Origin of the sequence: Streptomyces sp. NPDC051243 (assembly GCF_044455405.1) — a bacterium.
Classification (GTDB): Bacteria; Actinomycetota; Actinomycetes; order Streptomycetales; family Streptomycetaceae; genus Streptomyces.
The window spans coordinates 115,343-171,493 of record NZ_JBITES010000019.1; the positions used below are offsets into that span (position 1 = coordinate 115,343).

The 56,151-nt window shown below is 70.0% G+C and carries 51 protein-coding genes and 4 pseudogenes (1 of these 55 running past the window's edge); 31 read left to right on the forward strand and 24 right to left on the reverse strand.

Annotated elements, in window-relative coordinates; all coding sequences use genetic code 11:
• From ACIBAG_RS38125 to ACIBAG_RS38140, 4 genes are all read left to right on the forward strand, one after another.
• Positions 1–654, forward strand: partial view of a TetR/AcrR family transcriptional regulator gene (locus ACIBAG_RS38125; RefSeq protein ID WP_399111785.1) — the 3' portion only. Its footprint begins 45 nt before the window's first position; the window shows 654 of its 699 coding nt (coding positions 46–699); its start codon lies beyond the left edge, outside the window; the stop codon is at positions 652–654.
• Between the two features lie 141 nt (positions 655–795).
• A complete protein-coding gene (locus ACIBAG_RS38130) occupies positions 796–1,614 on the forward strand; it encodes an SDR family oxidoreductase (RefSeq protein WP_399111787.1) in 819 nt (272 codons plus the stop codon).
• A gap of 68 nt (positions 1,615–1,682) precedes the next feature.
• Positions 1,683–2,912 (forward strand): acyl-CoA dehydrogenase family protein, encoded by a 1,230-nt coding sequence (locus tag ACIBAG_RS38135; protein WP_399111789.1) that lies wholly within the window; start codon positions 1,683–1,685, stop codon positions 2,910–2,912.
• Between the two features lies 1 nt (position 2,913).
• Positions 2,914–3,696 (forward strand): SDR family oxidoreductase, encoded by a 783-nt coding sequence (locus ACIBAG_RS38140; RefSeq protein WP_399111790.1) that lies wholly within the window; start codon positions 2,914–2,916, stop codon positions 3,694–3,696.
• 90 nt (positions 3,697–3,786) lie between these two features.
• Here the strand turns inward: ACIBAG_RS38140 and ACIBAG_RS38145 are convergent, their stop codons facing one another.
• The 3 genes from ACIBAG_RS38145 to ACIBAG_RS38155 all read right to left on the reverse strand — a co-directional run bounded on the left by ACIBAG_RS38145 (position 3,787) and on the right by ACIBAG_RS38155 (position 6,835).
• Entirely contained in the window at positions 3,787–4,743 is a 957-nt protein-coding gene (locus tag ACIBAG_RS38145) for an IS481 family transposase (RefSeq protein ID WP_399111792.1), read from the reverse strand.
• A 134-nt stretch (positions 4,744–4,877) separates the two neighbouring features.
• Positions 4,878–5,543, reverse strand: coding sequence for a TetR/AcrR family transcriptional regulator (locus ACIBAG_RS38150; RefSeq protein ID WP_399111794.1), 666 nt, complete (start codon positions 5,541–5,543; stop codon positions 4,878–4,880).
• Positions 5,540–6,835: a PucR family transcriptional regulator gene (locus ACIBAG_RS38155; protein WP_399111795.1), complete on the reverse strand. Its 1,296-nt coding sequence runs from the start codon at positions 6,833–6,835 to the stop codon at positions 5,540–5,542. The genes ACIBAG_RS38150 and ACIBAG_RS38155 overlap by 4 nt, the downstream gene beginning before the upstream one ends.
• Positions 6,836–7,023: 188 nt before the next feature.
• Here ACIBAG_RS38155 and ACIBAG_RS38160 point away from each other — a divergent pair, with 188 nt between their 5' ends.
• From ACIBAG_RS38160 to ACIBAG_RS38180, 5 genes are read left to right on the forward strand one after another with little or no spacing between them, the layout of a single operon-like run.
• Positions 7,024–7,782 (forward strand): ABC transporter ATP-binding protein, encoded by a 759-nt coding sequence (locus tag ACIBAG_RS38160; protein WP_399111797.1) that lies wholly within the window; start codon positions 7,024–7,026, stop codon positions 7,780–7,782.
• Positions 7,779–8,564 (forward strand): ABC transporter ATP-binding protein, encoded by a 786-nt coding sequence (locus ACIBAG_RS38165; RefSeq protein ID WP_399111798.1) that lies wholly within the window; start codon positions 7,779–7,781, stop codon positions 8,562–8,564. Before ACIBAG_RS38160 ends, ACIBAG_RS38165 begins: the two co-directional genes overlap by 4 nt.
• A 5-nt stretch (positions 8,565–8,569) precedes the next feature.
• On the forward strand, positions 8,570–9,451 hold the full coding sequence (locus tag ACIBAG_RS38170) for a branched-chain amino acid ABC transporter permease (RefSeq protein WP_399111800.1): 882 nt from the start codon (positions 8,570–8,572) through the stop codon (positions 9,449–9,451).
• Entirely contained in the window at positions 9,448–10,632 is a 1,185-nt protein-coding gene (locus tag ACIBAG_RS38175; RefSeq protein WP_399111802.1) for a branched-chain amino acid ABC transporter permease, read from the forward strand. The genes ACIBAG_RS38170 and ACIBAG_RS38175 overlap by 4 nt, the downstream gene beginning before the upstream one ends.
• Positions 10,633–10,637: 5 nt before the next feature.
• Positions 10,638–11,915: an ABC transporter substrate-binding protein gene (locus tag ACIBAG_RS38180; RefSeq protein WP_399111803.1), complete on the forward strand. Its 1,278-nt coding sequence runs from the start codon at positions 10,638–10,640 to the stop codon at positions 11,913–11,915.
• Between the two features lie 133 nt (positions 11,916–12,048).
• Here ACIBAG_RS38180 and ACIBAG_RS38185 read toward each other — a convergent pair whose 3' ends face one another.
• Positions 12,049–13,695: a serine hydrolase gene (locus tag ACIBAG_RS38185; RefSeq protein WP_399111804.1), complete on the reverse strand. Its 1,647-nt coding sequence runs from the start codon at positions 13,693–13,695 to the stop codon at positions 12,049–12,051.
• 118 nt (positions 13,696–13,813) lie between these two features.
• Between ACIBAG_RS38185 and ACIBAG_RS38190 the strand changes: the two are divergent.
• Positions 13,814–14,296 (forward strand): annotated as a pseudogene (locus ACIBAG_RS38190) (ATP-binding protein); the annotation flags it as partial.
• Between the two features lie 16 nt (positions 14,297–14,312).
• On the opposite strand, the gene ACIBAG_RS38195 reads toward ACIBAG_RS38190, so the two are convergent.
• Entirely contained in the window at positions 14,313–14,645 is a 333-nt protein-coding gene (locus tag ACIBAG_RS38195) for a putative quinol monooxygenase (RefSeq protein ID WP_399111806.1), read from the reverse strand.
• Between the two features lie 369 nt (positions 14,646–15,014).
• Here ACIBAG_RS38195 and ACIBAG_RS38200 point away from each other — a divergent pair, with 369 nt between their 5' ends.
• Positions 15,015–15,452, forward strand: coding sequence for a helix-turn-helix domain-containing protein (locus tag ACIBAG_RS38200; protein ID WP_399111808.1), 438 nt, complete (start codon positions 15,015–15,017; stop codon positions 15,450–15,452).
• Positions 15,453–15,965: 513 nt separating this feature from the next.
• Here ACIBAG_RS38200 and ACIBAG_RS38205 read toward each other — a convergent pair.
• Positions 15,966–16,238 (reverse strand): hypothetical protein, encoded by a 273-nt coding sequence (locus ACIBAG_RS38205; RefSeq protein ID WP_399111810.1) that lies wholly within the window; start codon positions 16,236–16,238, stop codon positions 15,966–15,968.
• Positions 16,232–16,471, reverse strand: a complete 240-nt coding sequence (locus ACIBAG_RS38210) for a hypothetical protein (RefSeq protein ID WP_399111811.1) — start codon at positions 16,469–16,471, stop codon at positions 16,232–16,234. Before ACIBAG_RS38210 ends, ACIBAG_RS38205 begins: the two co-directional genes overlap by 7 nt.
• A gap of 135 nt (positions 16,472–16,606) precedes the next feature.
• Here ACIBAG_RS38210 and ACIBAG_RS38215 point away from each other — a divergent pair, with 135 nt between their 5' ends.
• The 4 genes from ACIBAG_RS38215 to dapE all read left to right on the forward strand — a co-directional run bounded on the left by ACIBAG_RS38215 (position 16,607) and on the right by dapE (position 22,777).
• On the forward strand, positions 16,607–18,589 hold the full coding sequence (locus ACIBAG_RS38215) for a potassium transporter TrkA (protein ID WP_399111813.1): 1,983 nt from the start codon (positions 16,607–16,609) through the stop codon (positions 18,587–18,589).
• Between the two features lie 409 nt (positions 18,590–18,998).
• Positions 18,999–19,295, forward strand: coding sequence for a hypothetical protein (locus ACIBAG_RS38220; protein ID WP_399111814.1), 297 nt, complete (start codon positions 18,999–19,001; stop codon positions 19,293–19,295).
• Positions 19,296–20,249: 954 nt separating this feature from the next.
• Positions 20,250–21,728, forward strand: a complete 1,479-nt coding sequence (locus ACIBAG_RS38225; RefSeq protein WP_399111815.1) for an amino acid permease — start codon at positions 20,250–20,252, stop codon at positions 21,726–21,728.
• The gene (gene dapE, locus ACIBAG_RS38230) at positions 21,716–22,777 is read left to right on the forward strand and encodes a succinyl-diaminopimelate desuccinylase (protein ID WP_399111817.1); all 1,062 of its coding nucleotides are present in this window, start codon (positions 21,716–21,718) and stop codon (positions 22,775–22,777) included. Before ACIBAG_RS38225 ends, dapE begins: the two co-directional genes overlap by 13 nt.
• 45 nt (positions 22,778–22,822) lie before the next feature.
• Here dapE and ACIBAG_RS38235 read toward each other — a convergent pair whose 3' ends face one another.
• The gene (locus ACIBAG_RS38235) at positions 22,823–24,442 is read right to left on the reverse strand and encodes a PucR family transcriptional regulator (RefSeq protein ID WP_399111818.1); all 1,620 of its coding nucleotides are present in this window, start codon (positions 24,440–24,442) and stop codon (positions 22,823–22,825) included.
• A 159-nt stretch (positions 24,443–24,601) separates the two neighbouring features.
• Here ACIBAG_RS38235 and ACIBAG_RS38240 point away from each other — a divergent pair, with 159 nt between their 5' ends.
• Positions 24,602–25,552, forward strand: coding sequence for a chorismate synthase (locus ACIBAG_RS38240; protein WP_399111819.1), 951 nt, complete (start codon positions 24,602–24,604; stop codon positions 25,550–25,552).
• Positions 25,549–26,664, forward strand: a complete 1,116-nt coding sequence (menC, locus tag ACIBAG_RS38245; protein WP_399111821.1) for an o-succinylbenzoate synthase — start codon at positions 25,549–25,551, stop codon at positions 26,662–26,664. Before ACIBAG_RS38240 ends, menC begins: the two co-directional genes overlap by 4 nt.
• Positions 26,665–26,980: 316 nt before the next feature.
• Here the strand turns inward: menC and katG are convergent, their stop codons facing one another.
• On the reverse strand, positions 26,981–29,170 hold the full coding sequence (gene katG / locus ACIBAG_RS38250) for a catalase/peroxidase HPI (RefSeq protein WP_399111823.1): 2,190 nt from the start codon (positions 29,168–29,170) through the stop codon (positions 26,981–26,983).
• A 371-nt stretch (positions 29,171–29,541) separates the two neighbouring features.
• Here katG and ACIBAG_RS38255 point away from each other — a divergent pair.
• Positions 29,542–29,771: pseudogene (locus ACIBAG_RS38255) on the forward strand (transposase); the annotation flags it as partial.
• Between the two features lie 93 nt (positions 29,772–29,864).
• On the opposite strand, the gene ACIBAG_RS38260 reads toward ACIBAG_RS38255, so the two are convergent.
• Both ACIBAG_RS38260 and ACIBAG_RS38265 read right to left on the reverse strand, forming a co-directional pair.
• Entirely contained in the window at positions 29,865–30,404 is a 540-nt protein-coding gene (locus ACIBAG_RS38260) for an endonuclease domain-containing protein (protein ID WP_399111824.1), read from the reverse strand.
• Between the two features lie 378 nt (positions 30,405–30,782).
• A complete protein-coding gene (locus ACIBAG_RS38265) occupies positions 30,783–31,187 on the reverse strand; it encodes a type II toxin-antitoxin system PemK/MazF family toxin (RefSeq protein ID WP_399111826.1) in 405 nt (134 codons plus the stop codon).
• A gap of 262 nt (positions 31,188–31,449) precedes the next feature.
• Here ACIBAG_RS38265 and ACIBAG_RS38270 point away from each other — a divergent pair.
• Positions 31,450–31,745 (forward strand): annotated as a pseudogene (locus tag ACIBAG_RS38270) (transposase); the annotation flags it as partial.
• A gap of 573 nt (positions 31,746–32,318) precedes the next feature.
• Positions 32,319–32,818, forward strand: a pseudogene (locus ACIBAG_RS38275) (IS5 family transposase); the annotation flags it as partial.
• Here ACIBAG_RS38275 and ACIBAG_RS38280 read toward each other — a convergent pair.
• From ACIBAG_RS38280 to ACIBAG_RS38340, 13 genes are all read right to left on the reverse strand, one after another.
• Positions 32,800–33,267 (reverse strand): DUF5959 family protein, encoded by a 468-nt coding sequence (locus ACIBAG_RS38280; RefSeq protein WP_399111827.1) that lies wholly within the window; start codon positions 33,265–33,267, stop codon positions 32,800–32,802. The pseudogene ACIBAG_RS38275 and the gene ACIBAG_RS38280 overlap by 19 nt on opposite strands.
• Before the next feature lie 583 nt (positions 33,268–33,850).
• On the reverse strand, positions 33,851–34,750 hold the full coding sequence (locus ACIBAG_RS38285) for a TauD/TfdA dioxygenase family protein (protein WP_399111829.1): 900 nt from the start codon (positions 34,748–34,750) through the stop codon (positions 33,851–33,853).
• 67 nt (positions 34,751–34,817) lie between these two features.
• The gene (locus ACIBAG_RS38290; protein ID WP_399111831.1) at positions 34,818–35,186 is read right to left on the reverse strand and encodes a 4Fe-4S dicluster domain-containing protein; all 369 of its coding nucleotides are present in this window, start codon (positions 35,184–35,186) and stop codon (positions 34,818–34,820) included.
• Positions 35,183–36,796, reverse strand: a complete 1,614-nt coding sequence (locus ACIBAG_RS38295) for an FAD-binding protein (RefSeq protein ID WP_399111833.1) — start codon at positions 36,794–36,796, stop codon at positions 35,183–35,185. The genes ACIBAG_RS38290 and ACIBAG_RS38295 overlap by 4 nt, the downstream gene beginning before the upstream one ends.
• The gene (locus ACIBAG_RS38300; RefSeq protein WP_399111834.1) at positions 36,793–38,148 is read right to left on the reverse strand and encodes an LLM class flavin-dependent oxidoreductase; all 1,356 of its coding nucleotides are present in this window, start codon (positions 38,146–38,148) and stop codon (positions 36,793–36,795) included. The genes ACIBAG_RS38295 and ACIBAG_RS38300 overlap by 4 nt, the downstream gene beginning before the upstream one ends.
• An 88-nt stretch (positions 38,149–38,236) precedes the next feature.
• On the reverse strand, positions 38,237–39,253 hold the full coding sequence (locus ACIBAG_RS38305) for an ABC transporter permease (protein WP_399111836.1): 1,017 nt from the start codon (positions 39,251–39,253) through the stop codon (positions 38,237–38,239).
• Positions 39,250–40,098, reverse strand: a complete 849-nt coding sequence (locus ACIBAG_RS38310) for an ABC transporter ATP-binding protein (RefSeq protein ID WP_399111837.1) — start codon at positions 40,096–40,098, stop codon at positions 39,250–39,252. The genes ACIBAG_RS38305 and ACIBAG_RS38310 overlap by 4 nt, the downstream gene beginning before the upstream one ends.
• A 4-nt stretch (positions 40,099–40,102) precedes the next feature.
• Complete coding sequence (locus ACIBAG_RS38315; RefSeq protein ID WP_399111838.1) at positions 40,103–41,146, reverse strand: ABC transporter substrate-binding protein; 1,044 nt, start codon at positions 41,144–41,146, stop codon at positions 40,103–40,105.
• Positions 41,147–41,308: 162 nt separating this feature from the next.
• A complete protein-coding gene (locus tag ACIBAG_RS38320) occupies positions 41,309–41,458 on the reverse strand; it encodes a putative leader peptide (RefSeq protein WP_399111839.1) in 150 nt (49 codons plus the stop codon).
• Positions 41,459–41,649: 191 nt separating this feature from the next.
• Complete coding sequence (locus ACIBAG_RS38325; protein ID WP_399111840.1) at positions 41,650–41,793, reverse strand: hypothetical protein; 144 nt, start codon at positions 41,791–41,793, stop codon at positions 41,650–41,652.
• Positions 41,794–41,834: 41 nt separating this feature from the next.
• On the reverse strand, positions 41,835–42,407 hold the full coding sequence (locus ACIBAG_RS38330; RefSeq protein ID WP_399111842.1) for a winged helix-turn-helix domain-containing protein: 573 nt from the start codon (positions 42,405–42,407) through the stop codon (positions 41,835–41,837).
• Positions 42,408–42,679: 272 nt separating this feature from the next.
• A complete protein-coding gene (locus ACIBAG_RS38335; RefSeq protein ID WP_399111844.1) occupies positions 42,680–44,656 on the reverse strand; it encodes an FAD/NAD(P)-binding protein in 1,977 nt (658 codons plus the stop codon).
• The gene (locus tag ACIBAG_RS38340) at positions 44,653–45,660 is read right to left on the reverse strand and encodes an ABC transporter permease subunit (protein ID WP_399111846.1); all 1,008 of its coding nucleotides are present in this window, start codon (positions 45,658–45,660) and stop codon (positions 44,653–44,655) included. Before ACIBAG_RS38340 ends, ACIBAG_RS38335 begins: the two co-directional genes overlap by 4 nt.
• A 596-nt stretch (positions 45,661–46,256) precedes the next feature.
• Here ACIBAG_RS38340 and ACIBAG_RS38345 point away from each other — a divergent pair.
• The 11 genes from ACIBAG_RS38345 to ACIBAG_RS38395 all read left to right on the forward strand — a co-directional run bounded on the left by ACIBAG_RS38345 (position 46,257) and on the right by ACIBAG_RS38395 (position 56,146).
• Complete coding sequence (locus tag ACIBAG_RS38345) at positions 46,257–47,408, forward strand: LLM class flavin-dependent oxidoreductase (protein ID WP_399111847.1); 1,152 nt, start codon at positions 46,257–46,259, stop codon at positions 47,406–47,408.
• Complete coding sequence (locus ACIBAG_RS38350; RefSeq protein WP_399111849.1) at positions 47,405–47,950, forward strand: GNAT family N-acetyltransferase; 546 nt, start codon at positions 47,405–47,407, stop codon at positions 47,948–47,950. The genes ACIBAG_RS38345 and ACIBAG_RS38350 overlap by 4 nt, the downstream gene beginning before the upstream one ends.
• Positions 47,947–48,903, forward strand: coding sequence for an ABC transporter substrate-binding protein (locus ACIBAG_RS38355; RefSeq protein WP_399111851.1), 957 nt, complete (start codon positions 47,947–47,949; stop codon positions 48,901–48,903). Before ACIBAG_RS38350 ends, ACIBAG_RS38355 begins: the two co-directional genes overlap by 4 nt.
• Positions 48,904–48,934: 31 nt before the next feature.
• The gene (locus tag ACIBAG_RS38360) at positions 48,935–49,957 is read left to right on the forward strand and encodes an amino acid ABC transporter permease (protein ID WP_399111926.1); all 1,023 of its coding nucleotides are present in this window, start codon (positions 48,935–48,937) and stop codon (positions 49,955–49,957) included.
• Entirely contained in the window at positions 49,954–50,760 is an 807-nt protein-coding gene (locus tag ACIBAG_RS38365) for an amino acid ABC transporter ATP-binding protein (RefSeq protein WP_399111853.1), read from the forward strand. The genes ACIBAG_RS38360 and ACIBAG_RS38365 overlap by 4 nt, the downstream gene beginning before the upstream one ends.
• Positions 50,761–50,798: 38 nt before the next feature.
• Positions 50,799–51,785 (forward strand): ABC transporter substrate-binding protein, encoded by a 987-nt coding sequence (locus ACIBAG_RS38370; RefSeq protein ID WP_399111855.1) that lies wholly within the window; start codon positions 50,799–50,801, stop codon positions 51,783–51,785.
• Between the two features lie 73 nt (positions 51,786–51,858).
• Positions 51,859–52,887: an LLM class flavin-dependent oxidoreductase gene (locus ACIBAG_RS38375; protein ID WP_399111857.1), complete on the forward strand. Its 1,029-nt coding sequence runs from the start codon at positions 51,859–51,861 to the stop codon at positions 52,885–52,887.
• On the forward strand, positions 52,884–54,152 hold the full coding sequence (locus tag ACIBAG_RS38380) for a vanadium-dependent haloperoxidase (protein WP_399111859.1): 1,269 nt from the start codon (positions 52,884–52,886) through the stop codon (positions 54,150–54,152). Before ACIBAG_RS38375 ends, ACIBAG_RS38380 begins: the two co-directional genes overlap by 4 nt.
• 193 nt (positions 54,153–54,345) lie before the next feature.
• The gene (locus ACIBAG_RS38385) at positions 54,346–55,077 is read left to right on the forward strand and encodes an MFS transporter (RefSeq protein ID WP_399111861.1); all 732 of its coding nucleotides are present in this window, start codon (positions 54,346–54,348) and stop codon (positions 55,075–55,077) included.
• A 68-nt stretch (positions 55,078–55,145) separates the two neighbouring features.
• On the forward strand, positions 55,146–55,601 hold the full coding sequence (locus ACIBAG_RS38390; RefSeq protein ID WP_399111927.1) for an MFS transporter: 456 nt from the start codon (positions 55,146–55,148) through the stop codon (positions 55,599–55,601).
• A 113-nt stretch (positions 55,602–55,714) separates the two neighbouring features.
• Complete coding sequence (locus ACIBAG_RS38395; RefSeq protein WP_399111862.1) at positions 55,715–56,146, forward strand: low molecular weight phosphatase family protein; 432 nt, start codon at positions 55,715–55,717, stop codon at positions 56,144–56,146.
• Positions 56,147–56,151 lie beyond the last annotated feature (5 nt).

Genomic DNA, 56,151 nt, shown 5'->3' on the forward strand with positions numbered 1-56,151 from the left:
CCTGTGGCGCCCTTCTCGCAGCTTCGCGAGCCGCCTACGACGCAGCGCGGGGCGCGGACACGGGCCGCGTTGGTGAAGGCCGCGCGGAAGGTGTTCGAACGGGACGGCTACCTCGACACCCGCCTCACCGACATCACCAAAGAGGCCCGATGCGCGGCGGGGTCCTTCTACACCTACTTCGCCAACAAGGAAGAGGTGCTTGCCGCCGTCCTCCTGGAGGCACAGGAGGACATGATGCACCCCGGCATGGGCCGGGTGCAGGGGACCGACGATCCCTATGCGGTGCTCGAGGCGAGCAACCGCGCCTATCTCGCGGCATACAGGCGGAACGCGAAGCTGATGGCATTGCTCGAGCAGGTCGCACAAGTGGAGCCGGAGTTCCGTGAGTTCCGAAGGCGGCGCGGGGACGCGTTCATCCGCCGCAATGCCCGCGGGATCGCCGATCTGCAGGCGCGGGGCGTCGCAGACCGTGAGGTCGATCCGATGATGGCGTCCCGTGCACTGTCCGGCATGGTCAGCGTCATGGCTTACAACGCCTTCGTACTCAGTGAAGAGCAAGAGCAAGAGGGAGATGCACCGGTGGACTTCGAGGAACTCGTGTCCACGGTCACCCGGCTCTGGGCGAACGCCCTGCGGTTCCCCGGCCACCGCTGATCCGCCTGCCTCGTAGCCGCTCAACCCCTGGGGTTGGGCGGCTTTCTCGCGTGCTTCCGCGCCAGCAGCTATTGAACTTGACGTCGGATTCAATTATACAGGTCGGACGCACACCACGCCCCGTCGTCGGAGAGGGTTGCCGTGAACGTCGCACAAAGAGTCGCCGTCGTCACCGGTGGAGGTGGCGGCATCGGCAGCGCGCTGGTCGCACGGCTGGCCCGCGAGGGTGCCAAGGTCGTCGTCGCAGACCTCGACGAGGAGGCCGCGCGGGCGGTGTCGGAGACGGTCAACGCCGATCATCCGGACAGCACCGTCAGCGCCGGCGCCGACGTGTCGGACACCGACCGGATCCAGGAACTGATCGACCTGGCGGACAGCACGTTCGGCCCGGTCGACCTCTACTTTGCGAACGCGGGCATCGCCGGGGCACCCGGCCTCGACGTGAGCGAACCGGACTGGGACCTCTCGATCGACGTGAACCTGCGGGCCCACATCCGTGCGGCAAAGCTGCTCGTGCCGGGGTGGCTCGAACGCGGCGAGGGCTGCTTCGTCAGCACCGCCTCGGCGGCCGGGCTGCTCACCCAGATCGGCTCCGCCACGTACGCCGTCACCAAGCACGCGGCCGTCGCCTTCGCCGAATGGCTGAGCGTCACCTACGGCGACCGCGGGGTCCGGGTCGGCTGTCTGTGCCCGATGGGCGTGAACACCAGGATGCTGACCTCCGGGGAGGACTCCGGGGACGCCCTGGGAAGAGCAGCGACGCGAGCCGTCACGTCCGCCGGTGACGTCCTGGAGCCGACCGAAGTCGCCGACGCCGTCCTGGCCGCGATCGAGGACGAGCGCTTCCTGATCCTGCCGCACGAAGACGTTCTCGAGATGTACCGGCAGAAGAGCTCGGACTGCGACCGGTGGCTGCGCGGGATGCGCCGCTATCAGAGGACCCTGCTGGCTCAGCCGTGACCGGTACGCCGGGCGAGTCTTCCTCTCCGCCCGCCCCGAATTTCCGTCTCTCCCCGTAAGGAGTTCGTATGTCCCTGTTCGAGACCTCGGACCGCGCCAAGAAGTACCGGGCGGATCTGCTCGAGTTCATGGACGAGCACATCTACCCCGCCGAGGCGGTGTACCACGAGCAGATGCGTGCGTCGGGTGACCCGCACTTCCACCCGCCGATCATCGAGGAGCTCAAGGCTCAGGCGCGCCGCCGCGGACTGTGGAACCTCTTCCACCCACACCCGGAGTGGGGCCCGGGGCTGACGAACCTCGAGTACGCGCCGCTGGCGGAGATCATGGGGCGCAGCCACATCGCCTCCGAGGCGTGCAACTGCAACGCTCCCGACACCGGCAACATGGAGGTGCTCACGCTGTTCGGCAGCGACGAGCACAAGGAGAAATACCTCAAGCCCCTCCTCGACGGAACGATGGCCTCGGCCTTCGCGATGACCGAGCCGCGTGTCGCCAGCTCCGACGCCACCAACATCGAGCTGCGGATGGAGCGCGACGGCGACGAGTACGTGCTCAACGGCCGCAAGTGGTTCGCGTCCAACGCCCTGCACCGCAACTGCAAGGTGCTCATCGTCATGGGGAAGACGGACCCCACCGCCGCCCCGCACCGGCAGCAGTCGATGATGGTCGTCCCGATCGACGCCCCAGGGATCACGGTGATGCGCGGTCTGCCGGTGTTCGGCTACCAGGACCGTGAGGGGCACGCCGAAATCGACTTCGCCGACGTCCGGGTGCCGGCCAAGGACGTGCTCAAGGGCGAGGGCGAGGGTTTCGCGATCAGCCAGGCCCGGCTCGGGCCCGGCCGTATCCACCACTGCATGCGGGCCATCGGCGCGGCCGAGCGGGCGCTGGAGCTGATGTGCCGGCGCGCGCAGTCACGGGTGACCTTCGGCAGTCCGGTCGCCGAACGGTCCAACATCCAGGACTGGATCGCGGAAGCGCGCATCGACATCGAGATGATCCGCCTGCTCACGCTCAAGGCCGCGTACCTGATGGACACGGTCGGGAACAAGGAAGCGCGTACCGAGATCGCGGCCATCAAGGTGGCCGCCCCGAACATCGCGCTGAAGGTCGTCGACCGCGCGATCCAGGTGCACGGGGGAGCGGGAGTGACCGACGACTTCCCGTTGGCGTTCATGTACGCGCAACTGCGGACGCTGCGGCTGGCGGACGGTCCCGACGAGGTCCACAAGCGGGCCATCGCCAAGCAGGAACTGCGGCAGTACCGCGACGTGGCCGCGGCGGCGGTGAACTGACATGGCAGGACTCGCTCTCACCGGTCGCACCGCTGTCGTCACCGGCGCCTCCCGCGGTATCGGGCTGGCGATCGCCCAGGCCCTCGCCGCCGCCGGGGCGAACGTCGTCCTCACCTCCCGCTCCCAGGAGGCGGCGGAGGCCGCCGCGGCCCAGGTCGGGGGCACAGCGGTCGGTGTCGGTGCGCACGCGGTCGACGAAGAGGCGGCCCGGCGCTGTGTGGACCTGACGCTCGAGCGTTTCGGAAGCCTGGACATCCTCGTCAACAACGCGGGGACCAACCCGGCCTTCGGACCGGTCATCGACCAGGACCACGGCCGGTTCGCCAAGACCTTCGACGTGAACCTGTGGGCTCCCGTCCTGTGGACGGGGCTGGCCACCCGGGCCTGGATGGGTGAGCACGGCGGCGCGGTCGTCAACACCGCGTCGGTCGGCGGCATGGCCTTCGAGGCGAACATCGGCCTGTACAACGCGTCGAAGGCCGCACTGATCCATCTCACGAAGCAGCTGGCCCTGGAACTCTCGCCGAAGGTGCGCGTCAACGCGGTGGCACCGGGAGTGGTGCGCACCAAGCTGGCCGAGGCTCTGTGGCAGGAGCACGAGCAGGCCGTGTCCGCCTCGACGGCACTCGGGCGCATCGGGGAGCCCGCCGACATCGCCTCGGCGGTCGCCTTCCTCGTCTCCGACGCCGCGAGTTGGATCACCGGCGAGACGATGGTGATCGACGGTGGGCAACTGCTCGGTGACGCGCTTGCGTTCAGGCAGGGAGCCGCCATCGGTGCGTAGGCCCTGTCGTTTGGATCAGGCCGGCTATGAGGTACGGCACCCTTGAGCCGACCAGACCCCGCGACGCCGGGATGATCCAGACGACAGGGCCTAGGTGTATTGACCCGCAGGGTTGTTCACGCGGGTGATGGGTGGGTGGCCGCCGAGTGCGGTGTGGCAGCGGTGGTGGTTGTAGGTGTGGAGGAAGTCTGTCAGGGCGTCGGTGCGTTCGGTGTTGCTGGTGTAAGGCCGTAGGTAGGCCCATTCGTCGAGCAGGGTGCGGTTGAAGCGTTCGACCTTGCCGTTGGTCTGCGGCCGGTAGGCGCGGGTGAGTTTGCCGGTGGCGCCGAGGTCGGCCAGAGCCTGTCGCCAGGCGAAGCTTTTGCGGTAGGGCCAGGCGTTGTCGGTCAGCACCCGCTCGATGCGGTCGAGGCCGTGCGTGGTGAAGAAGGCTGCGGCCCGGCGCAGGAAGGCTGCGCAGGTGGCGGCCTTCTCGTCGGCGTGGATCTCGCTGTAGGCGAGGCGGCTGTGGTCGTCGACGGCGGAGTGGATGTAGTCGAAGCCCATGCCGCCGCGGGTGGCCCGGCCGGCCTGGCGGCCCAGCATCTTGTGGCCGCCGCCGTCGGGGATCCGGCCGAGTTTCTTGACGTCGACGTGGATGAGTTCGCCGGGCCGGTCGCGTTCGTAGCGGCGGATGACCTGGCCGGTGGGCCGGTCCAGGTGGGCCAGGCGGTTCAGGCCGTGGCGGGACAGGATCCGGTGGGTCGTCGAGGCGGGCAGGCCCAGGATCGGGCCAATGCGGGCTGGGCCGAGTTTGCGGTCCTGCCGCAGGCGGCAGACGCGGGCCTCCACAGTTGCCGGGGTGCGATGGGGTGTGGTCCGGGGCCGGCTGGAGCGGTCGGCGAGACCCGGTTCGCCCTCGGATCGCCAGCGTCGGATCCACTTGTGGGCCGTGGGACGGGAGATGCCCATCTCCGCAGCGACATGAGCGACGGGGCGACCTGCGCGGACCCGTTCGACGAGCAGCCGCCTGCCGTGAACGGTCAGCCGGGCATTACGGTGGGACATGAAGGCCTCCGTGCGGTGAAGATTCGACACCTCCACCACACACGGGGGCCTTCGCCATGATCAAGCCCGCCCAGCGTTAACAACGCTCGTGATCAATACACCTAGGCCGCACACCATGAGCCCCGCCCGGTGATTCAGCCGGGCGGTGCCGACAGATGGATCAGGATGCCGCACACCTCGTCCACGATCTCCCGGGCCTCCGTCTCGTCCCCGCAGTCGCCCAGCTCACGCGCCGCCCCTCCGATGACGGTGGTCAGTACGCTCACCCGCACCCGGCCGGCGCGTCGCCGCTCGTCCACCTCCAGGAGCCGGGCGTTGCGCCGTACCCACGCGCGGTCCCACTGGCGGCGCAGGGCGTCGAAGCCTGCGGGGCCGTCGTCCTCCACGAGGAGCCTGCCGAGCCGCCGGTTGTCCCAGGCACCCTCCAGGTACGCCCTGGCTCCGGCCACGAAGAGGGCGATGGGGTCGTCCACGCCACGGCTGCGCTCGGCGGTCAGCGTGGCCGCGGTCCGGCGCTCCTGCTCCTCGCGGAACTCCTCCCAGAGGGCGAGATAGAGCCCCCGCTTTCCGCCGTAGTGCTGGAAGAGGCTGCCCACCGGGATGCCGGAGCGCGCCGCGATCTCACTGAGGCCGGCATCGGTGTAACCGCGCTCGGTGAACACCTCCAGCGCGGCGTCCAGCAGCGCACGCCGGACTGTCCGGTCCTGACCGGCGTGGCCCTCCGACGGGCCCATGCTCCCGTGCTCCTGGGGCAGTTGACGTGCCGCCTCGGTCCCAGCGGATTCGACGATGCCGCTCACCGGCCGTCCTCACCTTCCCCGGCCCCGTCGCGGATGGCGAGGGCGACCAGCAGTTCCAGGAGGTCGGCGATCCGGCGCGGATTGCGGCCGGTGCGTTCCTCGATGCGACGCAACCGGTAGTGCGCCGTGTTGTGGTGGATCCGCAGCCGGTCGGCGGCCAGCCGCAGGTTGAGGTCCGCCTCCGCGAAGGCCCGTATGGTGGCGGCCAGCGTGTCGCCCCTTCTGCGGTCCTCCTCCAGCAGCGCCCGCACCCGGCAGTCGACCAGCTGACGGGCGAGGTCGTCGGCGCGCAGCGCCAGGTAGTCGAAGGGGGACAGCCGCGGCAGCGCCGACACCCCGCCCCCGCTCGGCACCAGGTCGAGGGCGGCCCGCGCCTCCGCGTACGCGCGCGGCAGTTCGGCGGCGCCCTGGGCGACGGTGCTGATGCCCATGGAGAGCATGGTCCCCGCCCGCGCGAGCCGCCGCTGCACGGCCTCGAAGTGGGCGCATATGTCCTCCGCGTCCATGCCGGCCCGGACCACGGGTACGGTCACCACCTCGCCGTGGCGCACGACGACCAGCGTTCTGCCGGCCCAGGGCCCGGCGACGCTGATCGACGCGCTGGTGGCGTACCCGTGTTCGGCGGAGGTGAGGTCCGCGGCACCGGCGGTGTCGACGCACACCGCCACGACCGCCATCATCGGCGAGCGCGGTCCGATGCCGTACGCCTGCGCCGCGGCGAACAGCGGACCTCGCGTCGGTGCCACGCCGGCCAACAGCTGGTCCAGGAGGTCCCGGCGCTCCCGGTCCGCGTCCGCCACCACGTGCTGCTGGTACTCGACGTAGGCCTGCGCGGCATGCGTGCTGGCGAAGTCGACGTACCGCATCAGTGGTGTGACCAGGGACAGAGCGGCTTGCTGGGCCTCGGCGGAGGTGCCCGCGCAGTCCAGCAGCGCGTCCCACAGCACCTGCCGCCCGACACGGAAGGCGCTGATCCAGTCCTCCAGGGCGAACCCCGCCCGGGCTCTGCGCATCGCGGCCGCGCGGCTGAACACCAGGTCCTCGGGGGCGATGTCCCGGTCGCCGGCCAGTGCCGCCAACTGCATCCGGTAGTGCTCCAGCACCTGCTCCCGTACGTCGTCGAAGAACCGCTCGTCCTGCAGTGCGTACGACGGGATCTCCGCGCGCATCACCTCGACGGCGGTCTCCGCAACCTCCTCGATCCGGTCGTGGACGGTGTGCAGGATCCGCCGCCGCTCCCGGCGGAGCGGTTCGGAGAGTCGGGGGGTGCCCGGAGCGGGACCGCGAGGCATGGCGCCGATCGTCGCCGCCCGCCTCGTGCTCCGTCAACAGGCCCGGGGTGAGACATCCGCGGGGACCTGTGCGCGGCGCACAGTCCGGCGGCCCGGAAGTTGGGTGCTCACACCCAATGTGCGCCCGGAACACCCCCACCTACTGTGACGCTCGCCCACCCCCCAGCACGTCGGAAAGGGCGTCACTCATGCTCGCGGTCGACGGTATCAGCGTGCGTTTCGGCGGGATCACGGCCTTGGACGGTGTCGGGTTCACCGTCGAGCCGGGCACCGCCGTAGGGCTCATCGGACCGAACGGAGCCGGCAAGACCACCTTGTTCAACTGCCTCACCAGGCGCTGTACCCCAGATGCGGGGACGGTGCGGTTCGACGGTGAGGACCTGCTCGCCCTTTTGCCGCACGCCGTGGCCGGGCGCGGCATCGCCCGCACCTTCCAGAACCTCGGCCTGTTCCCGCGGCTCACGGTCCGGGAGAACGTCATGGTCGGCGCCCACAGCCGGGGGCGCACCGGACACCTCGCCGCGGCGCTCCGGCTGCCCCGCGTCCGGCGGGAGGAGAGGGAGCTACGTGACCGGGCAGACGACCTGCTACGGCGGCTCGGCCTGGCGGACGTCGCCGACCACCCCGCCGCAGGGCTGCCGTTCGGCACGCTCAAACGCGTCGAACTCGCCCGGGCGCTCGCAGTACGGCCCCGGCTGCTGTTGCTCGACGAACCCGTCAACGGGCTCAGCCACGGCGAGGTCGGCCAGTTCGCGGATCTGGTCCGGTCGGTGCGCGAGGACTTCGACCTCACCCTCGTGGTCGTCGAACACCACATGGGATTCGTGATGGGCCTGTGCGACAAGGTGGTCTGCCTCGACTTCGGCCGCAAGATCGCCGAGGGCTCGCCGGAGGAGATCCAGCGCGACGCGGCGGTCATCGAGGCGTACCTGGGGGTGGCCGCATGAGCGAGCCCACCACCGAGTCCGCGGAGAGCGCGGAGCCGGACTTCCTGAAGGTCACCGACCTGCACGCCGGATACGGCCAGGCCCGCGTGCTCCAGGGCCTCGACTTCTCCGTCGCCCGCGGTGAGGTGTGCGCGATCCTCGGGCCCAACGGCGCGGGCAAGACCACGACGCTGCGGGCGCTGTGCGGCATGGTCCGCGGCCGTGGCTCGGTCACCTTGAACGGTACGGAGCTGCTGGGCCGCTCGCCCGAGCAGGCCGCCCGGCTCGGTGTGGCACACGTGCCCGAGGGCCGGGGCACCTTCAACGACCTGAGCGTCGAGGAGAACCTCCGCATCGGCGCCCACCTGCGCACGCGGCGCCGGGCCGAGCGCGCGGCGGTGGCGGGCGACCTGGAGCGGATCTACGGCTACTTCCCCAAGCTGCGCCAGCGCTCGCGGCAGGCCGCCGGCAGCCTCAGCGGCGGGGAGCAGCAGATGCTCGCCATCGGCAGGGCGCTGATGCTGCGGCCGTCACTGCTGCTCCTGGACGAGCCGTCCCTGGGGCTCGCCCCACTCGTCACCCGCGAACTGTTCGAGATCGTCCGTGCCGTCAACGAGGAGGAACGCACCACCGTGGTCGTCGTCGAGCAGAACGCCCAGCTCGCGCTGGACATCGCGCACCGGGCGCACGTACTGGAGGCCGGCCGCCTGGTGCTGTCCGGACCGGCTCAGCAGATCCGCGAGGACGGGCAGGTCGCCGAGGTGTACCTCGGTGTCTCCGTCAGCGCCCGGAAGGCCGGGTGAGCGCCGTGACCGAACTTCTCCAGCAAGTGGTGGAAGGACTGGGCTCCGGAGCGGTGTACGCCAGCCTGGCGCTCGCCCTCGTACTGATCTACCGGTTCACGGGAATCGTCAACTTCGCGCAGGGCGAGCTGGCCATGCTCTCGACGTACGTCGCCTGGCAGCTGGTGGCGTCCGGGATGCCGTTCTGGCTGGCGCTGCCGGTCACCCTCGCGGTGTCCTTCGCCGGCGGCATGCTGGTCGAGCGGATCGTCGTCCGCCCCGTGCAGGGCGCACCCGAGCTGACGGTCGTCATCGTCACGGTCGGCCTGTTCATCTTCGTCAACGCGCTGGCCGGCCTGATCTGGTCGTTCACCGTGAAGGACTTCCCGCAGCCGTTCCCCGACGGCGGGCTCGACCTGGCCGGGGTGCGCGTGGACTGGTCCACGCTCGGGATCATCGGCGTGGTGGCCGTAGTGATGGGCCTGCTCTACCTGCTGTTCCAGCACACCGCCATCGGCCTGGTGATGCGGGCGGCCGCCTGCAACCCTGCCTCCGCCCGGCTGTCGGGCATCCGGGTGGGCCGGGTCCTGATGCTCGGCTGGGGGCTGGCCGCGACGGTCGGCGCCGTGTCGGGCGTCCTCGTCGCCCCGCTGCTGTTCCTGGAGCCCAACATGATGGGCGGAGTGCTGATCTACGCCTTCGCCGCCGCCACCCTCGGGGGCTTCGACAGCCCGGTCGGCGCGGTCGTGGGCGGCCTGTTCGTCGGCGTCGCCGAGACCCTGACCGGGGCGTACGTCGACGTCATCGGCGCCGATCTGAAGGTGGGCGTCCCCCTCGTGATCATCCTGGCGGTGCTGCTGGTGCGGCCCCAGGGCCTGTTCGGACGAGCGGCGGTGGAACGCGCATGAGCACGATCATCGCGACCCTCGGCACGGACCGCGCCCGGCGCCTGCGGGCCGCGCTCACCGTCCTGCTCGCGGCGGCGGTCGCCGTCGGCGCGCCGTTCTACTTCGCCCCCTTCCAGGTCTTCCAGCTGACCATGGTGCTGCTGTACGCCGTGGCGCTGGCGGGACTGAACCTCCTGGTCGGCTTCGGCGGGCAGATCTCGCTCGGGCACGGCGCGTTCTTCGCGGCGGGCGCCTACACGGCGGCGGTCATGCTCGACCGGTACGACACCGGCCACCTGGCCACGCTGCCGGTCGCGGCAGCCGGATGCTTTCTGCTCGGCCTGGGATTCGGAGTGCCGGCGCTGCGGCTGCGCGGCCTGTATCTGGCCCTGGTCACCCTCGCGTTCGCGGTGTTCCTGCCGCCCCTGCTCAAGCGGCTGGAACCGGTGACGGGCGGCTCCATGGGCCTGACCGTGGACAAGCTGCAGCCGCCCGCGTGGAGTGGGCTGGCCGAGGACCAGTGGCTGTACCTCGTCGTCCTCGCCGTCACCGCGGTGGCCCTGCTGTTCGCCCGCAACCTGCTGCGCTCCCGGGTCGGCCGGGCACTGCTCGCCGTACGGGACAACGAAAGCGCCGCCGAGGTCATGGGCGTACGGCTGTCGCTGCACAAGACCCTCGCCTTCGCGTGGAGCGCGATGTTCGCGGGTGTCGCCGGGTGTCTGTACACGTGGGTGATCGGCTTCGTCTCGCCCGACTCCTTCAGTTTCGTCCTGTCCATCACGCTGCTGGCCGGCCTGGTGGTCGGGGGGCTCGGCTCGCTGTACGGGCCCCTGCTGGGGGCGGCGTTCGTGATGTACGTCCCGAGCGTGTCCCAGGACGTCAGCGAGGCGGCACCGGGAGTGGTGTTCGGCCTGCTGATCATCACGGTGATGTTCGTGGCCCCGACGGGACTGGCCGGTCTGCCGGGCCGAGTCCGGGCTGCTGTCGCCCGCCGCCTGCCCCGCCCCGCAGCCACCCCCGACCGGACGCCCGAGGCCGAATCCGCACCGGATGCGGAGCCGGAGTCCCAGGCTGCGTCCGCGTCCGATGTGCAGCCGGAGTCCCAGGCCGCATCCGAACCCTCCGCGACGGACACCCCCGCGGATCCCGCAGTTGCCGATGCCGAACCCGTGGGCGCACAGCCCCGCACGGAAAAGGAATGAATCGCATGCGCAAGACCACCGCTCTGCGGGCGGCTGCCGCCGCGGCCGCAGCTCTGCTCACCGCAACCGCCTGCAGCAGCCAGCGAGGGCAGGACTCCCAGGACACCGCAGCCGACGGTGCCTGCAAGGGCCAGCAGACCACCGGCATCACCGACAAGACCATCAAGCTGGGCGGCATCTACCCCCTGTCGGGACCTGCCTCCGCCTACGGCACGATCAGCAAGGGTGTGACCGCGTACTTCGATCACGTCAACGACAAGGGCGGCATAGACGGCCGCAAGGTGGAGTTCATCGTCCGCGACGACGGCTACCAGCCGCCGAAGGCGGTCGAGGAGGCCCGCAGACTGGTCGAGCGGGAGAAGGTCTTCGCCGTGTTCCAGAGCCTTGGCACCCCGTCCACGGCAGCCGTCTGGGACTACCTCGACAAGCAGAAGGTGCCGCAGCCCTTCGTCGCCACGGGCGCCTCTGTCTGGGGCACGGACGACAAGCACCCCTGGACCATCGGCTGGCAGCCCAACTACGTGTCCGAGGCACGGGTGTACGCCAAGTACCTCAAGGACGAGAAGCCGAAGGCCGAGGTCGCGGTCCTCTTCCAGAACGACGACTTCGGCAAGGACCTGCTCGGCGGGTTCAAGGAGGCCGTCGCCGGCAGCGGAGTCAAGGTGGTCGCCGAGGAGAGCTACGAGGTGACCGATCCTTCCGTCTCGGCGCAGTTGACGAGCCTCGCCCGGTCCAAGGCGGATGTGCTGCTCAACATCACCACGCCCAAGTTCGGCAGCCAGGCCCTCGCCGCCGACGCCAAGAACACCAAGTGGAACCCGCTGCACATCGTCAACAACGTGTCCTCGTCCGCGACGGTGCTCCAGCCGGTCGGGTTCAAGAACGTCCAAGGCGTGGTCTCGGCGACGTACTTCAAGGACCCCGCCGACCCGCAGTGGGCCGACGACCCGGAGATGAAGGTGTACAAGGACGCGCTGCACAAGCACGTGCCCGACTCGGACCCGGCCAACCAGTTCAACGCCTACGGCTGGGCCGCCGCCTCCAGCCTGCACAAGGCGCTGGACGCGATGAAGTGCCCGACCAGGGAGGGGCTGCGGGACGCGGTGCGCAACCTGAACGACGTGAAGGTGGACATGCTGCTGCCCGGGGTCACCCTCTCCACCGGGCCCGACGACGCCTTCCCGATCGAGACGATGCAGCTGATGCGGTTCAAGGGCGAGCGGTGGCAGCTGTTCGGCAAGCCGGTCGACACCCGCAAGGAGTTCGGCCCGGTAGCGAAGTAGGCAGGCGGGGGCGGACCCGGTCGATGTCCCGACCTCTCGGGCCCGCCCCCACCTCGCTGCGACTCAAGAAGCCTGCAGGCGACGCTCGGCGACGCGACCTCCCGCGCCGTGTCCGGCCGACCTCGCCCGCACGCTAGTCGTTCCTCGTGAAGGTGCCGAGACCGGTCGTGTCGAGGTTCTCGACCCGGACCTTGCCGGCGCGTCCGCCGGACTCGACGGTGAAGGTCACGCCGGACAGGCCGACGGCCATTTCGCCGGTGGTGCGGTAGCTGAAGGTGTCACCGTCGTAGTGGCGCAAGGAGAACCGTTGCTTCTTGGGCCCGAGTTGCATGGTGAGTTCGTCCCCTTGGGCGCTGACGGCCATCGGTCCGTAATACTCGTTGGCGTACGTTCCGGTGTAGGCACTGTTTGCCTTGGCGGGTGCGGGCGAGGCCGGAGGCTTGCTGTAGTCGACCGACGACTCCTCCCCGTGCAGCGATTCCTTGAAGATCGGCCCGAGGAACGTCAGCCAGTCCACGGTCGGCCCGCCCGTCTGCGCGGTGTCGAGGAACGTGCTGGCGATCGCCTCGGGCACGCCGATGGGCTCGCCGTTGGTCAGGACGACGATGCCGAGCTTCTCCGAGGGCAACAACGCGACGTTGGTGGCCGCACCCAGCGCGAAGCCGCCGGAGTGGCCGAGCTTGAGCCTGCCCTGGTCGTCGTAGCTCACGTTCCAGCCGAGCCCGTAGAACCCGGCCCTGCCCGCGGGCGAGTGCGGCGGCTCGGAGACCATGTACGGCAGGTGGGTCTGCTCCAGCGCGGCGGCGTCGATGAGTTGGCGCCCCTCGAACCTGCCGTTGCCCAGTTGCAGGCGCAGCCACTTCGTCATGTCCGAGGCCGTGGAGCTGGCCCCGCCCGCCGGGCTCTGGGCGTCCGGGTCGCGCACATGCTCGACGCGCCAGCTGTTCCCGCTCTTCACATGCAAGAGGGCCTTGTTGGCCGCCTTCTCGTAGTCGGCGAAGGAAGAGCTGGTGGAGTCCATGCCGAGCGGCCGGTACAGCTTCTCGGCGGACAGCTTCTCCCAACTGGTCCCCGCTGCTCGCGCGGCGGCGACGGCGGCTTCGGTCAGCCCGAAGTTGGTGTACGCGTAGTGGGCACGGAAGGGGGCCGCCGGTTCGTAGCGGAGGTGGTCCAGGATGTACGAGCGGTCGTAGCCGAGGTCCTCCAGGAGGTCTCCGGCATGGTCGGGCAGTCCGCTGCGATGCGAGAACAGGTCGGCCAGCGTGACATGGCGGGTGACCCATGGGTCCTTCAGGGCGAAGCCAGGGCTGTGGTCGACGACCGGGTCGTCCCAGCCGACCGTCTTCTCGCCCACGGCCGCGGCGACCACGGTGGACGCAACAGGCTTGGAGACCGAGGCGAGCTGGAAGACGGTGTCCGGTCCGATCCGGTCCTTCGTGCCCGCCTTCCGCAGGCCGAACCCCTTCAGATACAGCACCTTGTCGTCGTGCACCACGCCCACGGCGATTCCGGGCACACCGGTGCGGCGCATGGCGTCCCGTACGACGTCGTCCAGCTGGCTCACCGCGGTCTCGACCTTGGCGCGGGTCAGCTGCGGCGGTGGCTGGGCGGGTGGGACGGTGGGCAGCGGCGACGTCGCGACGGCCGCACGGCCGGCCGTGGTGGCGGTGTCGGCACCGGCCCCGGTACAGCCGACGGCCAGGGCCGCAACCAGGCCCACTGCCGCGGCGGAGCGAAGGGGGCGGGGGCATGCGCTGTCGAGTCGGGGCATGTCTTCCATGGAAGTCTCCTCACCGGCACCTGTCGCCCCTGGGCACGCCAATCGGGGGGTCCGGCATACGCCGTCCCGCACCGGGCGATCAGAGCTGTCCCGAGGGCCACGCAGGCCCGGACGCGCTGCATGCTCCCGCACATGCCAAGCGGTCGTCGACTCCCTCGTGCCCGTGCGCCCCACCGACGACGTCGCGTTGCTGATCGCCCGCACTCGCATGCTGCCACCGGGCGACGTCGCCTCCTGGCGTCTGCCGCTGGAGCCTGAGAGCGCCGCCCGGGCCCGGGCCCTGATCTCGGCCAAGCTGAGCGAGTGGGGTCTGGACCACCTGGCGTTCACGACCGAACTGATCGCCAGCGAACTGGTCACCAACGTCTATCGCTACGCCAGTGGCCCGGCGACCCTGCGGCTGATCCGTGAACGGACCCTGGTGTGCGAGGTCAGCGACACCAGCCACACCTCACCCCACCTGCGCCGCGCCCGTACCACCGACGAGGGCGGACGCGGCCTGTTCCTGGTGGCCCGGATGACCGAGCGCTGGGGCACCCGATACACCCGCGAGGGCAAGACCGTGTGGACCGAACAACCACTGGCCGGCACGTTCACCTGACCGTCCCCCGGCCTTGCTACTCGTGGCCGGGCACCGCCATCTCCCCCAGGAGCGACCAGTCGTCCTGCGGAACGTTCATGTTGACGATGCGCGGCGTCTCGACCAGATGGGGCGGCAACGTCTGCTGCGCGGCCTTGAAGTGCGCGGACTGCACATGCGAGGCCCCGGCCTCGTCGTCGCGGAAGGCCTCGACCAGGACGTACTCCGCCGGGTCTTCCACACTGCGCGACCAGTCGAACCACAGACAGCCGGGCTCGGCGCGCGTGGCCCGGGTGAAGTCAGCGGTGATCTCGGGCCAGCGGTCGGCGTCCTCGGGACGGACTCGGAACTTGGCGGTGATGAAGATCATGGGGATTCCTTCGATGATGTGTCATGACGACTGGAGTACCAACTGGCCGTCCGCGTAAGGAACAACCTTGGCACGCGGCAGATGGACCACTATTTCCTCGCCCGCTGGGACTCCCTCCTCCCGCGGCGTCCTGGTCCTGACCAGCTGCCCGGGAAGGTGTGGGGACCGGGATCCGTGACGATCTTGACATACTCGGGCCGGACGTCCGCCTGGACCTCGGTCGTGCCGTGCGGATCACGGTGGGCCTGAACTGCTCGGTGATCTCGCGGATCCTGCGCCGCAGCAGGTGCTTCACCTGCGGGTCGATGACGGTGAGCGGCTCGTCCATCAGTACGGCCGCGACGTCGTCCCGTACCAGGCCGCGGCCGGGTGTCCTCGCAGAAGTTCCTGACCACCGTCGAGGCGCTGGAACGCGACGCCATCCTGCGCGGGTTGGCGGACCACAAGTCCAACGTCCAGCGCACCGCCCAGGACCTCGGCATCTCCCGCGCCACGAGGTACCGCAAGATGCGCTGTTACGGCATCGTCCCGTCGCCCGGTGACGACGTGCAGGCCGGAGCCGTCCGGGTTGGTGTAGTCGGTACGCGTGGCGTCGCCGGGCAGGTTGGAGGTCGTTTTCCCCGGCGAGAAGGAGCCGTCGGCCGGTTTCCCGGTCGCGTCGACCATCGGCTTGTCCACGGTCAGGCAGGCGGGCGGCCGCTCCAGGTACTGCATCGGCCGCTCACCGGAATCGGGGTTGTCCGGCTCCTCCAGTTCCTCCGGTTTGGCCTCGTTCTGCAGCGTCCAGTCACCGTCGGGCGGGCCTGACCTGACGGGCTGCCTCCGGGAGATCGAGCAGTCGTGCCTCGCTCTCTTCGTACAGCCGCCGGCTCTCGAGGCTGTCGGCGGCGCGGTGCCAGTCCGGTGGACTGCATCGGGAACAGGGCGAAGTCGGCGTTGGGGGAGACGGCGGACGGCGTGCCCGGCACGGCCTGGGAGAAGGCCGTCAGCACCGGCACGCAGGCCGCGCCGCCGTAGAGGGTGGCGAGCGGGGGGGGTGCGCGTGAAACCCCGTCAGAACAAGCAGCAGGTGAGAGCGGGTGTCACCGCTGATGCCCCGATGCAGATGGCCACAGTGGTCAGCACGCCGACGTTCCAGCTCTGGAGGCAGGGTGAGGAACACCATGCCCGCCACAGCCGAGTAGAGAAGCGTCGTGCGCGCGGAGCCGGGCGCCCCGCCGAGCACCTGCGAGAGCATGAGCACCGATGTCCTGCCGTGTGGGTCGGCCGCGGTGATGGACTGCGATCCCACCGGCGCCGCCGCGCCCGTACCCATGATGATCAGGAGCCGGCGGAACACGGTGACCGCTCCGACCGCCCACGACAGGGAGCGACGCACGGCGGCCCGTCCCGCGCGGAGTACAGACGCACGCCCTGCCGGAGGAGGAAGGCGGGGCCCGCGCCGCTGCCCCGCTGGGTGGCCCTGAACACGTCGACGATGCTGCCCACCCTGGCGCCCACCACGTGCGGGAGGCCCAGGGCGAAGGTGAGCAGCGACCCGGCCCCGGACAGCTGGACGATCAGGAAGGGCAGGGTCGCCGGAAGCGTCACCACGCAGGCGGCGACACCCACGGCTCGCCCGGCCAGAACATCAGCAGCACCAGAGAGAACGCGGTGCTGAGCGCGAGGACACAGCCGTCGTACCCGGCGAGCGCGATGATGCACCGTTTCGAGCGACGCCGGAAGCCGGCTACCGGGGACCCTGGCGTCTCCCCGGGCCCCCAGTCCACGCCGTACCGGACAAGCGACACGACAAGGGTGGTGACTTCGGGAGCGGTTCGGCTCATCCCCTGCTGTGTGCATCTCTGCGCCCTCTCCTTCGCCTGCACCCCCTGTGTCCCCGCGATTAAGTGATCGTGTCGACGGTAGGAATGACGACGCTCAGGGGAGGGCCACCGGCAGCGGAGGGAAGGTCTTCGGCAGTGCGCGCGAGACTGCGGGAGCGGTTGCGGTACTGGTTCGACGGGACGATGGACCGCGGGACGCAGGCCTTGATCGGCTGGCTGGCCCTGGCCTCCGTCGCGTTGATCGTCCTGGTGACGTCTCTGGTGGTCGCGTTCACCGACGAGGACACCGAGAGGAACGGCGGCTGGCTGGGCGTGGCCTGGATGAGCCTGCTGCGTACGCTCGATCCCGGCACGATGGGCGGGGACACCGGAGGTCGGATATTCCTCGGCCTCATGCTGGCCGCGACCCTCGGCGGGATCTTCATCGTCAGCGCGCTCATCAGCGTGCTGACCGCCGGCCTGGAGGCCCGGATCCACGAACTGCGACGGGGCAAGTCCCGGCTGATCGAGCGCGAGCACACCGTCGTGCTCGGCTGGTCGGAACAAGTCTTCACGGTGATCGCGGAGTTGGTCGAGGCCAACCAGAGCGAGCGGCGTTCGTGTGTCGTGATCCTCACCGAGCGCGACAAGGTCGAGATGGAGGACGAGATCCGCAGAAGGATCCCGGACACCGGACGCACGCGGGTGATCTGCCGCTGCGGCAGCCCACTTCAGCCGGCGGATCTGGAACTGGTGAGTCTGGACGCTGCCAAGTCCGTCATGGTGCTGCCGCCGGTCACCGACGACGGGGACACCGATGTCATCAAGACCCTGCTGCTCCTGAACAACCGGTCCTGGAGCGGCCCGCGCCCGAACATCGTTGCGGCCGTGCGCAGGTCGCCCAACCTGGCGGCGGCCCGCCTCGCGGCCGGCGAGGACGCCCTGGTGATCGATGTCGACGACATCGCCGTCCGCCTCATCGTGCAGTCGCACCGGCAGACGGGTCTGTCCACCGTCTTCAACGAAATGCTCAGCTTCGTCGGCAACGAGTTGTATCCCTATCCCGTGGCCGGGCTGGCCGGCGCCACGTACGGGGAGGCGCTCAACAGATTCGATCTCGGCATCCCGGTCGGCCTGCGCAGGAAGGACGGTGAGTCCCTGGTCAACCCGCCGATGAACACGGTCATCGCCGGCGATGACGAGTTGCTCGTCCTGGCCGAGGACGACCTGCTCATCCGGCCGGCAGACACCCGGCCCACGATCGTCGGCTCGGCGATCACCTCCGCCCCCGGCCGGCCTCCGACACCCGACCGCACGCTCATGATCGGCTGGAACTCCCGCTCGGCAAAGATCATCACGCTGCTGGACTGCCTGGTCGAGCCCGGATCGCTGATCGACATCGCGGCGACTCGACGCCCCGAGAACAACCTCCAGGAGCACTTGGAGAACCTCACGGTGGGCTACAAACCCTGCGAACCCACCCTCCGGCCATCGCTGGAGTCCCTGGGACTGGACGGATACCGCAACGTCATCGTCCTGACCGAGGACGACATCGACCCCGAATCGGCCGACGCTCACACCCTGGTGACGCTGCTTCACCTCCGCGACATCGCCATCCGCCATGGCAGCCCGTACTCGATCGTCACGGAGATGAACAACGACGCCAACCGCGAGATCGCCCAGGTCACCAAGGCGGACGACTTCATCGTCAGTACCAAGATAATCAGCCTCCTGCTGACCCAACTCGTCGAGGACCGCCACCTCTACGCCGTATTCACCGATCTCTTCGATCCTGCGGGATCGGAGATCTACCTCAAGCCGGCCACCAATTACCTCCTTCCGGAAACACCGGCGAACTTCGCCACCGTCATCGAGGCGGCCCGGCAACAGGGAGAGACAGCCATCGGCTACCGGATCGCGCGGCACAGCGACGAACCTCCGACCTACGGCATCTTCCTCAATCCCGCCAAGACCGCGCCGCTGACCCTGAGCGAGGACGACGCCATCGTGGTACTCGCCGAGGACGGCCGCCCGGCCGTCAACATGCCCGCGGCCGGAGACGGAGACGTGACGGGCGGCGCGGAGGCGGTACCGCCGTTCAGTTCCGACCGCGGTCCCTCCGCACCGGGCCCTTCTTGAACGCACAGGGCATCTCAGGGGGAAGGGCGGATCCACTCATGGCAGGCGCACCAGCGAAGCGAGCAGCGCGCATGAGCCCGGGCCGGAAGCCTCCGCGTAGCGATGACCGCCGAGAATGCACCAGCCGAGGCATGTGATGCCCTGGGCGGCGCTCGCCCGCCCGACGATCATTGGTGACGTGCCCTAAGCTGCAGTCCAGTCGGTTTCGCCGGCAATGACCGTTGACCCCCGTCGTCGGCTTTCCGGAAAGGCGCGGCTCGGCGTCGTGTTCCGCCCACCCCTTGATGGTGCTCCGGCGCAGTGCGGTGGCGGCGCCGGCGTCCACCACCGCAGGCAAAGAACGTGCCGCGGGCCTACGGTGGTCGAAGAGGACTCGGCGAGCCGAACCGGCGTTGCGGAGGAGGATGCGGTGGAAGAGCACTTCGTCTGGGTGACGACGCGGCGCATTCGACCCGGCACCCTGGAGGACTTCGAGAAGGCCTGGCAGCCGGCCACCTCACCTCAGGGCATGCGTCGCGCTTTCGCGTACTGGTCCGAGGACGGACAGGCGATCACCGGGGTGTCGTTCTGGGACTCCCAGGAGGCCTGCGACTCCTGGCGGTCCTCCGAGCCGGAGGCGCAACGGCGTGCGGCCATGGCCCCCTACGTCGTCGAGGAACGGGAAGGCTTCTACCGTGGCCGCGAGCTCACCGTCCCCCAGCGGTAGGTTCGGCTTTGGGCACGATCTCGAAGCCCGCGGATCGTCCGGCCGTGGCTGTCGCATGCACCACAAGATCACTTCGCGTCTCGTCTGCCTACTCCGATCGGGTTGTCCCAGCGAGGCGCGGATGTGGTGAGGGAGCTGCTCCGTGGCCGACTCCAGGGACCCGGGCAACACCTGATCGCGTACGACGGCGGTGACGGCGGCGGCTCCACCTCAACGCCTTCCTCATGGAGGCGGGCCACCACGAGGCGGCGTGGCGGCTCCCGCACGGCAATCCCCGGGCCGACTTCGACCTGCGGCACTGGATCGAGCCGGCGAAGCCGGCCGAGAGCGCCAAGTTCGACTCGCTGTTCGTCGCGGACGGCCCCGCCCTCATCGAACACGGACGAGTTCCGGTCGCCGGGCCGGCTCGAACCACTGACCCTGCTGACCGGGCTGTCCGGGTCGCCAAGGCACCCCGGGAAGGCTGGGAGTCCGAGGCGGTCGTCGCTCCAGGACCGAGCCGTCGGTCCTTGAACTCCACGCATGTCTACCGGACTTCATTCTCGCCAGGCCGAAGCCGGAAGGCCGGCAGAGCCGTTCCGGACTGATCATCGATCTCGCGGTGCCTGAGAAGCTGACGGTCCGGCAGATCATCTCCCGGCTCGGGGGCGGACGCGGCGGACACGGGCTCCCGGTCCCGGCGAACCAGTTCCATGCCTGACCCGCTCACGACTCGCCGCCGGACGTTCCGGCACGCGGACACGACCCCGCCGGGGTCCGACCACCGTATACCCCGGTCCGAGACAGTTGATCACGCGGACGGCCGCAGCCCTCGGAATGCCGAACCCATCCACCTCCGGCATTGGCCAGAAGGCCAAAGCGCCTCTCACTGTCCTGGCCACCACGCACACCCCTCCCCGCCCCGCCCTTCCGCATCATCAAGGGCCGGAACGGGAGCTGTGAGAGGAGTGGCGCGTGGACACTGTGCAGACGAGACCGCAAACACCCGCGGGTGAGGTCGGCACTGCGAGCAGGTTGACGCGGCGGCGGGACGTCGCCGATCTGGTAGCCGAGGCCCGTGGTGGTGGGCTGCGGCGGACGATGGGGCTCACACAGCTCACGCTGCTCAGCGTGGGCGCCACCCTCGGCACCGGAATCTTCGTCGTCCTCGGCCAGGCGGTGCCCGAGGCGGGCCCCGCCGTCGTGATCTCCTTCGTGCTCGCCGGGATCACCGCATTGTTCTCCGCCCTGTCCTACGCCGAGCTGGCGGGCATGATCCCGGGCGCCGGATCCTCGTACAGCTATGCCTACGCCACGCTCGGCGAACTCGTCGCGTGGGTCTGCGGCTGGTGTCTGGTGCTGGAATACGGCGTCTCGGTCGCCGCCGTCGCGGTCGGCTGGGGCCAGTACGTGAACGAACTGCTGGAGCTCACCGTCGGCTGGACGCTGCCGGAGTCGCTGGCCGCCCCGCCCGGCGCGGGCGGCGTGCTGAACGTTCCGGCCGCCGCGATCGTCGTCCTCGCCATGGTGGTGCTGCTGCGCGGGGCACGCGAGAGCGCCCTCGTCAACACGATCATGGTGGCGGTGAAGGTGGCCGCCCTGGTGATGTTCTGCGCCGTCGCCTTCACGGCGTTCCGCGCCGGGAACTTCCAGCCGCTGTTCCCGCTCGGCATGGCCGGTGTGAGCGCGGGCGCCGCCTCCCTGTTCTTCTCGTACATCGGCTTCGACGCCGCGTCCACGGCCGGCGAGGAGGCCAAGAACCCGCAGCGTGACCTGCCGCGCGCCATCCTCCTCTCCCTCGGGCTGATCACGGCGCTCTATTGCGCGGTGGCGATCGCGGCGGTCGGCGCCATGCCGTGGCAGAAGTTCGCCGGTACCGAGGCCACTCTGAGCGAGGTGCTGGTCCGCTCGGTCGGCGGCGGTAACGTGTGGCCGATCCTGCTGTCCGTCGGCGCGGTCGTCGCCACCACGAGCGTCGTCCTCGCCGTGCAGTACGGGCAGACCCGCATCCTGTTCTCGATGGCACGCGATGGTCTCGTGCCGCCAGTGTTCGCCAAGGTGCACTCGAAGACCGGGGTACCCCGCGCCAACACGGTCATCGTGTCCGCGTTCGTCATGGTGCTCGCCGCACGGGTGCCGCTGGGCGCGCTCGCCGACGCCACCAGCATCGGCACCCTGTTCGCGTTCGCGCTGGTCAACTGTGCCGTGCTGATCCTGCGCCGGCGCAACCCCGCCGCACCGCGCAGCTTCCGGGTGCCGCTGGCGCCGGTGACGTGCGTGCTGGGCACGTTGTGCTGCGGCTATGTGATGTGGGGGCTCGGCGCCGACACCTGGATCGCGTTCGGGCTGTGGATGGTGGTCGGGTTCGCGATCTACGCGCTCTACGGCATCAAGCACTCCCGGCTGAACTGGCCGGCAGCTCCGCAGGAGGAGACCGTCGTATGGCCTCGCTGAACCCGACCGACGACCTGGTGGATCTTGCGCGGGCCCTGGTGGACATCCCTTCCGAGAGCGGGGACGAGGCCGCTCTCGCGGACGCCGTGGAGTCCGCCCTGCGCGGCTGCGCGCACCTGACGGTGGAACGCATCGGCAACTCCCTCGTGGCCCGCACCGACTCGGGCCGCGCCGAGCGGGTGGTCATCGGCGGCCACCTGGACACCGTCCCGGCCGCCGGGAACCTTCCTTCCCGGCTGGACGGTGAGCTGCTCCACGGGCTCGGAGCGTGCGACATGAAGGGCGGCGTCGCCGTCGCCCTGCGCCTCGCGGCCACCCTCACCGCACCGGTGCGCGACGTCACGTACGTCTTCTACGAGTGCGAGGAGGTGTCTGGTGACCGCAACGGCCTGAACCGCATCGCCGCCGAGTGCCCCGAGCTGCTCAAGGCGGACCTCGCGATCCTCATGGAGCCGTCCGACGCGGGCGTCGAGGCGGGCTGCCAGGGCGTGCTGAACGCGGACATCACGGTGCGCGGCGAGCGCGCGCACACGGCCCGCTCATGGAGGGGCGTCAACGCCGCGCACCGGGCGGCCGCCGTGCTCCAGCGCCTCGACGACCACAGCGCCGAGCGGATCGTCATCGACGGCCTGGAGTACCGCGAAGGGCTGAACGCGGTCGCCGTGCGCGCGGGCATCGCCGAGAACGTCGTCCCCGACACCTGCGTGATCACGGTCAACCTGCGCTTCGCGCCCAGCCGTTCGGCCGGGCAGGCCGAGGCCTATCTGCGCGGCCTCTTCCCCGAGTACGACGTCGAGGTCACCGAGGTCGTGCCGGGCGCCCTGCCCGGGCTCGGACAGGGCCCGGTCGCCTCGCTCGTCGAGGTCCTGGGTGCCACCCCCCGCCCCAAGCTGGGCTGGACCGACGTCGCCCGCTTCGCCGCGCTGGGCACGCCCGCGCTCAACTACGGCCCCGGCGACCCGACGCTCGCGCACACCGCCGGGGAGTACGTGCCCGTCGGGCAGTTGCGGGAGTGCGAGGCCCGGCTGGCGGCCTGGCTGAGCGGCTGAACGCCGACCGGTGATTCCCACCTACGGCCTGCCCGCAGGTGGGAATCACCGGCCGGTGCCCCGCAGGCCACCGAGCGTCCGCAGCTGCAACCACAGCACCAACCGCTCGTCCGGTTCGTCCAGATCGATGCCGAGGTGCTGCTGCGCCTGCCTGATGCGGTACCGGCAGGTGTTGGGGTGCACGGCGAGCAGCTTCGCCGCGCGCGCCATGTCGCATCCGGCGTCCAGCCAGCACACCAGGGTCCTGGCGTAGTCGGTGCCCTGCTCGGCGTCGTACGCCAGCACTTCCCGCCAGGATCCTTCCGTCAGCTCCCGCTGCTCGCCGATGAGTTCACGCAGCCGGAGCAGGGTGACGCGGGGGCGTACGTCGGTCACGGCAGCGACATCCTCGTCCGGCCCGAGCACCCGCAGGACGAGGTCGGCGTCTTCCCGTGAGCCGCGCACGGCCGCCAGATCCGCGACGACGTCACCCAGCCCCGCCCGCACCGGCACCCGCAGCGCCTGACCCGCGCGGCGCACGATGTCCTCGACGAGCCGCTTGTGCCGCTCCCCACCGCTCCCCCAAGCTCTCGGCTCCGCTCGAGCAGGGGGTACCCCCATTCCGGCCACCGGCAGCAGCGCGTACACCCTCCCGTCCACCAGCACGCACGCGTGCCGCCCGTAGCGCGCCTCGCACTGGAGCCGTACGAGGTCCAGCAGCCGCAGCGCGGTCTGTTCCCCGTCGGGCGCGGACACCGCTCCGTCGAGTGCGAAGGCCGCGACACGGACCGGGGCGTCGGCGGCGAGGCCGAGGCGGTGGGCGGCGCCGGCGGGATCGGCGGTGCCGTCGAGGAGACGGCGCAGCGAGTCGCTCGTCAGGTGCCGGGACAGTTCCTCGCTTGCCCGGGCCCGCAGCAGGAGGAGGGCGGCCGTGGACGCGCCCCGGGCGAGCGCCTCCTCGGCATCGGGGCCGAGGTGCCCGTCGTCGACGGCCCACACCGACCCCAGCGTCTCGCCGCCCGCGCGGATCGCGACAGCAAGTCGCGGCAGCTCGTCGCCGTCGAGCGCGGCGAGGCGCACGGGTCCGGGGGCGGCGAACAGGACGCGGTATTGCTCGGTGTTCTCGGGGCTGCTCGGTACCTGGCGGCCCAGGATGCCCTGCCGCCTGGCCTCGTCGACGGCCTGCCCGGGGACGGTGGAGTAGGCCAGGATCCGCTGGCGGGTGTCCTCGATGACGACCGCACCGCCCACGGCCGCGGCCACCGCGTTGGCCAGGGCGAACAGGTCCCCGAAGGCGGCCCCGCCGCCCGCCGGGCCGGGCCGGGAACCGATCGCGGACGCCAGCAGCAGATGGACGTGGTGCCAGGCGGCTTCCTCGTCGACGGCGAGCAGCGCGAGGCCGTGGGCCCTCGCCGCCGCCACTGTGTCGGGCTGCCCGTCCCTGTCCCGTACCACGAGCCCGGCCATTCCGGCCGCCGCAGCTTCGCGGGCCAGCGCCTCGACCTCACCCGCTCGCGCCCCGACGCACAGCAGCAGGGCGCCGGGCGCGCTGCGCGGAAACGGGGCCCCGGCGTCGTACAGAAGGACCTCCGAGACGGGTGCGGTGAGGCCGGCCGGGGTGGTGAGCACACGGAACATGGGCTCGCCGAGGGTGTCGAGAAGTTCCTCGAGGGTGCAGGCGTCCATGGGGGGCGGTCTCTTCGGTGGGTGACGGTCACATGAGGACGATCGGCATTTTTATCGGACGGTGACCGCTGAGGGCCTTGGCTGATCGCAACAGAGGTCTCGGGTTTCATTGTGCATGAGGACAATGGCCGACAGGTCGTGGCCCCGGAGACTCAGGGCATGACAGCTGTGACGAGCTCCACCGCCGGGACCGGTACGGCGGACGGTACGCCGAACGTGGGCGCCCTCGCCGACGCCGCGGCCCGTACCGCCGGGATCACGGTCCGTACGGTGCACGACGTGGCCGGAATTCGTGCGGTGGCCGACTTCTTCGCCGATGTGTGGCAGACGCCGCGTGCCACCCCGCCCTACCCCTCGGAGGTGCTGCACAGCCTGGTGCACGCCGGTGGCGCGGTGCACGCGGCGTACCCCGCCGTGCCGTCGGGTGACCGGCCGGCCGGGGCGGCGGTAGTGGTGTTCGGGCCACCCGCCGAGCGGGACGTGTACTCGTTCGTGGCCGCGGCGAGTGCGTCCGGCCGGGGCGTCGGCTTCGCGGTCAAGCAGGCGCAGCGGCTGTGGGCGCTGGAGCGGGGCGCCACCACCATGCGCTGGACCTTCGACCCGCTGGTCAGCCGCAACGCCCGCTTCAACCTGGTCAAGCTGGGTGCCGTCGGCAGCGAGTACCTGGTCGACTTCTACGGCCCGATGAGCGACGGTGTGAACGACGGCGACGAGAGCGACCGGCTGACCGTCGTGTGGGACCTGGTGTCCGGGACCGCACGGAAGGACGACCCCGGCGAGGGCCGCTCGGCCGCCCATGTCGTGCGCCGCGCACCGGACGGCGGCCCGCTCGCCCTGCGCGACACGGACAGGCTGTGGTGCCGCGTGCCCGAGGACATCGTCGCTCTGCGCGCCGCCGACCCGGCCCTCGCGCTCGATTGGCGGCACGCCGTGCGTGAGATCTTCACCGAGGCGTACGGCGAGGGCCTGCGCGCGACGGCCATGTCCCGCGACGGCTGGTACCTGCTGACCCGCCGCCCGTCCCCGGCCACTTCCAAGATCCCCTCCGACCCCTCCGACCCCTCCGACCCCTCCGACCCCTCCGATTCCGCTTCCGAGGAGCAGGAATGAAGCTCGAACGCGTCGAACTGCTCCACGTCGCCATCCCGCTCGTCACCCCGTTCCGTACCTCCTTCGGGACGATGACCAGCAAGGACACCTTCCTGCTGCATGTGGTGACCGACGAGGCCGAGGGCTGGTCGGAGTTCGCCGCCGACCCGCAGCCGCTGTACTGCTCGGAGTTCGTCGCCGGCGCCGAGATCGTCATCCGGGACTTCCTGCTGCCGCGTGTCGCAGCCCTGCCCGAGCCGACGACCGCGTTCGTCACCACCGCCATGGCCTCCGTCAAGGGCCACGAGCTCGCCAAGGCCGCCCTGGAAACCGCCCTCCTGGACGCCGAACTGCGCGCCTGCGGGATGTCGTTCGCGACCTTTCTCGGTTCGGTCCACGAACGGGTGCCGGCCGGCGTCTCGGTCGGCATCAAGAACTCCGTGCCCGAACTCCTCGACGACGTCGAGCGGTACCTCGCCGAGGGCTACCTCCGCATCAAGTTGAAGATCGAGCCGGGCTGGGACATCGAGCCGGTGCGCGCCGTACGCGAACGCTTCGGTGACGCACTCCCGCTCCAGGTCGACGCCAACACCGCCTACACGCTCGCCGACGCCGAGCACCTGCGCAGGCTCGACGACTTCGGGCTGCTGCTGATCGAGGAGCCGCTGGAGGAGAACAACCTCCACGCCCATGCCCAGCTCCAGAAGCGGCTGGCCACCCCGGTCTGCCTCGACGAGTCGATCCACTCCGCGCGCGACGCGGCGTCCGCGATCGCGATGGACGCCTGCCGGGTCGTCAACGTCAAACCGGCCCGCGTCGGCGGCTATCCGGAAGCCCGTCGCATCCACGACGTGGCCGCCGCCCACGGCGTGCCCGTGTGGTGCGGCGGAATGCTGGAGACGGGCATCGGCCGCGCCCCCAACCTGGCACTCGCCGCCCTCCCGGGCTTCACCCTCCCCGGCGACACCTCCGCCTCCAGCCGCTACTTCGCCGAAGACATCACCGAACCCTTCGTCCTCCAGGACGGCCACCTACCCGTACCGACCGCCCCGGGCGTCGGCGTCGACCCCCTGCCGGACGCGCTCGCCCGGTTCACGACGGGAACTCGGGTGTTGTACGCGGGACGGAAGTGATCAAGCGGCGGCGGTGACGGTGGCGTGGGCGGCGCCGTGTGGCCGGCAGCTGGTCGGGCACCTGGATGTCAGCCCGCCGCCGTCTGAGGGCGGACGGAGTCGTACGACAGGAGGGGATTTCAGGGGCGACGCCGACGCCACACCGGACGACGTTGCCCTCGCCCGGATTCTCAGGTCCGGCACGGCACGAAGGATCCCATCTTCAATCGACGTGCGGCGGGCACGCGGCTGTGGGTGGAGTGCGCGTGCCCACCACGGGAGTGACCGGGGGGGGCTCTGAGCGATCCGCGTCACTGCCCCGACCGGGACATCGGGCTCAAGAGAGGTCGAAGCGATCGAGGTTCATCACCTTGTCCCACGCGGTCACGAAGTCACGCACGAACTTCTCTCCCGCGTCCTGTGACGCGTAGACCTCCGCGACGGCCCGGAGCTGGGAGTGCGAACCGAAGATGAGGTCGACCGCGGTGGCGGTCCACTTGAGCTCGCCCGTGGTGCGATTCCGGCCTTCGAATACGTTTTCCTCCGAGGCCGACGCCTTCCACTCCGTGCCCATGTCGAGCAGGTTGACGAAGAAATCGTTGGTCAATGTCTCCGGCCGCTGAGTGAAGACGCCGTGTGGGGATCGCTTGAAGCCGGTGTTCAGGACCCGCATGCCGCCGATCAGCACCGTCATCTCGGGAGCGGTCAGCGTCAACAGGTTGGCGCGGTCCAGCAGGAGGGTCTCCGGCGACAGCTTCTCTCCCGACCGGAGGTAGTTGCGGAACCCGTCGGCCCTGGGTTCGAGCACGGCGAACGACTCCACGTCGGTCTGTTCCTGCGATGCGTCCGTGCGCCCCGGTGCGAACGGGACCGTGATGTCGTACCCGGCGCTCTGCGCGGCTTGTTCGACGGCCGCGCACCCGCCGAGGACGATCAGGTCGGCCAGCGAGACCTTCGTTCCGCCGTCATGCGAGCGGTTGAAGTCCTGCCGGATCTGCTCCAGCCTCTGCAACGCCTCGGCCACCTCGGGCAGGCGGTTGACCTCCCAGTCCCGTTGCGGCGCGAGTCGGATCCGTGCCCCGTTCGCCCCGCCACGCTTGTCGGTGCCGCGGAAGCTCGCTGCCGACGCCCAAGCAGTGCTGACCAGCTGGGAGATGGACAGTCCCGAGGCGACGATCCTGCTCTTGAGGGCGGCGATGTCCTCGTCCCCGATGAGTTCGTGATCGACCTCGGGGACCGGATCCTGCCACAGTTGCGGCTCGGGAACCCACGGGCCGAGGTAGCGCGTGACGGGTCCCATGTCGCGGTGCAACAGCTTGTACCACGCCTTGGCGAACGCTTCCGCCAGCCTGTCCGGGTTCTCGTGGAAGCTCTTCGCGATCGGGCCGTAGACCGGATCCAGCTTCAGCGCCAGGTCCGTCGTCAGCATCATCGGGGCGTGCCTCTTCGACGGATCGTGAGCATCGGGCACCGTGCCCTTGGCCGAAGAATCCGTGGGAGTCCACTGCTTGGCACCGGCGGGGCTCGTCGTCAGCTCCCAGTCGTATCTGAACAGGTTGTCCAGGTAGCCGTTGTCCCACCGGGTCGGCTCGGCGGTCCACGCACCCTCGAGCCCACTCGTGAGCGTGTCGGCGCCCTTGCCGCTGCCGTACGTGTTCCGCCAGCCGAGGCCCTGGTGCTCGATGGGGCCGGCCTCGGGTTCCGGACCGATGTACGCGGGATCGACGGCGCCGTGACACTTGCCGAAGGTGTGGCCGCCGACGATGAGCGCAACCGTCTCCTCGTCGTTCATCGCCATGCGCCCGAATGTCTCGCGAATGTCCCGGGCGGCGGCCATCGGATCCGGGTTGCCGTTGGGCCCCTCCGGATTGACGTAGATCAGTCCCATCTGCACGGCACCGAAGGGAGTGGCGAGTTCCCTGTCGCCGCTGTAGCGCTCGTCCCCGAGCCAGGTGTCCTCGGGCCCCCAGAAGATTTCCTCGGGTTCCCAGATGTCCTCTCGCCCGAAGCCGAATCCGAACGTCTTGAACCCCATGGATTCCATGGCACAGTTGCCCGCGAAGACCAGGAGGTCGGCCCAGGAGATTTTCTGGCCGTACTTCTGCTTGACCGGCCAGAGCAAACGGCGCGCCTTGTCGAGGCTCGCGTTGTCCGGCCAACTGTTGAGGGGGGCAAAGCGCTGAGCGCCGCTGCCGCCACCGCCCCGGCCGTCGGCGACCCGGTACGTGCCCGCGGCGTGCCAACTCATCCTAATGAAGAGGGGCCCGTAGTGGCCGTAGTCGGCAGGCCACCAGTCCTGCGACGTCGTCATCACCTCGAAGACGTCCTGCTTCAGCGCGTCGAGGTCGAGGGTCGCGAACTCTCTCGCATAGTTGAAGCCCTCGTCCATCGGATTGGAGCGGGACGAGTGCTGGTGGAGAATCTGCAGGTCCAGCTGATTCGGCCACCAGTCCCGGTTTGTCCTGGGCCGAGTCGGCGTGGGGGTCGGGGAGGGGATTGCTGGGTTCTCGCTTTCGCTGCCGGACACGTCCGTCCTTCTTTCCGTCTCGGTGGATCCACACAGAATGCCGATGATGCTGATGCGTCGGCGTCCGTATGGTCGCGCACCGCAGACGGCTCTGCTATGAAACACGCAGAGCACTCCCGCACAACAAAGACGCGAAAGGAGGTTGCTTTTCTGCTCCCGTGTTGATTCCCGCACAAGCCGAATCCGCGTTCCGGGATCTCCTGGCAACAATCCGTCGAGGAAGTGGCCGGGAAACCATGGGGACACCATGCGCACTGCAGGCAGCGTACTGGCGGACCCAAGTGGATCACCGACGGTCCACGCAGACCATTGCGGGTGTCCATAGATCATTTGTGGGACAACCTCTAGTCGACACGCACGGCCCCGAAGCGATCCTCACCGCGATCGACAAACTCACCGACGAGGCGGGCGAGAAGCCGTTGATCTCGCCGACGAAAGTGCGGCCGCAGGGCGGCAGAACGCAGGACACGCCTGATTAGACGCTGTTCGCCACCATCATTTACGTCCTGGGCAGCGGCTGCGCCTGGCGGGCTCTCCGCCCTGCTTCGGCATCTCGAAATCGACGGCTCACCGCCGCTTCTTCATCTGGTCCAGAGCCGGTGCCTAACCCGAGGAGCAGTCCGCGACTGGCCTCGCCAGCGCTGGCTTCACGACGGATCTGGACCTCAGCTGATTCGGCGCCTGTCGGGTGGCGCTACCCCAGGAACACACGGAACTGTCGGGTTTCAAGGCAGCGGTGCGCCGGAGGGTTCGCCAGGTAATCGTTCATGCGTTGCCAGTCTTGCCGGTTGCGCGGTAGGCGCTCGTACCAGGCGACTCCGCGCGCGTTGCATCCGATGCATAGCAGCCCTCGGACGCACCGGCCGCATGTCCAGTCTTGAGACCCACAGCAATTGTGGTCATGGTCGATGTGCCAGTACGAGCGGGGTTCGTCTTCCTGAGGTCCCTGACTGCACAAGGCGCAGACGTGCCCCTGGACGTCAAGGATGGCGTGCACGTCTTTGACCGTCAGGTTGTACCGCTGTGCCTGGCGCGCCATGGGGCTACAGCCCAGGCAATGCCCCCTCACCCGACCCCGCACCCCGTACTTGTAGATGGCACCGCACTGATCACAGTTCATCAACGTGTCGTCAGTAAGCGGGATCCCGTAAAGCATGCCCGGAGCGTATCCGGAGGCACTGACACCGACTCGGTCTCCATCATGCAGGCTTCGCTCGGCCGCGCCGCCAGGCATCTCCCGAGCCGCCGCCCACGACCACGGACGGCCGTCAGATGACCGGCTGGTTCACCCCGCCACGCCGACACACTAGGTGAGGAGTAGACCCACCAGCTCAACGTCTTCGGCGGCATCGCAGCGACACCGCGATCGTCGGCTGACTACGAGGCGCCATCCCACAGACGCGAGGGAAGCTCCCTAGGCCTACGGGGCATCCGGTCGCAGGTACACCCGATGCCGCACCCTCGCGTGCTTCAGTCAGAACGCCGTTCATGCCACAACGGACCCAAGTCGGCCAATACTCCGGCCGTAGATCGTGATCTTGTTGCTGGAGTGCGGTGGAGAGGGGCAGCGGTCGGCCGTCGACGAGATCGAGCTGGGCAGCACAGGCGTCCGCTACTCGAGTCCTTCGAGACGGCGGGCATCTTTGATCTCGCTGATCCTGGCAGCCGTCATCGGGGTCCACTCCCTCCTCTGTCCAGCGGCACGGAGGGCTTCTCCAACCTCGCTGAGCTTCACGGAGGACAACACGCCCGCCCGCTCGATCAGGTCGTCCCGGGCCACGGTGGTCAGCCATGTGCACGGAGTGAAGCCTGGACGCGGGAACGCGAACCGCAGCACGCCTTCGAAGGGCAGTCCTTCCGGGGCTCCTACGGCCACTTCAACGCCCAGGCCGCTGATGTCGACGCCCGCTGGCGCAACGACCTGCATCGCCTGAAACCCGGATGACTCCTCGTCCGAGAGCAGCAGGACCGGGCGTCGCTCATCGAAGTCGACCCACCAGACTTCACCGCGTTGCATGTGTCCTCCTGGCACGAGACGGCGGGCGAACGCTGCGTGCCCCGTGCGGGACACGGAAGGGATGCGGCCCCGTCTTCGCACGTCGTGACCGAGGGGCGGTGAAGACGGGCGTGGCCACCGTTGATCATCGGTGTGTGAAGACTGAAGATCATGCGGTGGCCGCGAGTCACAGCGTAGACCCTGCCCGCTGGCAGGAGGCGTTCGAGACGATGCGGTGCTGGTCGTCGATGACACCGGGGACGTGAAGAAGGGCACGCACACCGTGGGTGTCCAGCGCCAGTACACCGGCACGGCCGGGAGGATCGAAAACGCTCAGGTCGCTGTCCACCTCGTCTATCCAGCCGCCGCGGACACGCGGCGATCGACCGCGAGCTGTACGTCCCGCGCTCGCGGACGTGCGACCCGGACCGCTGCCGGGCGGCCGGACTGGGCGAGGACACCGTCTTCGCGACCAAGCCGGAGCTGGCCGCCCGCATGATCGGCCGGTTCCTTGACGCCGGGCACCGTGTGGGCTGGGTCGCGGGCGATGAGGTGTACGGCGGCAGCCCCAAGCTGCGGGCCGCGCTGGAAGAGCGCCAGGTCGGCTACGTGCTCGCCGTTGCACGCTCGGCCGAAGTCACCACGGGCGCGGGGAAGTTCCGTGCGGATGCCCTGGCCGTGAAGGTGACGAAGTGGGCCTGGCTGAAGCAGTCGGCAGGGGCCGGCGGCAAGGGGCACCGCTTCTACCACTGGGCCGTCATCGACCTGGCAGAACCCCGCCTCGGCGGCCACCAACTGCTGATCCGCCGCAACCGCACCACCGGTGAACTGGCTTACTACCGTTGCTGGTCGCCGGCTGCGGTGCCTTCGGCCACGCTGGTGCGGGTCGCCGGGTCGCCGGGTCGCCGGGTCGCCGGGTCGCCGGGTCGCCGGGTCGAGATGGCGGGTGGAGGAGACCTTCCAGTGCGGAAAGGGCCTGGCCGGACTGGACGAACACGCCCGCCATTCCGCCCCGGACGGGCTGATCCCGCTCACCTGCAACGAGATCCAGCGACTGTTCACCACGCTCATCGTTCGGCCCGTGCACGGTGCAGCCCACCGGCTCGGCTGGTCCGACTGGCGACGCCGCCATCAGGCCCGAGCCCAGGCCACTCCCACATCCGCGCGTCAAAGGGGGAGCCAAGACGGGACGAAGCTCTGTCGACCGGGGCAGGACGGGCAGTGAACACCACCTGATCGCCGACGCGACCGGCATACCGCTCGCCGCCACCCTGACCGGCGCCAACCGCAACGACGTCACCCAGCTGATCCCGCTCCTGCAGGCCGTGCCGCCCGTGCGGGGCAAGCGCGGCCGGCCCCGGCGCCGTCCAGACATCGTTCTCGGCGACCGCGGCTACGACCACGACAAGTACCGCCGCCTCGCCTGGGACCTCGGCGTCAAGCCGGTCATCACCCGGCGCGGCACTGAGCACGGCTCCGGACTTGGCGCCCGACGCTGGGTGGTGGAGCGCGCCTTTGCCCACCTGCACTGGTTCCGCCGCCTGCGGATCCGCTGGGAGATCCGCGACGACATCCGTGAAGCCTTCCTCGCCCTGGCCCGCGCGCTCATCCGCCGGCGTCGGCTTTCGACATCTCAGCGCCGCCACTCGTAGACGCCGAAGGAGGTCTCCACAACCTCTTGCGGCCAGGTCGCCCGGACACTCTGCAGCTGTTCATGCTGGTCATCAGCCCAGTTGTCGGCCAGCCGCACCGGGACACGGACCGATGTCCCCGATCCAGCGGCGTCCTTCACCACAACCGCGGCAAACCCGTCCTGGACGGACATTTCAAACCGGATCTCGGGGTTACGCCCGTCATCCATCCAGACGGCATCCCGCCCAGCGGCGAGCGTGCCCAGGACCTGTGACCAACTGTCCAAGTCATCCGGGGCCAGACACACATCCAAGCGTCCCTGGGCGAACCCGCTCGTGACAACGATCTCCGCATCGAGGAAGTCGTGCCACTGCAACACCCCGGGCATGGTGCGGCCCAGGACCCGAACCTCAAGACTGCTCTCCCCGTCAGCCAGGCGGATGAGATCCACAGTGCCGCCCTCGGTCATCCCCGCTCCCCACACTCGCATCGGCTGCCGTCATGATGCACGCGCACCAGCACTCGGCATGTACGGGGGGCATTGCGCCAGGAGTTCCAAGACCGACGACAACGGCCACTTGCGGCGACAGCGGCGCGGTTTCCGCGTGCGCCGTGCCGAAGCCGCTGTAGACGACGGAGCCGGCAGGCCGTTCCCGTGGTGCACGCACGTCAGCAGTGCGCGGTCGCCCGTGCTGCCGGGAGGGCGAGACAACGGCCCGGTGAGGCGTCTTCGAGTTGGAAGCTGGTGACGCGCCGCTTCCCGAAGGGCGCGTGCGCCCGCCGGGCGGAGGACACGAACGCGCCGAGGAGGCCGACTCCGAGGTGCTGCCCGCGAGCGCGAGTCCGATGCAGCGCCGCGCGGGGACGGCGCTCGTCAGTGCGGTGCGAGCGCGGCGACGGCCTCGTCGATCAGGGCGACGAGGCCGAGCCGGCCGTCGGAGGAGGCCCCGTGGTCGCCAACTGCCCTGCGCACAGGGCCGGGGTGTCGCGGGCGAGGCGGGTCAGGGCGTCGCCCGCGACGGTCACCCGGTACCGCGTGGCGGGTGCCGAGCTCAGACCGTGGCCGGGGTGTAGTGGGCGGCGTCGTCGCCTTCGACGACGTGGCTGAGGGTGCCGTCGATCCCGGCCGGGACGTCGCCCGCGACGGTCACCCGGTGCAGCAGGCGAGGCAGGTCGCCGTAGTCGTCGGGGGCGTAGTGCTGGGTGATGCGGTTGTCGAACAGGACGAGGTCGCCCGGTGTCCAGGCCACGCGCACGATGTTCTCGGGCCGGGTGACGTACGACTGGAAGATACGCAGCAGGTCACGGGAGTCGGACGGGCCGAGGCCCACGATGCTCTGGGCGAAGCCGCCGACGAACAGCCCGCGCTCACCGGTCTCGGGATGGACGCGGACGACCGGGTGCGCGGTGCGGTACTTCCGGGAGACGAACCGCCTGCGGTGCTCGGCCGCCTTCTCGCTCTTCGGGGCGGCGTAGTCGTAGTCGTTGGTGTGCACCGCCCACAGCCTGTCCGCCAGCTCCCGCAGCGGCTCGGGCAGATCCCGGTACGCGGCGGCCGAGTTGGCGATGAGCGTGTTGCCGCCGTAGGGCGGGACCACGATGCTGCGCAGCGTGGACGCCTTCGGGGGCGTACGGACGAAGGTGACGTCGGTGTGCCACTGGTTGGCGCGGATCCCCTCGTCGCCGTCGACGGGCAGGATGTGGGGCTGGCCGTCGACGGAGGGGACCGTCGGGTGCGCGGTGGTGAGTTCACCGAAGAGGGAGGCGAAGCGGAGCTGGCCCGCGTCGTCCAGGTCCTGGTCGCGGAAGACGAGCGCCTTGTGTTCCAGGAGCGCGGAGTTGATCTCGGTGACGACGGCGGGGTCGAGGTCGGTGGACAGATCCACGCCGAGGATTTCGGCGCCGATACGGCCGCCGATCTTCCGGATGTCGAAGGCGGTGCTGGTGGTCATGCTCGGGTGTCCTTTCGAAGGGCGATCGGTCGGGATGTGATCGGTCGGGATGTGATCGGTCAGGTGGTCACGAGGTGATGGGCGGTGAGGTTCCCTTGGTCCCCGGCGGGCCGAGGGGAGGGCCGACGGCCCGCAGCGCGCCGGGTGTGCGGCCGCGTCCCCAGCCGATGTGCCGGCGGTAGCTGCCGAGCAGGCCGGTACGGTCCAGGTGGTCCTCGTCCCGGGCCGTGGCGTCGTCGGGCAGCGGGCTGGTCAGGGGCGCTACGTACAGCGCGTCGGCCGGGCAGTTCGCCTCGCACTGGAAGCAGGTTTGGCAGTCGTCGCGGCGGGCCAGCACCGGGATGCCGTCCTCGCCTCGGTCGAAGACGTCGGTCGGGCAGACCTTGATGCACTTGTCACAGGCGATGCAGCGTTCCGCCGAGACCAGTTCGATCACGAAGCCACCTCCAGGGGTGCGGCTGACGCCGCTGACGTGTTCGTCAGGGGCTCGACACGGGTCCACACCCGGTCCAGACCGCCCGTCGTGATGCGGTGGTGCTGACCGGGGTCCTGCGCGGGGAAGTCGAGCCGTTTGGCCATGCCGCGGGTCTCGGTACGGGCCAGCGCCGCCATGTACATCCAGCGGGCGTGTGCCGCCATCGCCGCCGCTTGCCGTGCCCGTATGGTGTCCGCGCCCTCGGCGTGCAGGGAGGCGCGCGACTGCTCCCAGACGCCGTCGAGGACCGCCAGCGAGGCGGTGAGGCGGTCGCCGTGGCGCAGGTAGTTCTTCTCGTACGGCAGCACCTCTGCCTGGACCGCGGCGACGACCTCCCGGAAGTCGTCGTCCGGACCCGGTTTCCCGGTGGGCCGGAGCCCGGCCCCGCCCGCGGCCACCAGGCGTCTCGTGGCGGCGCGTACGCCGAGCGAGCGGGCGTGGTGGGCCGCGCCCTGGCCCGCCCAGATGCCGGAGGATATGGCCCAGGCCGCGTTGTGGCTGCCGCCGCCGGTGAAGCCGCCGCAGATCAGCTCACGGGTCGCCGCGTCGCCGGCCGCATACAGTCCGGGAACGGTGGTGGAGCAGTCGTCTCCGGTGATGCGGATGCCGCCGGTTCCGCGCACGGTGCCCTCGGCGAGGAGCGTGACGGCGAAGCGCTGGGCGAAGGGGTCGATGCCCAGCCGGTCGAAGGTGAGGAAGAAGTTCGGCTGGGCCAGCCGCATCGCCTTGCGGGCCGCCTCGTCCGCCCGGTCCAGGCGGCAGTACACCTTCTCGCCGAGCAGGGCCTTCGCGATCACGGACCGGCCGCCCTGACTGGCCGCGCCCTCCAGGACCGTGCCGTCCTCGCGATAGAAGGTCGCGAAGGAGTAGAACGCGGTCTTGGTGACGGAGGTTCCCTCCGGAGCGATGCCGTACGCGTTGGAGAACTCCATCCCGGACATCTCCGCGCCCACCTCGGCGGCGAACAGCGCGCCGTCGCCGGTGTTGACGTTGCAGCCCAGAGCACCGCTGAGGAACGCGCAGCCACCGGTGGCCAGGACGACCGCCCCGGCGCGCACCCGGTACGCCTGACCGGCCTGCCGCCGGTGCCCCCGGACCCCGGCGACCGCCCCGGAGGGATCGGTGAGCAGTTCGGTGACCGGACTGTGGTCGAGGACGCGCACGCCGGCCCGCTGCACCCGGATCCGCATCCTGCGCATGTACTCCGGCCCCTGGAGTCCGTTCCTGAGCTGCCTGCCGTCCGGTCCCGTCGGGAAGGGATAGCGCCCTGCCGCCGCCAGTTCGTTCATCCCGGCGTACGTCTGGTCTAGCACCCGCGCCATCCAGCGCCGGTCGGCCAGGTAGCCGCCCAGGGCCTCCCTGCTCGCCATGGCCGTCTCACGCGCGGCGGGCTCCGGGGGGACGTACCAGACGCCCGTTCCGGCGGAGGCGGTGGCGCCGCTGGTGCCGCAGTAGCCCTTGTCGGCGAGGACCACGTCCGCCCCGTCCTGGGCCGCCTTGAGCGCGGCCCAGGTGGCGGCGGGGCCGCCGCCGACCACCAGGACGTCCGCGGTGAGGTCGAGACCGGTCATACGGCCACCTCCTCTTCCACGGCTGTCGCGGTCAGCCGGTTGGCGGGGCGGGCAAGGCCGTAGTTCTCGCGCAGGGTGCGGCCGGTGTACTCGGTACGGAACAGCCCGCGCCGCTGCAGGATCGGTACGACGTGGTCGACGAAGTCCTCCAGACCGCCCGGCAGATGGGGCGGCATGATGTTGAAGCCGTCGGCGGCGCCCTCGGTGAACCACTCCTCGATCTCGTCGGCAATCTGCTCGGGAGTGCCGGCGAAGACACGGTGACCGCGTCCGGCGCCGAGGCGGGCGATGAGCTCGCGCAGGGTGAGCCCGTCACGGCGGGCGAGTTCGGCGACGAGAGTGAAGCGGCTCTTGTTGCCGTTGATGTCCCGCTCCTCGGGGAGATCGGGCAGCGGTCCGTCCAGCGGCAGTCCGGTCAGGTCGGTGCCGAGCATCCCGGACAGCTGGGCGAGCCCGTACTCAGGCACCTGAAGGTCAGTCAACTCCTGCTCCAGGAGCCGGGCTTCGGCTTCCGTCGAGCCGATGACGGGCGCGATGCCGGGAAGCACCAGCAGCTGGTCCCCGGTACGGCCGTAGCGGGCGAGCCGGGACTTGAGGTCCTTGTAGAAGGCCTGGCCGTCGGCGAGGGTCTGCTGGGCGGTGAAGACGGCCTCGGCGTACCGGGCGGCGAACTCCTTGCCGTCCTGAGACGAACCGGCCTGTACCAGTAGCGGGTATCCCTGAGGGGCGCGCGGTACGTTCAGGGGGCCCTGTACCCCGAAGTACTCCCCGCGGTGGTTGATCTCCCGCACCTTGTCGGTGTCGGCGTAGATGCCGCTCTCCCGGTCGAGCAGGATCGCGTCGTCCTCCCAGCTGTCCCACAGCTTGGTGGCGACCTCGACGAATTCCCGCGCCCGCTCGTAGCGCAGCGCGTGCTCCAGGTGCTCGTCCTGCCCGAAGTTGCGGGCCTCGTCCACGGTGCCTGAGGTGACGATGTTCCAGCCGGCCCGGCCGCCGCTGATGTGGTCCAGGGAGGCGAACTTGCGGGCGGTGTGGAAGGGCTCGTTGAAGGTGGTGGAGACGGTGGCGATCAGGCCGACGTGCTCGGTGACCGCCGCCAGGGCGGACAGCAGGGTGAGCGGTTCGAAGCCGCCGAGGGCGTTGTGGCGGACCTTGCCCCACAGGGCGAGTCCGTCGGCGAGGAAGACGGAGTCGAGCAGGCCGCGCTCGGCGGTCTGCGCGAGCTGCTGGAAGTAGCGCAGGTCGGTGACGCGTTCGGGCTGGGTGCGCGGGTGTCGCCAGGCGGCGTCGTGGTGGCCGGCGTTCATCAGGAAGGCGTTGAGGTGCAGTTGACGGGGTCTGGGCGCGGTCATGGGGTTCCTCGGATCGGGGGCCGGCGAGCGGAGCGGATGACAGGGGGAGGAGCAGAGGGCGGAGAGGGGAGGGGCGATGGCGGGCGGGTCAGCCGCCCGCGGGCACGCGCCAGGAGCTGAGCCGTCGCTCGACGGTCACCAGGAACTGGTTGAAGACCACGCCGATGGCGGAGATCGTGATGATGCCCGCGTACATCTGCGGGATCGCGAAGTTGTACTGCGAGGCGTTGATCAGATAGCCGAGGCCCGCCTTGGCACCGATCATCTCGGCGGCGACCAGCACCAGGATCGACACCGCGCCGGCCAGCCGGATACCGGTGAACATCACCGGCACCGAGGCCGGCAGAATGACCTTCTGGAACAGCCGGGGCGCGGACAGGTCCATCGACTTCGCCAGCTTCAGCAGGGTCGGGTCGACGTGGCGGACCGCGCTGATGGTGTTGAGCAGGATCGGCCAGGTGCACGCGTACACCACGATGGAGATCTTCGAGGTCTCGCCGATGCCCAGCAGCAGTACGAACACCGGCAGCAGGGCCAGCGCCGCGGTGTTACGGAACACCTCCAGGAGGGGTCCGAGAAGGTCGGCGACCGGCCGGTACCAGCCGATCAGCAGTCCGAGCGGTACGGCGACGGCGACGGCGATACCGAATCCGCTGAACGAACGCGCCAGGCTTGCCCGCGCGTTGTCGGCGAGCTGACCGTCGGTGGCGAGCCCCCACCAGGCGTCGGCGACCTCGCTGAACGGCGGCAGGAAGGTCCGGTCCACCAGACCGGCTCGTGGCGCGATCTCCCACAGCAGGAGCAGGGCCACGACGGCCGCGGACCTGGTCGCCCCCTTCAGCAGCAGGTGCGGCAGTCGGCGGACCGTCCGCAGCGCCGTCCGGCGCACACGGGCCGTAATGGGGGGAGCCCGGCGCACGTCCGGGGGTGATGAGACGCCGGGCGTGGTCGCTGTGGAGGTGCCGGCCTCAGGGGACGTGGCGGACTCGGCGGACTTGGTGAGGGAAGGTACCTGGAGGGTTTCTGTCGTGTTCGTCGCGTCGGTCGTGGTGGTCGCGTGGGTGGCGTCGGCCTTCTCTGCGGTCGTGCCGGTCGTGGCGCTCATACGGAGGCCTCCTCCTTCTCCAACTGCTGGGCCCTGGCCACCTCGTCGTGCAGCAGCGACCAGATCTCCTGGCGGTGACGTGCGAACTCGGGACTGGAGCGGAGGTCGTCCGTCGCCGTACGGGAGCCGAGCGCGACCGGCACGATCTGCTTGATCCGGCCGGGCCTGGACGTCATGACGGCGACGCGCTGTCCCAGGTGGACGGCCTCGTCGATGCTGTGGGTGATGAAGACGACGGTCTTGCCGGTGCGCTGCCAGATGCGCAGCAGTTCGTCCTGCAGCGACTCCCGGGTCTGGGCGTCCAGCGCGGCGAACGGCTCGTCCATCAGCAGGACGTCGGGGTCGTAGGCGAGGCTGCGGGCGATCGCCACCCGCTGCCGCATCCCGCCCGACAGCTCGTGCGGATGCCGCTCCTCGAACCCCGACAGGCCGACCAGCTCGAGGAACTCCCGGGCGCGTGCGGCACGTTGGCGCCGTGGCGCGCCGGTGGCCTCCAGGCCGAACTCGACGTTGCCCTGCGCCGTGCGCCACGGCAGCAGCGCGTACTGCTGGAACACGATGCCCCGGTCCAGTCCGGGCCCCGTGACGGGTTCGCCGTCCAGCAGGATCCGCCCGCCAGTGGGCTGGGTGAGGCCGCCGAGCAACTCCAGCAGCGTCGACTTTCCGCAGCCGCTGGGACCGACCAGGACGACGAACTCGCCGTCCCCTATCTCCAGGTCGATGCCGTCGAGGGCGGTGAACCGGATGGCCTGCCCGTCCCTCGTCCGATCCTTTACGGTGAAGTCCTTCCGTACGTCCTCGAACACGATCTTGGGCGTCGTGGATTGCGTGGTGGCTTCCGGCATGGGATCAGCTCCCGCTCTTCGCGGCGGAGGACTTCTTGTAGGCGTTGAACTCATTGGTGTAGAGGTCCGACAGAGGGACCTGGCCCTTCTTGATGTCGCCCCGCTCGGCCAGCCAGTCGATCCACAACTGGAGTTCCTTGCCGGTGATTCGGCCCGCCGTCTCGGCGACTCCGTAGGACCGCCAGAACTTCAGCGGTGCGGTGTCCTCGTTGCGACCGCGCTTCTTCACGATCTCCGTCATCCGGTCGACGACCTCCTCGTGCGGAGTGGTACGGGACCACTCGATGGCCCGCCCCACGGCGGTGACGAAGGTCCGGGCCGTGTCGGGGTTCTGCTTCAGGAAGCGGTCCGTCATCACGTAGGTGCCGGCGCTGAACGCGCCGAGCAACTGGTAGTCCGTGAACAGTGGGCGGATGCCGCCGGTTTCCAGGGCCTTGTCGCGCAGGATGCCGCCGAGTACGGCCACGTCGATCTGCTTCTGGCGCAGGGACTGCTCGGTGTTGACCGGAGGCACCACGAGCGGCTCGACCTTGTCGATGTCCGCCTGGGACAGACCGCCCCGCTGAAGGTAGATGTCGAGCATGGCCTCGGAGTGGGCTCCGAGGGTGTTCATCCCGACCTTCTTGCCGATCAGGTCCCGGGCCGAGCGGATCGGGCTGTCCTTGAGGACGTAGAAGCCGTTGTAGGCGTACTTGTCGGCGCCGTAGTAACTGATGACGGCCTTGATGGGCGCGTTGTTGGCGGCCAGCTTGACGACCGCGCCGTTGAACGCGCCGCCGAAGTCGACCTGACCCGTGGCCGCGGACTGGATGTCCTGCGGTCCGCTGATCGTGTTGCCGACCCACTTCAGCTTCACGTCCTCCAGGTAGCCGAGATCCTCGGCCAGTTCGGGCAACGTGACCTGACCGGCCCAGCCCTGGTATCTCAGCGTCTTGGTCTGGTCCTTGGCAGCCGGTGTCCCGGACGCGGTCGTGCCGCAGCTCACCGACACCGCCGAAAGACCGAGAAGGGTGAGGAAGTGACGTCGGGTCGATGCCGTCGTGGCCATGGAAGGGTCCTGTTCGGGAAGCGGAGAAAGGAAAAGGCAGACGTCGAACGGCGAAGAAGCGCCCTCAGCAGAAATGGCTATGACGAGGGCCGACGTCTGTTGAAAAAGCAGCGGCTTGCGCAGAAACCGACTGTGAAATGGAGCGAAGGGGAGCTGTGCCCGTCAGTGAGTGCGGCGACCGGCGGCACAGATGGCGCTGGCCTGACGTCGCAGGTCGACGTGCAGGCGCGCGGCGAGGGTCTCGGACTTGCTCACAGCCACGAGAGTTGCAGCGAAATCCAGCCAGGTCAATGTCGCTTGCGTATGCGTCATATGTTCTCAACGGTCCGACATGGGAATGAAGCGCGGCGTTCACAAAGCTCTGTACGGGCGGTGGCGTGGTGACTGCCCATTGCGGTTTCGATCTCCGGAATCGCTGTCCCCGAACATCCCCGCCTCGCGATCAGGCGGGCAGGACCAACACGCGCGAAACTGCAGCCAGAGCACCACTGTTCAGCTGCGGATCACTCCTCTGCCTGCGCGGCGAGAGCAAGCCCGACGACGAGCCCGGCGCTCCACGGCAGCAAGTAGTGGCAGCCGAGCTCGCCGCCTCCCTGACTGAGGGGCGTCAGGAGCGTCAGCAGTCCCGCCTCGCTCAGCTGGGGCACCTCGGGACGGCGCTAAGGCAGGATCTGTGGAAGTGATCTTCTCAAGGCCGGGCGCAGAGCGCGGCGTTGGGGCTCTCCTGCAGGTCGGGCACATACTTGTAGCCCACGCGCCGAACGGTGACGATGCGGTGCCGGTGAGCTTGGCCCAGCTTGCGGCGCAGGCGGGCGATGTGGACATCCACGGTGCGGCCGTCGCCGATGTGGTCATAGCCCCAGACGGCGGCCACCAGCCGATCACGCGTCTGCACGTGGTGGGGATGCTGAACGAGATGCGCCAGCAGCTCGAACTCCAAGTAGGTGAGGTCCAGTTCGCGTCCGTCCACCTCGGCGACGTGTCGCTCCGGATCGATGCGGACGACGTCGTCCGCCGTCCGCCGGGCAGGGGGCGAGGGTGTGGCGTCGACCGGTCGGATCTCGGGCCGTGGCCTGTCCTTGGCGAAGAGCTCGCTGGGATCGGTGCCCTCGGGGACGAGCAGGAGGTAGCCGACGAGCGGCGCCGCAGTGTGTCCCTGGATGTCTCTCCGAGCGGTATCGCCCACCAGGCGAAGACGGGGTGGGTCGGAGAGGGGTGAATCGTGCGGGGTGGTGGCCTGGGCCGGAAGTGCCGTGGTCATGGCGGTTGTCCCTCAGAAGTGTGTCGGGCCATCAGGTGCACCTCGTGGTGCCGTCTGATCGCCAGGGAAGGTGGGAGCGGAGTGGCACGGGCGAACGTGCGAGTCGCGTGCCTTACGCGCGGCAGCAGGCGGCACTGACGACGTGACCAAAGTCGACATGCCGACGACGAACGAGTCGTTGCTGCTTACGGGACATGTTCATCATCCTGCGCACCCCCGGCGGACGCAGTCAAGGCTTCCCTAGTAATTCCGTAGGAAAAGTAGGGAAGGTCTCACACTCTGAGAGGTCGGCCGTCCACCGGTGACGTTGCCGTCTCGGCTTCGGTGGGGCTCAGGGCACGCAGGAGCGCGCGGGCGACCGCGTCGTTCTGGCGGAAGGCCGGCGCATTGGTGCGGGGGCGGGCGAAGGCGGCGACGGCCCGGCTGTTGGTGGGGGCGCCGAGGGCGATGCGGCGGGGATGGGGGCCGCCGAGGGACGGATCGATGACGTGGCCGTCCTCGGGGGAGACCGCGAGCAGGCCGGAGCGGTGGGTGTGCGCGGGGTCGGCGATGACCTCCTCGGCGAGTGCGCCGCCCCGGTACAGGCCCCGCAGGAGTGGGTCCTCGGCGCGGTCCAGGGAGGGGCCCGGCAGGTACGCCTCGATCAGGGCCGTGGCGTGGGTGGTGTGGCCCGAGACGGTGGTGCTGGTCGCGGTGAAGGTGCCGCTCGTCTCGTCGGTGGCGACGCGGATACCCGCCCCCAGGAAGCGGACGATGCCGGCCCGGGACAGCGCGAGGAGTTGGCGCAGGCGGAAGCCGGGCGGCCCGGAGGCGAGGAAGCTGAAGAAGCCGTGCCACCAGCCGTCGAGGTCGTCGGCGACCGAGCGGGCGGTGAGACGACCGGAGGCGACGAGGCGGGGCAGTTGGCCGTAGACGGACAGCAGGGCGAGGAACGCGCCCAGGTCGGCGCTGAACTCCGGGTTCTCGCGGCGGGTGACGTCCTGGGCGATGTGATCGCGCAGGTGGTCCTGGAAGGCGTCCGGTGTGAGGAAGGCGAGGCCGTCCAGCGGTTGGTCCAGGGCTTCGAAGTCCAGCCTGTCCGCCGGATCGGGCACGGCCGTGGCGACGAGGCCGGCCATCTCGTCGTCGTACCAGCCCAGGCGGTCGTAGGCGGCGACGAAGTCCGGCCAAGGGAGGGCGGTGCGTTCCGGGTGGGCGTGGAACAGCTCGTGGTAGTGGCCGAAGCCGATCTCCTTGGCCATCAGGGGCCACACGTCGCACCGCAGGTCCAGCGGGCGGTCCTCGGCGAGCAGGGCGTCGATCGTCTCGGGCCCGAAGTGGCGCGGCAGCGGAGGCCGGGGGCCCTGGAGGCGGTAGCGGGTCTTGGAGTGGTACGGCACTCCGCGCCGCGATCCGACGTGCAGGACGGGCTCGCGGCCGGACGGGAGGTAGGTGAGGGTGCCGTCGGCCTCCGTGCGGTACCTACCGCCGCGGCCCTCGGTGAGCAGGGTCATCAGGTCGATGAATGCCAGCCCGAAGCCGCGCAGGATGACGTGTTCGCCGGGTCGTAGTGCGGACAGGTCGGCGTCGGCGGAGAACTCGGGCGGGAGGTGGAAGCGGCCGTGCCGGCGGGCGAAGGCGGCGTGGTCACGGTACTCGGCGGCGGGCGTGGAGCCGAGGTGCCCCTGGGCCAGGATCACCAGGTCGGCGGTGAGGGGAGTGGCACGGTCGGCGAGGTGCACCTGCTGCGGGCCGTCCGGGGGACCGGTGACGGCGGTCGCGGTGGCGGGGTGCCACTCGACCGTGACGGTGGGCGGCAGTTGGGCCAGCGCCCGGCGGAACACCCAGTCCAGGTAGGCACTCTGGGCGCGGCGGGTGGGGAAGTCGGCCCCGTCGAGCGTGCGCAGTTCGGCGAGCACCTCCGGGTCGGCGGGTTCGGCGTACGGGACGTGGCGCGGGCTACGGCCGGAGAACTGGGCGGCCCACTCGGCGAGCGAGGGGCCCGGCTGTACGGGGCCGTCGATCATGGAGGACTCGTCGGTGAACAGGGTGACGTCCTCGGCCATGGAGTTCATCCGCAGCAGCGCCGACTGCTCGTGGCGCCAGATACGTCCCGGGCCGGGCGAATGCGGGTCCACCAGGTGGATGCTCAACTCCCGTGACTCGTCCCACAGTTCGGGCGTGTTGGCGGCGATCCGCTCCAGCAGGCCCGTGGCGCGCGGCCCCGCGCCGACGACGACCAGGACGGCCGGCGAAGGGGTGCTGCTCACCGGTCACCGCCGATCGCCGGGCGGGCGTCGGCGGCCGTGGCCGCGCTCAGTCGGTGGCGCACGGCGGTCAGATGGCCGCGCAGCCGTTGCAGCGGGGTCGGAGGCAGGGCGCGGGAGTCCCCGCGCGCGTAGTACCGCTCGACGTAGAACTGGCCCGCGCTCAGCACCGTGGTGACCGCGATGTACCACAGGGTGGCGACCATCAGCAGCGGGATCACCTGGTAGGTCTGGTTGTAGATCAGCTGCACCGAGTACAGCAGGTCGTGCACGGCCAGCACGCTGACGATGCTGGTGCCCTTGAGCGTGCCGATCAGCATGTTCCCGGCCGTGGGCACGATCGAGCGCATCGCCTGGGGGACGACGATCCGGCGCAGGGTGCGGCGTCTGCTCAGCCCTAGTGCCTGGGCCGCCTCGGTCTGCCCGGAGTCCACGGAGAGGATGCCGCCGCGCACGACCTCGGCGGCGTACGCGGTCTCGTGCAGGGTCAGGCCGATGACGGCGGTCAGGATGGGGCCGAGGAGGTTGACCGTCTTGACGGTGAGGAACTGCGGGCCGAAGGGGATGCCGAGGCCGATAGTCGGGTACAGGGCGCCGATGTTGAACCAGAACAGCAGCTGAACCAGCAGAGGCGTGGACCGGAAGATCCACACATAGCCCCAACTCAGCGTGCGCAGCACCGGGTTGGCCGACAGCCGCATCACCGCGAGCACGGTGCCGAGCAGGAATCCGAGCACCATCACCACAGCCGTCAGCCACAGGGACAGCAGCAGTCCGTCGAGCACGGCGGCGGTGGTGAAGTACCGGCCCACCACGTTCCATTGGAAGGCGTCGTTGCGGACGACGGAGTTGAGCACCATCGCGAACAGCAGCAGCGCGACCGCGGCGGTCAGCCACCGGCCGACGTTCCGGCGCGGCACGATGCGCGGCACGTCGGGGCCCGGCGCGCTCGCCCGTTTCGGGGGGTTCGTCGCAGGGGCCGGCGTGACTTCGGAAGGCGTGACCATCGAAAGGCTCTCCGGGGGAGGGGATCGCAGGCGTGGATGACCACCCGGTGGCACTCGCGGGGAGCGCAACGGCACAGGCGCCGCGTGCGTACGGTGCGGCCGGGGTTCGGCGTCGTCACATTCGCCACGTCCCTCAACGCGGCCGGGGAGGCTGCCGCGCGGGGCGGAGCCGATCCGCTGTCGATCGTATGTGCCCAGGGCATCGATATGTCAACAGCGCCCTGGGCAGCGCCTGTCCAGGCGGCCCGGCATCCGGGCGCTGCTTGACGAGCGCCACGATGTACTGCTCAATTAGTCGCATGACTGCCCAGCAGCGCTTGGTCTCGCGCGATCACATCGACTTCGGTCGGGTGTGGTCGGCCGCGTGTTGCGCCTGACTCGGCAGCGGGCCGTCTGACCGGCCCTCCCCTCCCTCGGTGACCCCGTCGCGGGCCGAGTTCTCTTCCCACGCGCGCTGCCGCAGCTCTGCTTCTCCCGACGCCCGGCGTCGTCACGACCGCACCGACCCGTCTGCCTGACGGCTGTTCACTCATGCCCGCACGCAAGGCGATTCCGCCATGCCTGCGTGCCGCCGCAATCCCTGAAAGGCCATGCCCATGCCTGTGGAGTTCCTCGGCATCGCCGCCACCAATGACGGCTCCGAGACCACGCCGCGCTCCGGCGCCGCGTTCGACAAGGAGTACACGCTCAGGCTCGCCCGGGCGCACGAGGACCACGGCTGGGACCGGGTGCTGTTCGCCTACGGCTCCGGCTCGCCGGACCCCGCACCGGCCGCCGCGTACATCGCGAGCCGGTTGGAGCACCTGCGGATCCTGCTTGCCCACCGGCCCAACGTCTCGTACCCGACCTTCGCCGCGAAGACCTTCGCCACCCTCGACCAGATCAGCGAGGGCCGGCTGACCGTGCACTTCATCACCGGCGGCAACGACCTCGAACAGGGCCGCGAGGGCGACACCCTCACCAAGGACGAACGCTACGCCCGCACCCGCGAGTACATCAGGGTCGTCAAGAAGATCTGGACCACCCACGAGCCCTTCGACCACGAGGGCGAGCACTACCGCTTCCACGACTTCGTCAGCGACGTCTTCCCCGTCCAGCAGCCCCGCCCGAACGTCTCGTTCGGCGGCTCGTCCCCTGCCGCGTACGCCGCGGGCGGCGCCGAGGCGGACATCTACTGCCTGTGGGGCGAGCCGCTGGCGAAGACCGCCGAGCAGATCGAGAACGTGAAGGCCGCCGCGAAGGCCGCGGGCCGCACCGACGTGCCCCGCATCCAGGTCGCGTTCCGCCCGATCATCGCCCCGACCGAGGAGCTGGCCTGGGAGAAGGCCCACCGCACGGTCGGCGCGATCAAGGCGCGCAAGGAGAGGGGTGAGGCGATCACCAAGCGCCACAACGGGCACGCGCAGCCGCAGGCTGCAACACCTCAGAACGTCGGCTCGCAGCGGCTGCTCGCCATCGCCGAGGCGGGGGAGCGCTACGACCGGGCCCTGTGGACGCCGACCGCCGCAGCGACCGGCGGCGCGGGCAACTCCAACGCCCTGGTCGGCACGCCCGAGACCGTGGCCCAGGCGCTCCTCGACTACTACGACCTCGGCGTCGACATCCTCTCCGCCCGCGGCTACGACCTGCTGGGCGACGCCATCGACTTCGGCCGGTACGTCATCCCGATCGTCCGCGAGGAGGTCGCCAAGCGCGACGCCGAGCGGGCGGCACGCGGGACGCAAGCCCTTGCGGCGGTGGGCGAATGACCTCCGTAGCCCAACCATCGTCGGCAGCAGTGGATGTGACAGTGCTTCATGTCCCTGTCTCCGATCCGCGCGTGAGACCCCTGCTGCGCGAGCTCGGCCACGAGTACTCCACGCGCTACGGCAAGGACGCCCATGCCGAGATCTCCCGCTACCCCGACGAGGAGTTCACCGAACCTTACGGCGGCCTGCTTCTCCTGTTGCTGGAGCGCGGCGAGCCCGTCGCGGGCGGCGCCTTCCGGCGGTACGACGCGACCACGGCCGAGCTGAAGCGGATCTGGACGCACTCCGCCCACCGGCGGCGTGGCCTTGCCCGGCACGTCGTCGCCGAGCTGGAGCGCGAGGCGGTGGCACGCGGCTACCGGCGGATCTACCTGACCACCGGCCCGCGCCAGCCCGAGGCCCGCGGCCTGTACCTGGCCACCGGCTACACACCGCTGTTCGACACCGAGGCAGACCCGGAAAGCATCGGCCCGCTGCCCTTCGAGAAGCATCTGCCGGCCGAAGCACGCACAGCACGCACGGGAAAGGCAGCCGACCTGTGAACCCTCGCCCGATCAGAACCCGCCTGCGCATCGCCGCGACCATCGCTGTGCTGCCCGTACTGGCGCTGAGCGCCTGTGGCTCCGGCGACACCTCCGGCACCACACCGGCGGGCGCTCAGGTATCCCCCGCGCCGACCGGCGACCCGGTCGCCGCCGTACACAAGGTGGACTCCGCCGCCGCCCTGCTGCCCGCCGACGTCCGCAAAGCGGGCGCGCTGCGGGTCGGCAGCTCGGTCGGATTCCCGCCCGGGGCGTACTACCCGAACGGGCAGGACAAGCCACCCGCCGGCCAGGACATCGACATCGCCGACGCGGTGGCCAAGGTCCTCGGCGTGAAGCTGGAGCGCCAGGACGCCTCCTTCGAGACGATCCTGCCCGCCCTGGGCAGCGGCAAGTACGACTTCGGGACCGGCAACTTCGGCGTCACCACCGAACGCTTGAAGACCATCGACTTCGTCACCTACATCAACGACGGCCAGGGCTTCGCGGTGAAGAAGGGCAACACCGAGCTCACGTCGAAGGTCACCGACCTCACGCAGCTGTGCGGGCTGACCATCGGCACCGGCGCCGGCACCACCTTCGAAGCGACCCTCACCGCGCAGAAGGGCGTGTGCGCGAAGGCGGGCAAGAAGCCGTACGACGTGAAGGTCTACTCGGAGAACGCGGCGACCCTAACCGCGCTCCAGCAGGGCCGTATCGACGTGATCATGTCGACCATCAACGGCCTGCGCTACCAGGCGGCACAGGACGCCTCCCAGACCACCTTCCTCGGCGAGTTCCACCGCCTCGACGTCGGCTTCGCCTTCAAGAAGGGCTCCCCGCTCACCAAGGCCTTCCAGGCTGCCGTCGACGAGCTGATCAAGGACGGCACCTACGCCCGGATCCTCGCCAAGTGGGGCACCTCCGCCTCCGCGATCGACACGTCGCGGATCAACCCGCCCGAGCACACCTGAGAGTTGAGCAGGAACGTCCACGATGTCCACGCTGCCATCCACCACCGACACTGCGCCGCCCGGCGCGGTCACCCCGGGCACCGGCCCCGGGGCTCCGCCCGCGCCGGACGATCCGGCCTCGCTCAAGGTCGTACCCGCCCGCCATTACGCCCGCTGGTTGGCGGCCGTCGTCGTGATCGTGCTGGTCGCCCAGTTCACGCACGGGCTGGCCACCAACCCGGTCTGGGAGTGGGGTGTCTTCAGCGACTACGTGCTGTCGGAGACGATCGTCCAGGCGGTGTGGGTGACCCTCCAGCTCACCGCGTACGCCACGGTGCTGGGCTTTCTCCTCGGCACCGTGCTGGCCTTCATGCGGCTGTCGCGCAGCCCGGTGCTGCAGACCGTCGCCTGGACCTACGTCTGGATCTTCCGGTCCATTCCGATGATCGTCCAGCTGGTGTTCTGGTTCAACCTGAGCGCCCTGTACGAGGAGCTGGGCTTCGGCATCCCCTTCGGCCCGGTGTTCTGGTCCGTCGACAGCAACAGCATCATCGGCACCATGGGCGCCGCTGTCATCGGGCTGACGCTGCACCAGGCCGCCTATGCCGCCGAGATCGTGCGCGGTGGTGTCATCGCCGTCGACCACGGGCAGCTGGAGGCGGCCGCCGCGCTGGGCATTCCCCGGCTGCGGCAGATCCGCAGGATCCTGCTGCCGCAGGCCATGCGCGCCATCCTGCCCACCGCCGGCAACGAGATCATCGGCCTGCTCAAGGGCACCTCGGTGGTCTACGTGATGTCCATCGGCGAGCTCTTCTACCAGGTACAGGTGATCTACGGCCGCAACGGCCGGGTGATCCCGCTGCTGCTGGTCGCCACCGCCTGGTACGTCGTCCTCACCTCCCTCCTTTCGGCCGCCCAGTACTACGTCGAGCGCCGCTACGCCCGCGGCGCCGACCGCACCCCGCCGCCCGCCCCGCTCCAGCGCGCCCGCCGCTTCGTCCGCACCCTGCGCGCGGCCGCCGCCCAGCGCAACCAGCCCGTCGTACCTCTGAAGCCCTTGGGAGACAGCCGATGAGCGACGTGACGGTGGCCGTCAAGGACGCGACGCCGACGGTCGACGACGTGATGGTGGACGTCCACGGAGTCCACAAGAGCTTCGGCCCGCTGGAGGTACTGCGCGGCGTCGACCTCCAGGTCCGCGCCGGCGAGGTCACCGTGATCCTCGGCCCGTCCGGCTCCGGGAAGTCCACGCTGCTGCGCACCATCAACCACCTGGAGAAGGTCAACAGCGGCTGGATCAGCATCGACGGCGAGCTCATCGGCTACCGCCGCGCAGGGGGCAAGCTGCACGAGCTGAAGGAGAAGGACGTTCTGAAGCAGCGCACCCACATCGGGTTCGTCTTCCAGAACTTCAACCTCTTCCCCCATCTGACCGTGCTGGAGAACCTCATCGAGGCCCCCGTCTCCGCCCTGCGCCGCCCACGCAAGGAGGCGGAGGAGACAGCCCGCCGGCTCCTCGACAGGGTCGGCCTCGCCGACAAGGCCGACGCCTACCCGCGGCAGCTCTCCGGCGGTCAGCAGCAGCGCGTGGCCATCGCCCGCGCGCTCGCCCTCGAACCGAAGGTGCTGCTCTTCGACGAACCCACCTCGGCGCTCGACCCGGAACTGGTCGGCGAAGTCCTCGACGTCATCAAGGACCTGGCCCGCACCGGAACCACCATGATCGTCGTGACCCACGAGATCGGCTTCGCCCGCGAGGTCGCCGACACCGTTGTGTTCATGGACGGCGGTGTCGTCGTGGAGCAGGGCCCGCCCGCGGCCGTCCTGGACGACCCCCAGCACGAGCGAACCCGCGCCTTCCTGTCCAAGGTCCTCTGACCGACCCTCACCCCCTTTCCGTAGCAAGGAGCACGACCATGTCCACCTCGATCACCCACCGCCGCACTGCCGCAGCCGCGCTCGGACTCGCCACCGCCCTCGTCCTCGCCGCGTGCAGCAACCCCGACGACGGCGGCACGACCGAGGTCGCGGCCACGTCGGGCGGCAAGACGAAGATCAACGTCAGTCCCGGCCAGAACCGCATCACCACCGACAAGGTCGACTCCATCGCCGCGGAGGTTCCGGAGAAGATCCGCGAGAGAGGCACCCTGGAGATCGTCGACTCGTCCGGCTCCGCCGCGCCGCTGACCTTCTACGCCACCGACAACAAGACCGTCATCGGCGTCGAGCCCGACATCGCCTCCCTGGTCGCCGACGTACTCGGCCTCAAGCTGCACATCAACACGGTGTCCTGGGAGAACATCTTCGTCGGCCTGGACAGCGCCAAGTACGACGTGGGCTTCAGCAACATCACCGTCACCGAGGAGCGCAAGGAGAAGTACGACTTCGCCACCTACCGCGAGGACAACCTGGGCTTCGAGGCGAAGAAGGGCAGCGGCCTGAAGATCACCGGGCCCGAGGACGTGGCGGGCAGGACGGTCGCCGTGGGCAGCGGCACCAACCAGGAGAAGCTGCTCATCGAGTGGAGCAAGGAGAACGAGAAGGCCGGCCGCAAGCCGGTGAACATCAAGTACTACCAGAACGACAGCGACACCTACCTCGCCCTGCAGTCCGGCCGCATCGACCTCTACCTCGGTCCCAACCCGACCGCCGCCTACCACGCGGCCACCACCGGGAAGACAGAAGTGGTCGGCACGTACTCGGGCGCCGGCTCCACCCTCCAGGGCCTCATCGCGGCCACCACCAAGAAGGACAGCGGCCTGGTCAAGCCGCTCGCCGACGCCCTCAACCACGTTATCGACAACGGCGCATACGCGAAGGTACTCGAGCGCTGGGGCCTGTCCGACGAGGCCGTGACCAAGTCCGAGATGAACCCGCCCGGCCTGCCCAGGACCAACAAGTAGCCGACCCGGGGTGCGCAGGCCGTACGACGACTGCGCACCCCTGCCTTCGGACACGAGCACAGGACACGAGGTCATGTCCCGAGAACTCCACCCCTCCGTCGCACTCGACGGGACCGGCCACCGCCCCGACGGGTCCCCACCGCCCGGCGACAGCGCCGGCCGGCTCGACGCGGTGGCCGCACTCGCCCGCGCCGCGCCCCTGACCAGCAGGATCGGCCTGGTCCCGACGGTGACCACCACCCACACCGACCCCTTCCGCACCTCCACCGCCCCGGCCACCCTCGACCACGTCAGCGAGGGCAGCGCCGGCTGGCTGGTCGACGTCTCCAGCACCGAGGCCGAGGCCCTAGCTGTGGGCGGCCGCGGAGTCGAGCCCGCGGCCGAGCTGCGGGCCGAGGCGGCCGACGCCGCCGGGGTCGCCGTCCGGTTGTGGGACAGCTGGGAGGACGACGCGGAGACACGGGACGCCGCCACCGGCCGTTTCATCGACCGGGACCGGTTGCACCACATCGACTTCGAGGTCCGCACGTCTCGGTCCGCGGCCCGTCCCACGTTCCCCGCCCACCCCAGGGGCGCCCGCCCATCGCCGTCACCCTCGACGTGCAAGCGCCGGGTGACGGAGGGGCCGGACGTGACCCGGAGGCGCTGCGCGAACGCGGCCTGTTCCGCGGCGACTACACCGGCCGCACCCTCCGCGACCACCTCGGCCTGCCCCGCGCCGCCGGCCGATACGACGGAGACGGGGAGCCGGCCCGCTGACGCACTCCACGACAACCACCGCAACGACCTAGCCTCGCAAGCGAGTTCACCTGGGCCCGGTCGTTTGGATCAGGCCGGCTGTGAGGTGCTGCGCCCTTCAGCCGACCCGAGCGGAGTCTGGTGCGTGCAGCTGCAAGGCGGAGGAGGGAGTCGACGCAATGGGGGTCCCCCCTGCTCGAGCGAAGTCGAGAGCTTGGGGGAGTCGGCGAGTGACGACAACGCGGCAGATGCGCGTGCCAGGGCCCGCGACGCCGGGATGATCCAAACGACACGACCTAGCCCCCACTCACCAGCGTCTACAACACCACCGCTCATCCGCACATCCGCGAAGGAGTACGCGTGAAACCGTTCAGAACCCGTCATCCCCTCCGTCCCGCCCTGGTGGCGCTGGGTTCGGCCGTCCTGCTGGCCGCCTCCGTCACCGTCCCGTCCGCCGCGGCCGCCGTGGTGGAGGAGCAGCCGCGTTCGTCCGTCGCGCTCGACTGGTACGACACGACAGTGGCCACCATCGCGGCGGGCGGCGCCCCGACGCAGATCACGAACAGCCGGATCTGGGCGGTCAGTTGGCTCGCGGCGGCCCGAGCCACCCGTCAGGTGCCGTCAGACGTCGACCGGGGCGACTTCCAGGACGCGGCCCTGGCGTCCGCCGTACACGACGCTCTGGTGGCGCTGGTCCCCTCCCGCACTCAGGAACTGGACGCCGCTCTGCGCACGACGCTGGAGGCCGTTCCCGACGGAGCGGCCGAGTCGAAAGGCGTGGCGGCCGGCGCCCGCCAGGCGCGGCTGGTGCTCGGCGCCCGCGAGGGGGACGGCCTCGACCCGGCCTCGGTCAACGCGCCGTTCACCGTCCCACCGGCGGCTCCTGGAGTGTGGCAGCCGACCCCGCCCGCGTACGCCCCGGCCGCTCAGTACGGCAACCGGCTCGCGCGGCCCTTCCTGCTGGACAGCCCCGACCAGTACCGGCTGCCCGCCCCGCCCGCTCTGGGCTCCGCGCGTTACCGCGCCGATCTGGCCGAAGTCCGTGCATACGGGGCGGTGGACAGCACCGTACGCACGGAGAGGCAGACAGAGACCGCCACCTTCTGGCTCGGATCCTCACTGACGCTGTACACCGAGCCACTGCGGGTGGCCCTCGCCCGGGCACCGCATTCCAGCGCCGGACGGGCCAGGCTGGTAGCGCTGTTCCACGTCGCCTTGGTGGACACGCAGATCGCCACCTCCGACAGCAAGTACGCCTATCTGCGGTGGCGCCCGGTCACGGCCATCCGTGCCGGTTCGATCGACCCCGACCCCGCATGGACGCCGCTGCACACCACGCCGGCCCATCCCGACTACCCCAGCGGCCACAACACGTACTCGGGCGCCGCGGAAGCGGTCCTCTCGGCGCTCGTCGGGCCGCGCACGGCCCCCTTCCGGCTGACCAGCCCCACCGCCCCCGGAGTGACCCGCACGTACACGACCTGGAGCCGACTGTCCCAGGAGAACGTGGACGCCCGCGTGTACTCCGGCATTCACACCCGCTCGGCCGACGAGGCCGGTCTCGTCCTCGGCGAGCGGGTGGCGACGCACGCCCTGCGCAACGCCGCGCGCCTGTTCGGCACGCTGTGAGCGGCACCGGCACCAGGTGCGGCCGCCCACGGAGTGTCCCTCGCCATCACCGGGCTCTGCGTCGTAGCGGTCGGCTGTCGCGAGCACCGCACTCGGCCTGAGCCCGGGCTCGGAGGGATCTCAGACCAGTCGGGCGTCCGCTGGTGGGATCGTCCACTGGGCAGCGCTCCGGCTGCCCGGCAGACTGCCCGCCATGACAGGGACCTCGCCCGGCACTCGGTCCGCCGCCCGCGCCCGGGAACAGTGGCTCACGCCGGGCGTCCGCGGGATCGGCTCCGCCAGCTTTCTGGCCGACGTCGGCCATGAGATTCCCACCGCCTTGCTGCCGAGCCTGCTCACCTCCACGCTCGGTGCGCCGGCGGCAGCTCTCGGAGCCATCGAGGGCGTCTCCGACGCGCTCGCGGGTGCGGCTCGCTTCGGTGGTGGCGTGCTGGCGGACGACCCGGCCCGGCGTCGCAAGGTGGCGGTGGGTGGCTACACGGCCACGGCCGTGTTCGGCGCCGCCACGGCAGGGGCGACGGCGGTGTGGCAGGTCGGCGTGTTGCGGGCCGCGGCCTGGACGGCCCGGGGGCTTCGGGTTCCGGCCCGCAACGCGCTGCTGGCCGACATCGTCCCGGCGGGGGCGTACGGTCGGGCGTACGGGTTCGAGCGCATGATGGACAACCTCGGCGCCATCTTCGGGCCCCTCCTGGCGCTCGTTCTGGTCGCCTGGATCGGCGTGCAAGGGGCGATCGGCCTGTCCGTCATCCCGGGACTGCTGGCCGCCGCGGCGATCGTGTATGCCATTCGCAGGACCCCGCGCCCCGAAATCCGCGGCCGCGTCCCCCTGAAGATCCGCGTCAGGCCCGTGCTGTCCGGCGACCTGGGCAGGCTGATGGGCGCGGTCGCGGCGTTCGAGGTCGCAACGTCGCCGCCACGCTGCTGATCCTGCGGGCCTCGGAGCTGCTGGCGCCGGGACACGGAACGAAGGCCGCGACCACGATCGCGCTCGGCCTGTACACCGCCTACAACGTCGCCGCCGCCGTCGCCTCGGTACCTGCCGGACGGCTCTCCGACCGACTTGGCGCCCGCGGCCCCATCCTCGTCCTGGCGGGCGGCGTCGCCGCGTTCGCCTTCTCCTACGGCCTGCTCACCGTCAACACGACTGCTGTCTCTGTCCTGGCCCTCCCGTTCCTCCTGGCCGGCATCGGCATCGGCGCGGTCGAGACCGCCCAGCACTCCGCCGTCGCCGCCCTCGCCCCGAAGGAAGTGCGCGGTTCCGCCTTCGGCATGCTCGCCACGGTCCAATCCCTCGGCAACCTGGCCGCCAGCGCCGTCGCGGGCGTTCTGTGGAGCGCCGTATCCCCGACGGCAGCCTTCCTCTACCTCACCACCTGGATGGGGATCGCCGTGGTGGGCCTGCTCCTCGCCGGACGGCGGACGAGCCGGTATGAACGGTGTGCGAAATGATCCGTTGCCCCGGAGCCGACCGGCGGCCCTGCCGCTAGCGTCCTGTATGCCAGCGTGGCAGTGCCCCCGCCCGGGGCTGTCGCGGTCGAGAGCCCCGTCGAAGGATCATGCCCATGTCCGAGTCGAAGCCCCGGCCCAGCGTGCTGTTCGTGTGCGCGCACAACGCGGGACGGTCGCAGATCGCCGCCGCCTTCCTGGAGGAGTTGACCGGCGACCAGGTGCGCGTGCGCTCCGCGGGCCCGCAACCGGGGGAGCGGGTCAACCCGTTGGTCGTGCAGGCGATGGCGGAGGTCGGCATCGACCTCGCCGGGCGTACTCCGCGTCAGCTGACCGACGAGACCGTCGGCGTCAGCGACGTGGTGGTGACCACCAGTGGCGCGGACGCCTGCGCCGTGCTGCCCGGGCAGCGGCACGAGGACTGGCCGGTGGAGGACGTCGCGGGCCAGGACCTGGACGGTGTACGGGCCATCCGGGACGACATCCGCGCCCGGGTCGAGCGCCTCGCCGCCGACCTGGCCACGCGCCGGGAGGCCGGGGACCGCTGACGCTG

Bases quoted from the DNA above. Each gene is read 5' to 3' on its own strand.
- ACIBAG_RS38135 (WP_399111789.1), top strand. From the start codon at position 1,683: ATGTCCCTGTTCGAGACCTCGGACCGCGCCAAGAAGTACCGGGCGGAT.
- ACIBAG_RS38140 (WP_399111790.1), top strand. From the start codon at position 2,914: ATGGCAGGACTCGCTCTCACCGGTCGCACCGCTGTCGTCACCGGCGCC.
- ACIBAG_RS38145 (WP_399111792.1), bottom strand. From the start codon at position 4,743: ATGTCCCACCGTAATGCCCGGCTGACCGTTCACGGCAGGCGGCTGCTC.
- ACIBAG_RS38155 (WP_399111795.1), bottom strand. From the start codon at position 6,835: ATGCCTCGCGGTCCCGCTCCGGGCACCCCCCGACTCTCCGAACCGCTC.
- ACIBAG_RS38160 (WP_399111797.1), top strand. From the start codon at position 7,024: ATGCTCGCGGTCGACGGTATCAGCGTGCGTTTCGGCGGGATCACGGCC.
- ACIBAG_RS38165 (WP_399111798.1), top strand. From the start codon at position 7,779: ATGAGCGAGCCCACCACCGAGTCCGCGGAGAGCGCGGAGCCGGACTTC.
- ACIBAG_RS38175 (WP_399111802.1), top strand. From the start codon at position 9,448: ATGAGCACGATCATCGCGACCCTCGGCACGGACCGCGCCCGGCGCCTG.
- ACIBAG_RS38180 (WP_399111803.1), top strand. From the start codon at position 10,638: ATGCGCAAGACCACCGCTCTGCGGGCGGCTGCCGCCGCGGCCGCAGCT.
- ACIBAG_RS38185 (WP_399111804.1), bottom strand. From the start codon at position 13,695: ATGGAAGACATGCCCCGACTCGACAGCGCATGCCCCCGCCCCCTTCGC.
- ACIBAG_RS38195 (WP_399111806.1), bottom strand. From the start codon at position 14,645: ATGATCTTCATCACCGCCAAGTTCCGAGTCCGTCCCGAGGACGCCGAC.
- ACIBAG_RS38210 (WP_399111811.1), bottom strand. From the start codon at position 16,471: ATGAGCCGAACCGCTCCCGAAGTCACCACCCTTGTCGTGTCGCTTGTC.
- dapE (WP_399111817.1), top strand. From the start codon at position 21,716: ATGGCCTCGCTGAACCCGACCGACGACCTGGTGGATCTTGCGCGGGCC.
- ACIBAG_RS38235 (WP_399111818.1), bottom strand. From the start codon at position 24,442: ATGGACGCCTGCACCCTCGAGGAACTTCTCGACACCCTCGGCGAGCCC.
- ACIBAG_RS38240 (WP_399111819.1), top strand. From the start codon at position 24,602: ATGACAGCTGTGACGAGCTCCACCGCCGGGACCGGTACGGCGGACGGT.
- menC (WP_399111821.1), top strand. From the start codon at position 25,549: ATGAAGCTCGAACGCGTCGAACTGCTCCACGTCGCCATCCCGCTCGTC.
- ACIBAG_RS38260 (WP_399111824.1), bottom strand. From the start codon at position 30,404: ATGCCTGGCGGCGCGGCCGAGCGAAGCCTGCATGATGGAGACCGAGTC.
- ACIBAG_RS38265 (WP_399111826.1), bottom strand. From the start codon at position 31,187: ATGCAACGCGGTGAAGTCTGGTGGGTCGACTTCGATGAGCGACGCCCG.
- ACIBAG_RS38280 (WP_399111827.1), bottom strand. From the start codon at position 33,267: ATGACCGAGGGCGGCACTGTGGATCTCATCCGCCTGGCTGACGGGGAG.
- ACIBAG_RS38285 (WP_399111829.1), bottom strand. From the start codon at position 34,750: ATGACCACCAGCACCGCCTTCGACATCCGGAAGATCGGCGGCCGTATC.
- ACIBAG_RS38295 (WP_399111833.1), bottom strand. From the start codon at position 36,796: ATGACCGGTCTCGACCTCACCGCGGACGTCCTGGTGGTCGGCGGCGGC.
- ACIBAG_RS38300 (WP_399111834.1), bottom strand. From the start codon at position 38,148: ATGACCGCGCCCAGACCCCGTCAACTGCACCTCAACGCCTTCCTGATG.
- ACIBAG_RS38305 (WP_399111836.1), bottom strand. From the start codon at position 39,253: ATGAGCGCCACGACCGGCACGACCGCAGAGAAGGCCGACGCCACCCAC.
- ACIBAG_RS38310 (WP_399111837.1), bottom strand. From the start codon at position 40,098: ATGCCGGAAGCCACCACGCAATCCACGACGCCCAAGATCGTGTTCGAG.
- ACIBAG_RS38315 (WP_399111838.1), bottom strand. From the start codon at position 41,146: ATGGCCACGACGGCATCGACCCGACGTCACTTCCTCACCCTTCTCGGT.
- ACIBAG_RS38320 (WP_399111839.1), bottom strand. From the start codon at position 41,458: ATGACGCATACGCAAGCGACATTGACCTGGCTGGATTTCGCTGCAACT.
- ACIBAG_RS38330 (WP_399111842.1), bottom strand. From the start codon at position 42,407: ATGACCACGGCACTTCCGGCCCAGGCCACCACCCCGCACGATTCACCC.
- ACIBAG_RS38340 (WP_399111846.1), bottom strand. From the start codon at position 45,660: ATGGTCACGCCTTCCGAAGTCACGCCGGCCCCTGCGACGAACCCCCCG.
- ACIBAG_RS38345 (WP_399111847.1), top strand. From the start codon at position 46,257: ATGCCTGTGGAGTTCCTCGGCATCGCCGCCACCAATGACGGCTCCGAG.
- ACIBAG_RS38350 (WP_399111849.1), top strand. From the start codon at position 47,405: ATGACCTCCGTAGCCCAACCATCGTCGGCAGCAGTGGATGTGACAGTG.
- ACIBAG_RS38365 (WP_399111853.1), top strand. From the start codon at position 49,954: ATGAGCGACGTGACGGTGGCCGTCAAGGACGCGACGCCGACGGTCGAC.
- ACIBAG_RS38370 (WP_399111855.1), top strand. From the start codon at position 50,799: ATGTCCACCTCGATCACCCACCGCCGCACTGCCGCAGCCGCGCTCGGA.
- ACIBAG_RS38375 (WP_399111857.1), top strand. From the start codon at position 51,859: ATGTCCCGAGAACTCCACCCCTCCGTCGCACTCGACGGGACCGGCCAC.
- ACIBAG_RS38385 (WP_399111861.1), top strand. From the start codon at position 54,346: ATGACAGGGACCTCGCCCGGCACTCGGTCCGCCGCCCGCGCCCGGGAA.
- ACIBAG_RS38395 (WP_399111862.1), top strand. From the start codon at position 55,715: ATGTCCGAGTCGAAGCCCCGGCCCAGCGTGCTGTTCGTGTGCGCGCAC.